The 57,671-nt window shown below is 31.2% G+C and carries 56 protein-coding genes and 1 pseudogene (2 of these 57 running past the window's edge); 29 read left to right on the forward strand and 28 right to left on the reverse strand.

What is annotated here, in order from left to right:
* The 3 genes from FHR24_RS12910 to FHR24_RS12920 all read right to left on the reverse strand — a co-directional run.
* A protein-coding gene (locus FHR24_RS12910; RefSeq protein WP_167189550.1) for a peptide MFS transporter crosses the window boundary here: on the reverse strand, positions 1-276 show its 5' end (the start). It extends 1,488 nt beyond the left edge of the window; 276 of the gene's 1,764 nt are visible here — the first part of the coding sequence; it begins with the start codon at positions 274-276; its stop codon lies beyond the left edge, outside the window.
* 118 nt (positions 277-394) lie between these two features.
* Positions 395-1,741, reverse strand: a complete 1,347-nt coding sequence (locus FHR24_RS12915; RefSeq protein ID WP_167189553.1) for a DUF5723 family protein — start codon at positions 1,739-1,741, stop codon at positions 395-397.
* Between the two features lie 10 nt (positions 1,742-1,751).
* Positions 1,752-3,551, reverse strand: coding sequence for a hypothetical protein (locus FHR24_RS12920; RefSeq protein WP_208412354.1), 1,800 nt, complete (start codon positions 3,549-3,551; stop codon positions 1,752-1,754).
* 135 nt (positions 3,552-3,686) lie between these two features.
* On the opposite strand from FHR24_RS12920, the gene FHR24_RS12925 reads away from it, so the two are divergent.
* Together FHR24_RS12925 and FHR24_RS12930 are read left to right on the forward strand one after the other, a co-directional pair.
* Positions 3,687-4,958: a hydroxymethylglutaryl-CoA reductase, degradative gene (locus tag FHR24_RS12925; RefSeq protein ID WP_167189560.1), complete on the forward strand. Its 1,272-nt coding sequence runs from the start codon at positions 3,687-3,689 to the stop codon at positions 4,956-4,958.
* On the forward strand, positions 4,958-5,884 hold the full coding sequence (locus FHR24_RS12930; protein ID WP_167189564.1) for a GYDIA family GHMP kinase: 927 nt from the start codon (positions 4,958-4,960) through the stop codon (positions 5,882-5,884). Before FHR24_RS12925 ends, FHR24_RS12930 begins: the two co-directional genes overlap by 1 nt.
* On the opposite strand, the gene FHR24_RS12935 is transcribed toward FHR24_RS12930, so the two are convergent.
* Entirely contained in the window at positions 5,881-6,405 is a 525-nt protein-coding gene (locus FHR24_RS12935; protein WP_208412355.1) for an IS1096 element passenger TnpR family protein, read from the reverse strand. The genes FHR24_RS12930 and FHR24_RS12935 overlap by 4 nt on opposite strands.
* Positions 6,406-6,484: 79 nt before the next feature.
* On the opposite strand from FHR24_RS12935, the gene FHR24_RS12940 reads away from it, so the two are divergent.
* Complete coding sequence (locus tag FHR24_RS12940) at positions 6,485-6,898, forward strand: PaaI family thioesterase (RefSeq protein ID WP_167189567.1); 414 nt, start codon at positions 6,485-6,487, stop codon at positions 6,896-6,898.
* 9 nt (positions 6,899-6,907) lie between these two features.
* Positions 6,908-7,951, forward strand: a complete 1,044-nt coding sequence (locus FHR24_RS12945; protein ID WP_208412356.1) for an isochorismate synthase — start codon at positions 6,908-6,910, stop codon at positions 7,949-7,951.
* Here FHR24_RS12945 and FHR24_RS12950 read toward each other — a convergent pair.
* The 4 genes from FHR24_RS12950 to FHR24_RS12965 form a co-directional block, all read right to left on the reverse strand.
* A complete protein-coding gene (locus FHR24_RS12950) occupies positions 7,944-8,378 on the reverse strand; it encodes a hypothetical protein (protein WP_167189570.1) in 435 nt (144 codons plus the stop codon). The two genes, FHR24_RS12945 and FHR24_RS12950, sit on opposite strands and share 8 nt — an antisense overlap.
* 2 nt (positions 8,379-8,380) lie before the next feature.
* Entirely contained in the window at positions 8,381-8,860 is a 480-nt protein-coding gene (locus tag FHR24_RS12955) for a hypothetical protein (RefSeq protein WP_167189574.1), read from the reverse strand.
* 33 nt (positions 8,861-8,893) lie between these two features.
* Positions 8,894-9,436 carry an RNA polymerase sigma factor gene (locus FHR24_RS12960; protein ID WP_167189797.1) on the reverse strand — a complete coding sequence of 181 codons (543 nt, stop codon included), beginning with the start codon at positions 9,434-9,436 and terminating at the stop codon, positions 8,894-8,896.
* A gap of 263 nt (positions 9,437-9,699) precedes the next feature.
* Positions 9,700-11,133 carry a TonB-dependent receptor gene (locus FHR24_RS12965; RefSeq protein ID WP_167189577.1) on the reverse strand — a complete coding sequence of 478 codons (1,434 nt, stop codon included), beginning with the start codon at positions 11,131-11,133 and terminating at the stop codon, positions 9,700-9,702.
* A 90-nt stretch (positions 11,134-11,223) separates the two neighbouring features.
* On the opposite strand from FHR24_RS12965, the gene FHR24_RS12970 reads away from it, so the two are divergent.
* Both FHR24_RS12970 and FHR24_RS12975 read left to right on the forward strand, forming a co-directional pair.
* Positions 11,224-11,985: an MBL fold metallo-hydrolase gene (locus FHR24_RS12970; protein ID WP_167189579.1), complete on the forward strand. Its 762-nt coding sequence runs from the start codon at positions 11,224-11,226 to the stop codon at positions 11,983-11,985.
* A 48-nt stretch (positions 11,986-12,033) separates the two neighbouring features.
* Positions 12,034-12,198 carry a YqaE/Pmp3 family membrane protein gene (locus tag FHR24_RS12975; RefSeq protein ID WP_167189582.1) on the forward strand — a complete coding sequence of 55 codons (165 nt, stop codon included), beginning with the start codon at positions 12,034-12,036 and terminating at the stop codon, positions 12,196-12,198.
* A gap of 34 nt (positions 12,199-12,232) precedes the next feature.
* Here FHR24_RS12975 and FHR24_RS12980 read toward each other — a convergent pair whose 3' ends face one another.
* The 4 genes from FHR24_RS12980 to FHR24_RS12995 form a co-directional block, all read right to left on the reverse strand.
* A complete protein-coding gene (locus tag FHR24_RS12980) occupies positions 12,233-12,877 on the reverse strand; it encodes an alpha/beta hydrolase (protein ID WP_167189585.1) in 645 nt (214 codons plus the stop codon).
* Entirely contained in the window at positions 12,877-14,133 is a 1,257-nt protein-coding gene (locus FHR24_RS12985; RefSeq protein WP_167189588.1) for a dihydroorotase, read from the reverse strand. The genes FHR24_RS12980 and FHR24_RS12985 overlap by 1 nt, the downstream gene beginning before the upstream one ends.
* 160 nt (positions 14,134-14,293) lie before the next feature.
* On the reverse strand, positions 14,294-15,028 hold the full coding sequence (locus FHR24_RS12990; protein ID WP_167189591.1) for a 5'-methylthioadenosine/adenosylhomocysteine nucleosidase: 735 nt from the start codon (positions 15,026-15,028) through the stop codon (positions 14,294-14,296).
* Entirely contained in the window at positions 15,025-15,696 is a 672-nt protein-coding gene (locus FHR24_RS12995) for an ABC transporter ATP-binding protein (protein WP_167189594.1), read from the reverse strand. The genes FHR24_RS12990 and FHR24_RS12995 overlap by 4 nt, the downstream gene beginning before the upstream one ends.
* A gap of 159 nt (positions 15,697-15,855) precedes the next feature.
* Between FHR24_RS12995 and sucC the strand changes: the two genes are divergently transcribed.
* Positions 15,856-17,052 carry an ADP-forming succinate--CoA ligase subunit beta gene (gene sucC, locus FHR24_RS13000; protein WP_167189597.1) on the forward strand — a complete coding sequence of 399 codons (1,197 nt, stop codon included), beginning with the start codon at positions 15,856-15,858 and terminating at the stop codon, positions 17,050-17,052.
* 60 nt (positions 17,053-17,112) lie between these two features.
* Here the strand turns inward: sucC and FHR24_RS13005 are convergent, their stop codons facing one another.
* The 4 genes from FHR24_RS13005 to FHR24_RS13020 form a co-directional block, all read right to left on the reverse strand.
* Positions 17,113-17,754, reverse strand: a complete 642-nt coding sequence (locus tag FHR24_RS13005; protein WP_167189600.1) for a peroxiredoxin-like family protein — start codon at positions 17,752-17,754, stop codon at positions 17,113-17,115.
* A gap of 116 nt (positions 17,755-17,870) precedes the next feature.
* Positions 17,871-18,248 (reverse strand): PUR family DNA/RNA-binding protein, encoded by a 378-nt coding sequence (locus FHR24_RS13010; RefSeq protein ID WP_167189603.1) that lies wholly within the window; start codon positions 18,246-18,248, stop codon positions 17,871-17,873.
* A 57-nt stretch (positions 18,249-18,305) separates the two neighbouring features.
* Positions 18,306-20,063: an ABC transporter ATP-binding protein gene (locus tag FHR24_RS13015; protein ID WP_167189606.1), complete on the reverse strand. Its 1,758-nt coding sequence runs from the start codon at positions 20,061-20,063 to the stop codon at positions 18,306-18,308.
* A gap of 113 nt (positions 20,064-20,176) precedes the next feature.
* Positions 20,177-21,769: a T9SS type A sorting domain-containing protein gene (locus FHR24_RS13020; protein WP_167189610.1), complete on the reverse strand. Its 1,593-nt coding sequence runs from the start codon at positions 21,767-21,769 to the stop codon at positions 20,177-20,179.
* A gap of 254 nt (positions 21,770-22,023) precedes the next feature.
* On the opposite strand from FHR24_RS13020, the gene FHR24_RS13025 reads away from it, so the two are divergent.
* The 6 genes from FHR24_RS13025 (at position 22,024) to cmk (ending at position 26,761) form a co-directional block, all read left to right on the forward strand.
* On the forward strand, positions 22,024-22,962 hold the full coding sequence (locus FHR24_RS13025; protein ID WP_167189614.1) for a transcription antitermination protein NusB: 939 nt from the start codon (positions 22,024-22,026) through the stop codon (positions 22,960-22,962).
* 87 nt (positions 22,963-23,049) lie between these two features.
* Entirely contained in the window at positions 23,050-23,343 is a 294-nt protein-coding gene (gene yajC, locus FHR24_RS13030; RefSeq protein WP_167189617.1) for a preprotein translocase subunit YajC, read from the forward strand.
* Between the two features lie 102 nt (positions 23,344-23,445).
* Entirely contained in the window at positions 23,446-24,399 is a 954-nt protein-coding gene (locus tag FHR24_RS13035; protein WP_167189620.1) for a YbbR-like domain-containing protein, read from the forward strand.
* Entirely contained in the window at positions 24,399-24,983 is a 585-nt protein-coding gene (coaE, locus tag FHR24_RS13040; RefSeq protein WP_208412357.1) for a dephospho-CoA kinase, read from the forward strand. Before FHR24_RS13035 ends, coaE begins: the two co-directional genes overlap by 1 nt.
* 77 nt (positions 24,984-25,060) lie before the next feature.
* Positions 25,061-26,068: a type IX secretion system protein PorQ gene (porQ, locus tag FHR24_RS13045; protein ID WP_167189622.1), complete on the forward strand. Its 1,008-nt coding sequence runs from the start codon at positions 25,061-25,063 to the stop codon at positions 26,066-26,068.
* A gap of 3 nt (positions 26,069-26,071) precedes the next feature.
* Positions 26,072-26,761, forward strand: coding sequence for a (d)CMP kinase (gene cmk / locus FHR24_RS13050; protein ID WP_167189625.1), 690 nt, complete (start codon positions 26,072-26,074; stop codon positions 26,759-26,761).
* Here the strand turns inward: cmk and FHR24_RS13055 are convergent.
* Positions 26,758-27,384, reverse strand: a complete 627-nt coding sequence (locus FHR24_RS13055; protein WP_167189628.1) for a 7-carboxy-7-deazaguanine synthase QueE — start codon at positions 27,382-27,384, stop codon at positions 26,758-26,760. The genes cmk and FHR24_RS13055 overlap by 4 nt on opposite strands.
* A 126-nt stretch (positions 27,385-27,510) precedes the next feature.
* On the opposite strand from FHR24_RS13055, the gene FHR24_RS13060 reads away from it, so the two are divergent.
* Positions 27,511-28,071 (forward strand): hypothetical protein, encoded by a 561-nt coding sequence (locus FHR24_RS13060; protein ID WP_167189631.1) that lies wholly within the window; start codon positions 27,511-27,513, stop codon positions 28,069-28,071.
* 39 nt (positions 28,072-28,110) lie between these two features.
* On the opposite strand, the gene hemB is transcribed toward FHR24_RS13060, so the two are convergent.
* The 4 genes from hemB to msrB form a co-directional block, all read right to left on the reverse strand.
* Positions 28,111-29,088, reverse strand: coding sequence for a porphobilinogen synthase (gene hemB / locus FHR24_RS13065; protein WP_167189634.1), 978 nt, complete (start codon positions 29,086-29,088; stop codon positions 28,111-28,113).
* Between the two features lie 137 nt (positions 29,089-29,225).
* Positions 29,226-30,101, reverse strand: a complete 876-nt coding sequence (locus tag FHR24_RS13070; protein ID WP_167189637.1) for a bifunctional 5,10-methylenetetrahydrofolate dehydrogenase/5,10-methenyltetrahydrofolate cyclohydrolase — start codon at positions 30,099-30,101, stop codon at positions 29,226-29,228.
* A gap of 106 nt (positions 30,102-30,207) precedes the next feature.
* On the reverse strand, positions 30,208-31,554 hold the full coding sequence (gene ffh, locus FHR24_RS13075) for a signal recognition particle protein (protein WP_167189640.1): 1,347 nt from the start codon (positions 31,552-31,554) through the stop codon (positions 30,208-30,210).
* Positions 31,555-31,791: 237 nt separating this feature from the next.
* Positions 31,792-32,247 (reverse strand): peptide-methionine (R)-S-oxide reductase MsrB, encoded by a 456-nt coding sequence (gene msrB, locus FHR24_RS13080; RefSeq protein WP_167189643.1) that lies wholly within the window; start codon positions 32,245-32,247, stop codon positions 31,792-31,794.
* A gap of 93 nt (positions 32,248-32,340) precedes the next feature.
* On the opposite strand from msrB, the gene FHR24_RS13085 reads away from it, so the two are divergent.
* Positions 32,341-33,135 carry a M48 family metallopeptidase gene (locus FHR24_RS13085; RefSeq protein WP_167189646.1) on the forward strand — a complete coding sequence of 265 codons (795 nt, stop codon included), beginning with the start codon at positions 32,341-32,343 and terminating at the stop codon, positions 33,133-33,135.
* 113 nt (positions 33,136-33,248) lie between these two features.
* On the opposite strand, the gene FHR24_RS13090 is transcribed toward FHR24_RS13085, so the two are convergent.
* From FHR24_RS13090 to purB, 3 genes are all read right to left on the reverse strand, one after another.
* Positions 33,249-34,868, reverse strand: a complete 1,620-nt coding sequence (locus FHR24_RS13090; RefSeq protein ID WP_167189648.1) for a M1 family metallopeptidase — start codon at positions 34,866-34,868, stop codon at positions 33,249-33,251.
* A gap of 127 nt (positions 34,869-34,995) precedes the next feature.
* The gene (locus tag FHR24_RS13095; protein WP_167189651.1) at positions 34,996-35,367 is read right to left on the reverse strand and encodes a hypothetical protein; all 372 of its coding nucleotides are present in this window, start codon (positions 35,365-35,367) and stop codon (positions 34,996-34,998) included.
* Between the two features lie 3 nt (positions 35,368-35,370).
* The gene (gene purB / locus FHR24_RS13100) at positions 35,371-36,714 is read right to left on the reverse strand and encodes an adenylosuccinate lyase (protein WP_167189654.1); all 1,344 of its coding nucleotides are present in this window, start codon (positions 36,712-36,714) and stop codon (positions 35,371-35,373) included.
* 173 nt (positions 36,715-36,887) lie between these two features.
* On the opposite strand from purB, the gene FHR24_RS13105 reads away from it, so the two are divergent.
* From FHR24_RS13105 to FHR24_RS13135, 7 genes and pseudogenes are all read left to right on the forward strand, one after another.
* Entirely contained in the window at positions 36,888-38,039 is a 1,152-nt protein-coding gene (locus tag FHR24_RS13105) for a toxin-antitoxin system YwqK family antitoxin (protein WP_167189658.1), read from the forward strand.
* Between the two features lie 109 nt (positions 38,040-38,148).
* On the forward strand, positions 38,149-39,339 hold the full coding sequence (gene mnmA / locus FHR24_RS13110; protein WP_167189661.1) for a tRNA 2-thiouridine(34) synthase MnmA: 1,191 nt from the start codon (positions 38,149-38,151) through the stop codon (positions 39,337-39,339).
* Positions 39,340-39,361: 22 nt separating this feature from the next.
* The gene (locus FHR24_RS13115) at positions 39,362-41,014 is read left to right on the forward strand and encodes a S8 family serine peptidase (RefSeq protein ID WP_167189664.1); all 1,653 of its coding nucleotides are present in this window, start codon (positions 39,362-39,364) and stop codon (positions 41,012-41,014) included.
* A gap of 2 nt (positions 41,015-41,016) precedes the next feature.
* Positions 41,017-41,954 (forward strand): annotated as a pseudogene (locus FHR24_RS13120) (NAD(P)H-dependent flavin oxidoreductase).
* A 6-nt stretch (positions 41,955-41,960) separates the two neighbouring features.
* A complete protein-coding gene (locus FHR24_RS13125; protein WP_167189667.1) occupies positions 41,961-42,434 on the forward strand; it encodes a YehS family protein in 474 nt (157 codons plus the stop codon).
* A 26-nt stretch (positions 42,435-42,460) separates the two neighbouring features.
* Positions 42,461-42,976 (forward strand): hypothetical protein, encoded by a 516-nt coding sequence (locus tag FHR24_RS13130; RefSeq protein WP_167189670.1) that lies wholly within the window; start codon positions 42,461-42,463, stop codon positions 42,974-42,976.
* An 84-nt stretch (positions 42,977-43,060) separates the two neighbouring features.
* The gene (locus FHR24_RS13135) at positions 43,061-46,129 is read left to right on the forward strand and encodes a beta-galactosidase (RefSeq protein ID WP_167189673.1); all 3,069 of its coding nucleotides are present in this window, start codon (positions 43,061-43,063) and stop codon (positions 46,127-46,129) included.
* 63 nt (positions 46,130-46,192) lie between these two features.
* Here the strand turns inward: FHR24_RS13135 and FHR24_RS13140 are convergent, their stop codons facing one another.
* The 4 genes from FHR24_RS13140 to mtaB form a co-directional block, all read right to left on the reverse strand.
* Positions 46,193-48,073, reverse strand: a complete 1,881-nt coding sequence (locus FHR24_RS13140) for a DUF4153 domain-containing protein (protein WP_167189676.1) — start codon at positions 48,071-48,073, stop codon at positions 46,193-46,195.
* Positions 48,074-48,139: 66 nt separating this feature from the next.
* Complete coding sequence (locus FHR24_RS13145; RefSeq protein WP_167189679.1) at positions 48,140-49,033, reverse strand: lytic transglycosylase domain-containing protein; 894 nt, start codon at positions 49,031-49,033, stop codon at positions 48,140-48,142.
* Between the two features lie 30 nt (positions 49,034-49,063).
* Complete coding sequence (locus FHR24_RS13150) at positions 49,064-49,714, reverse strand: alpha/beta hydrolase family protein (RefSeq protein WP_167189682.1); 651 nt, start codon at positions 49,712-49,714, stop codon at positions 49,064-49,066.
* A gap of 7 nt (positions 49,715-49,721) precedes the next feature.
* Complete coding sequence (gene mtaB / locus FHR24_RS13155) at positions 49,722-51,080, reverse strand: tRNA (N(6)-L-threonylcarbamoyladenosine(37)-C(2))-methylthiotransferase MtaB (RefSeq protein WP_167189686.1); 1,359 nt, start codon at positions 51,078-51,080, stop codon at positions 49,722-49,724.
* A gap of 117 nt (positions 51,081-51,197) precedes the next feature.
* Here mtaB and FHR24_RS13160 point away from each other — a divergent pair, with 117 nt between their 5' ends.
* The 7 genes from FHR24_RS13160 to FHR24_RS13190 form a co-directional block, all read left to right on the forward strand.
* On the forward strand, positions 51,198-52,793 hold the full coding sequence (locus FHR24_RS13160; protein ID WP_167189689.1) for an ABC transporter substrate-binding protein: 1,596 nt from the start codon (positions 51,198-51,200) through the stop codon (positions 52,791-52,793).
* A 2-nt stretch (positions 52,794-52,795) separates the two neighbouring features.
* Positions 52,796-53,131: a tRNA-binding protein gene (locus tag FHR24_RS13165; protein ID WP_167189692.1), complete on the forward strand. Its 336-nt coding sequence runs from the start codon at positions 52,796-52,798 to the stop codon at positions 53,129-53,131.
* A 106-nt stretch (positions 53,132-53,237) separates the two neighbouring features.
* Complete coding sequence (locus FHR24_RS13170; RefSeq protein WP_167189696.1) at positions 53,238-54,590, forward strand: MATE family efflux transporter; 1,353 nt, start codon at positions 53,238-53,240, stop codon at positions 54,588-54,590.
* Between the two features lie 10 nt (positions 54,591-54,600).
* Complete coding sequence (locus tag FHR24_RS13175; protein WP_167189699.1) at positions 54,601-54,828, forward strand: hypothetical protein; 228 nt, start codon at positions 54,601-54,603, stop codon at positions 54,826-54,828.
* A gap of 35 nt (positions 54,829-54,863) precedes the next feature.
* The gene (locus tag FHR24_RS13180; protein WP_167189702.1) at positions 54,864-55,484 is read left to right on the forward strand and encodes an L-threonylcarbamoyladenylate synthase; all 621 of its coding nucleotides are present in this window, start codon (positions 54,864-54,866) and stop codon (positions 55,482-55,484) included.
* A 133-nt stretch (positions 55,485-55,617) separates the two neighbouring features.
* Positions 55,618-56,904 (forward strand): LVIVD repeat-containing protein, encoded by a 1,287-nt coding sequence (locus tag FHR24_RS13185; RefSeq protein ID WP_167189705.1) that lies wholly within the window; start codon positions 55,618-55,620, stop codon positions 56,902-56,904.
* Between the two features lie 107 nt (positions 56,905-57,011).
* A protein-coding gene (locus tag FHR24_RS13190) for a hypothetical protein (RefSeq protein ID WP_167189708.1) crosses the window boundary here: on the forward strand, positions 57,012-57,671 show its 5' portion. The gene runs 111 nt beyond the window's last position; 660 of the gene's 771 nt are visible here — the first part of the coding sequence; its start codon is at positions 57,012-57,014; the stop codon falls past the right edge of the window.

Raw genomic sequence — 57,671 nt, forward strand, 5'->3', positions numbered from 1 at the left:
TGTAATTTTATCAGCAATAATTCCACCCAAAATAGGAGTAATATATAATAGGCCTGCATACGTTCCAAATAAAGCTCCCGCTTGTTCTGCACTCCAGCCCCAACCAGGGTTATTTACTCCGGTAATTGCCATGGTTAAAAAGTTAACCAATAAAACTCTCATTCCGTAAAAAGAAAATCGTTCCCACATTTCTGTAAAGAACAAAACAAATAATCCCGAAGGATGTCCTAATACAGTTTTTTGATTTGTTGCACTACCACCGTAAATAAATTCCATACACTAAATTATTTAGAAAGCTAAAAATACACTTTTTGTAAACAATTTATTCTGTATTAAAAACAAAAAAAGCTGCCTAATGAAAGACAGCTTTTTTTTGAGTGTAATTTTTTGTTTTTTACAACCATTTGTTGTAACCAAATACAAAGTTTAATCCAAATCTAATATTGGCCTGTCTTATATCTTCTACAGGTCCTAGTAACTTGTTAAGGTTATCTGTGGCTAAGTATAATTGTAAAGGTCCTAATTTAGTAGCTAAGTTTACCCCTAAATCCATGTCGCCTTGGTCGTTTTTGATACCTACTACACCATAAGTAGTTTTGTCTAAGGCTAAGTTGTATCCTAATGCAAGAATAGCTTTACTATCTTCTAATTTATGATTGTTGTACATAGTAGCTCTAAATTGGTGAATATTAGCCAATTTGTAGCTAGCAGATAAATAAGAAGTAGTCATTAAAGATGTTTTGTAAGATGATCCTTCTCTTTCACTAGCATCTAATTTACCAGTTTCTACCAATGCCTCTAATTCTTCTAATACATCATTGTCAGATCTTAAATCTGTACCATCGTGTTTTAGATTAGTAACATCTTCTAAGTAATATTCTTTTACGTTTTCTTTCCAAGTAATAGAACCAATGTCATTAACTGCAGCTTCAATTACTAAGTTTGGAATGATCTCATAGCTTGCACCAATATCAAAACCAATACCAGAGTTAGCTGTGCTAAATTCTTCGTCATCTTCTCCTGTTAACCCTGCTGTTCTTGCAAAAGCATTGTTGGTGTTTATGGTCCAAGACATGTCGTTGTTAATATCTATTTGTGCGGTACCATCTTCTTCGGTAGAACCGTTAGAAATACCTATTAAATATTTAACTCTAACACCAATAGCTAGTTTGTCTTTTAAGAATTGTTGTGTAAAACCAACTCCTCCTTCAACATAAGACGTTACATCTACGTTGTCATCAATAACAATACTGTTTCCTGTTTTGGCCAAACCATCGTTAAATAGATTTAACAATCCATTTTTACTCATTTGCCAGTTAACATTACTTTTTTGGTTTACAAATAAAGATAATGATCCGTGTTTACGTTTAAAAGCAAGGTTTAAAATATTAACACTTTGTATTAATGATAGATCGTTATAATCACCATCAACTTGATCGTATATGTTTTGAAAGTTGTAATCTAATCTTTCTGTATCATTACCAAATTGATCTGTTGTGTTTTCTGTTCCTGCTTCTACGGTAAGTAAATCAGAACTAGAGAAACCATTGCTAAATGATAAAGAAACTCCAGGCAAACCAAAAGAAAAAGAGTTTTTTGGAATGTATACGGGAGATACATCTGTAGATTGTTGTACATAATCCCCTAAGTGGAAAAATGAAATTTGACTTTGTGCTTTAGCACTGTTTGTTAACAAGACAGTGAAAGCAGTTGCTGCTATTAATTTTATTGAATTTTTCATTGTCTTGTTTTTAGTTGTTATCATCATCTTCGTCTTCAGAAACTGTAAAATCTCCTATAAGTGATAAATCTAATCTTACTTTATCTGTACTTTGGATTTTAGCGGCTGCTGAGTTTGTTGTGTTAAATTTAATAACAGCTTGTATGTCGGTAACGTTTGTTAAAGCACTAATTTCCTCTTTTGTAAAATCAACAATAGTTTCTGTAGGTTTTACAACAGTAGTTCCCTCTTTTAAATCTCCATTAGCATCAATAATGTATGTTGATAGTCCATTTGCATCAACTGGAGCTGCATTCATTAAGCTAGCAGGTTTTGAAAAAGCAATGTTTCCGTTACTTTCTAAAAAGTCTAAAGTAACAGTTCCTGATAAAGGAATAGAGTTTTTTGTATGTACGTTTAATGATAAAGAACTTACGTTTTCTTCAATATCTTCAATATCTTCTGAATCAAACTCAAAAGGATCTGGAGAAAAAGTTAAGTTTTCAAAAGTTACGTATAAAGGTAATTCTACCACTACATCTACAGCCAAAGTATTGGCAACATCAAAAAAGTTGGTGTTAACTGTAGTACTGTTTGGGTTTGCACCTGCAGTTACATCCAATTTAAATTTAGTTGGCTTTCCGTTTAATAAATCGTCTAAATTAGAATTGTCTTTGTTAAGAATAATGATAGATTCTTTGGTCTCACCGTTAGTAGCGGCATCATCTATAATAGCATAATTTCCAGTTCCTCCTGTAATAGGTTCAATATTGTCATCTAGTGGAGTCGCATCTGTAATAATTAAATTCGTTAAAATTTCTGCATTAGCATCGTTAGGATCTGGTTTAGAACTTTTAATATCTTCTAATGTTAAACCAATAGGAAATCCGTAACCACTATTTGCTGTTAATTTTAATATAGGGTTTTCAAAAGTAATATTTCCCTCTCCAATTTCTTTAAAAAAGTCTAGGTCAAAAGTTTGACTGTCTACGTTAAAACTAGCATCTTTAAAATCACCTTTGGCAGTTTTTACTTTTGAATTAGTAAGAGTAATGGTGTATTTTAAATTGTCTGTAGAACTTACAATATCTCCATTTTCAAAAGTTACAGTAGCATCAAGCAGTACAGCAACATTGTTAACACCTGTATTACTATCTGGATCTAAAGCATCATAGGTAAAATCTAAATCGTAGTTATTTAGATCTACTGTAATTGAAGCTTCGTCAGCACCGCTATTATTATTAAGTGTAAATGTTCTATTATAGCTTCCTGTACCAATTACTGGTTTTCTTTTAAAAGAAGGAATTGTAAATTCAACAACTGTTTGAGCTTCTGTAGTTGTTTCTAGTGTAATGGTAAAAGTACCAGCAGAAAAATCAGCAGCTGTTAAATCAGAATCTAAAGTTAAAGATTTAATGTCTTTAAAAGAATCTTGTACTTCATCACCAGCAACTGTTCCTGTAACATAAGGAGCTTGTCCTACTAATCCAGAACTTGCTAAAAGATCAAAATCTCCTTCAAAACTTTGATCATCCACACTTACAAAATCAGAGTTGTTGGCAGAGTTTAAAGATTCAGTATAGGTAAAGCTTACTAAAGATTTTCCGTTATCGTCAGTAGTACCTACTTCAATATCATCTCCAATTTCTTCAAATAATTCTGTAGCAGTGTATTCAGAATAACCAATTTTTAATCCTACTGCAAGACTAGGGTCGTTAATTTCTTTTTCAAAAAAGGATGTATCAAAAGATTCTGAACATCCTAATAGGCTTAAACACAGTCCTGAGATAACAAGACTTTGCATACCTATGCGGTGGGTAAAGTTTTTCATTTGTTTTTTTGTATAGTTGAAAGCCAAAAATAAGAAAATTATAACGATTAACAAATGTTAAAATCATAATAATCGTTATATAAATATTAAGAATTATGAATGTATATTTGTATTTTAAACAATTCCACAATTTTTATGTCTTCATTAGTATCGGGTTTTTCTAAGTTAAACAAACAGGAAAAGATTAATTGGTTGGTCGCTAATTTTTTAAAAGAGAATGTAAACGCAAATGAAATTTTAAGTTTGTACTGGAACACAGATAAACAATTACAACAATTACATGATGATTTTATAGAGAATACAGTATCAAACTATTACATGCCTTTTGGAATTGCTCCCAATTTTGTGATTAACAACAAAGTATATACAATTCCTATGGCTATAGAAGAAAGTTCTGTAGTAGCTGCAGCCTCTTTAGTTGCTAAATTTTGGTCTGATAAAGGAGGTTTTAAAGCAAAAGTGATAAATACCGAAAAGGTTGGTCAGGTGCATTTTATGTTTGAGGGAGATAAACATACTTTACAAGATTATTTTATTGTTAAGAAACAGGAGCTAATTTTAGTAACTGATAATATTACCAAGAATATGCGCAAGCGTGGTGGTGGTATTTTAGAGATTGAATTGCGTGATAAGACTCTAGAACTGGAAAATTACTATCAATTACACGTAACTTTTGAGACTAAAGATTCTATGGGAGCTAATTTTATTAACTCATGTTTAGAAACTATTGCAAAAGAATTTAAAAAAGATGGAATTAATATTGTAATGAGCATTCTATCTAATTACGTTCCTAATTGTTTGGTAAAAGCAGAGGTAAGTTGCTCGGTAGATAAATTACATCCTACTAATGGAAAATTGTTTGCAGATAAAATGGTTCAGGCTGTTGCTATTGCTAATGTAGAACCACACAGAGCAGTTACTCACAATAAAGGAATTATGAATGGTATTGATGCAGTTGTAATTGCTACCGGTAATGATTTTAGAGCCATTGAAGCCGGAGTACATGCTTATGCGGCAAAATCTGGTACCTATAAAAGTTTAACTTCTTGTAAAGTAGAAAACGAAATATTTACATTTTCTATAGAGGTTCCCTTAGCATTGGGAACTGTTGGAGGTTTAACAAGTACACACCCGTTGTCTAAATTGTCCTTAGAAATGTTAGACAATCCTAACGCAAAAGAATTAATGCAAATTATAGCAGTGGCAGGTTTGGCTCAGAATTATGCAGCTTTAAGAGCTTTAACTACCACAGGAATTCAGGAAGGACATATGAAAATGCATTTGGTGAATATTTTAAATCAGCTAGAAGCAAACGAGCAAGAAAAAGAAGAAGTTACCAAACAGTTAATAGGAAAAGTAGTGAGTTATAGTGGAGTTGCAGAAACGCTTAAAAAAATTAGAGCTTAATGGATACTTATTATAGCAATGGTAAATTATTAATATCTGGAGAGTATTTAGTTTTAGATGGTGCGGTTTCTTTAGCTCTACCTACTAAGTTTGGACAATCTTTACAAGTTACCCAAACAAGTAATGTAAACATAAGCTGGAAAAGTTATAATGTAGAAAAGCAATGTTGGTTTACTGCTACTTTTGATTTAAAAAAGTTTAAAATCATGAATTGTTCATCTGTAGAAACAGATGCAGAAAAAGTAGCAACTACTTTGCAAGCAATTTTAAGTACAGCTCAAGAATTGAATCCTAATTTTTTGCAAAATTCTAAAGGAGTAGCTGTAAGCACGTCTTTAACATTTCCTAACAAGTGGGGATTGGGAACATCATCAACCTTAATAAATAGTATTGCTACTTGGGCAAAAGTGAACCCTTTTGAGTTATTAGAAAAGTCTTTTGGAGGAAGTGGTTACGATATTGCTTGTGCAAGATATAATACACCTATTGCCTATCAAAGAAATGGAATTGATCCCATAATTACTCAGGTTGATTTTAATCCTAATTTTAAAGATCAGTTGTTTTTTGTATACTTAAATCAAAAACAAGACAGCAAAGAAGGGATTAAAATGTATAAATCTTTAGAAGTTGATAAATCTAGTTATATTGAACAACTAAATAAATTAACGGAAAGTTTAATAAAGGCTAAGGAGCTAATAGAGTTCGAAAAGATTATTACCAAACATGAAAACGTTCTTTCACAAATTTTAAAGATAAAACCTGTAAAAGAACGTTTGTTTTCTAATTATAAAGGAGCTATAAAAAGCTTAGGAGCTTGGGGTGGTGATTTTGTATTGGTTACAGGAAAAGAAGCTTACGTAAAAGAGTATTTTTCCCATAAAAATTACAATACCATTATAGCTTATAAGAATATGATTTTAGATTAATATTTGTCTAAATCTATATCGTCTAAGTTTTCAAAATCACTAAACTCATCGTAGTCGTTGTCAAAATCATCATCGTCAAGATCAAAACTATCTTTAGATTTTTCTGCCACAAATTCTTTTTCGGGAGCTTGATCTGGAGTTTCTCCAATAGATAAAACTAAGTTAGGAATTGCAGAAAAAGTAGTTTTGGTAACCTCAATCAACTCACAGTAAAATGTCCACATATTCATGTAGTCATATAAGTAAATTAGTTTTTCTTCTGGATCTTCAATGTTTTGCTCCAAAGTAGTTGTAGCCATGCATAGCGCATCGGGTGCATCATCCATAGAGCATAAAGGAATTTCTTCTCCTTGGTTCCACTCATCATCAGCTCTAAAAAAAGAAGCCATTTCTTGTCCGTTAAAACCAAACACTTCAGCAATTAACTTGTGAAAGTCTTCTAACGTACTTTTAGAATCTACTAATAAAGTTCTAATTACATCTTCTTTGGTGTCTAAAACGACTCTTATTTTGTATATCATCAAATAGGTACTTTAATACGGCAAAAATAGTTATAAAAGTCAATAAATACTTAATTTTACAGGAATTAAAAAACAAACAATGGATTTAGAAAATGCGATTGCAAAATTAAATCAAATAAGTGAAAACACACTAATGGATACGCTTGGTATTGTGTACACAGAAGTGGGAGAAGATTACCTTGTAGGAACCATGCCGGTAAATGAAAGAGTGCATCAGCCTTTAGGGATTTTACACGGAGGTGCTACTGCTGCTTTGGCAGAGAGTGTAGGAAGTGCAGCTTCTTATTTGTTTGTAGATAACCAGAAATATATTGTAAAGGGGATTGAAATTTCTGCCAATCATATTAGAAGTAAAACAAAGGGAGTGGTAACAGCCAAAGCAACTTTAATTCACAGAGGAAATACTATGCATTTATGGCAAGTTGCTGTTACCGATGAAAGAGGGAAGTTAATTTCTATGTGTAAAATGACCAATATTTTATTACCTAAGTAAGTTTTAAGTTTGAATATATTAGAAAAAATTAAAATTGCCGAGCAAGAAGGAACTCCTTTTGTTGCTTATAAAAGTCCAAATGTAAGTGATCTTACTTTTATAGGGCAAAACACGGATGAATTGTATTTGTTTACTGATTTTTCTGATAGCGGTTATGTGTTTGCCCCGTTTGACAATAATGAAGATGCTTATATTTTAAAACCAGATATTGTTTGTGTTCAAAAAATAGAATCAACTCCCGTTTTTAAGGATAAAGTTGACTTAAATAGTAATGTTGATGAGAATACGCAAATAAGTCATCAACAAAAGGTAACAGCTGCTGTAAATACGATAAAAACAACAGGTTTATCTAAAATAGTGATTTCTAGAAAAGAAGACTTATTAATTGATGATTTTGATACAATTAGAATTTTTAACAACTTATTAAATAGCTACATCAATGCCTATGTGTATTTGTGGTACCATCCAAAAGTAGGTATGTGGATGGGAGCAACTCCAGAAACTTTGTTAAATGTGGAAAAAGGTTTTTTTAAAACTATGTCTTTAGCGGGAACACAAGCATATAAAGGAGATTTACACCCTAAATGGGGAGCTAAAGAGTTAGAGGAACAGCAAATGGTATCTGATTTTATAAAACAAAATTTAAAAAATACGGTAAATGATTTGTGCTTTTCTGAAGTGAAAACAGTAAAAGCTGGAACATTATTACATTTAAAAACAAAAGTAACAGGTGCACTAAAAAAGGATAAGGATTTAGAGAAAATAATAAAATTATTACATCCTACACCAGCTGTTTGTGGCTTGCCTAAAGAAGATAGTAAGACTTATATATTAGAGAATGAAGGATATCATAGATCCTTTTATACAGGATACCTAGGAGTTCTTAATATGAACAAAAAAACATCTTTGTTTGTAAACTTAAGATGCTTTTCTATTAAAAATAATAAGGTTTGTTTGTATGTGGGAGGTGGAATAACTAAAGATAGTAATCCTGAAAAAGAATGGTTAGAAACTGTTGCAAAAAGCAAGACAATTAAAAATGTGCTTATTTAGTTTTTTTAATTCTTTCTAATAATTTTTTCTTAAAATTAACTTCAGCATCTTTTAATTTTAAAATTTGCTTGTAACTTAATACGGTTGTTAGGTCTTGATTTAACTGTTGTTTTCTTTTATGAAAAGAATTTTCAAAGCTGTCTATTTTTAATACTAATTTTTTGGCTTCTACTTCAGAAACAGTTTTAAAGTCTATTTTTTTTTGTAATGTATTTCTTTCTTTGTTAAAAGAATACATTTCATTTTTTCCTTTGTTATAAACTGGCCAAAACTTTTCTGCTTGTTCAGAAGTTAGAGATAATTGATCTGTTAAAAAGCTAATTCTAGCAGCAGCAATTTTTTGAGCATATGTTTTTTGCTTTTCCTGACTGAAAGAGTTAGAACTAACAAAAAATAAAAATAATATAAGGGTAATGTTTTTAATCATAATTAAAAGTCTATAATTTCGTACTCGCTTAATTCTAAAGATAACTGATCTACCGTAGGGTTAAGGTCATTAAGGTTAGAATACAAAAAGGAAAGATCACTATCTTCTGTATTGCTTAAAATTTCATTAATGTCAATGCTTTCCTCTATGGCTAAATAATTAATAATATCTGTATTGTTTAGCTCGTCGTAATTGTTTGTATTGTCTGGTTTAAATACAAAAAAACCAAATGCTATAGCAGCGGCTGTTGCAATATAAGGTGTTAATAATCTTATTTTAGATTTTGGCTTTTTAACACTAAAGGATTCAAAATAGTTTTTGGGAATAGAATATCCTGTTTTTGTGGGTAATGATTCTTGAAGTTGTTGCAATACTATTTTCTCCGAAAGATTATCAAAATAATTTTCAGGAGTTTTAAAAGGATTTTTCTGACGAGTTATCTCTTTTAAAAATTGTTCGCTATGTTGGTTTTCTTTATTCATGTTAAACCTTAGATGTTTTTTTATAGAAAAGGTTTAATAATTTTTAATATAACTTTCTATTTTTTTTACAGCATGATGGTATGATGCTTTTAAAGCCCCTACTGAAGTGTCTAATATTTCTGACATTTCTTCATATTTTAGTTCATCAAAATACTTCATGTTAAAAACTAATTGTTGTTTGTGTGGAAGCTCTGCAATTGCTTTTTGTAAAATTATTTGGATGGTATCTCCATCAAACAATTCATCATCTTGTAAACTAGATCTAAGTTCTTTTTGATATTCTTCTATTGGAACATTAGATTTTTTTGCATTCTTGTTTAAGAACGTAATTGCTTCGTTAGTTGCAATCCTATACATCCAAGAAAATAGTTTGCTTTCTTCTTTAAATCCTCCTATGTTTTTATACACTTTAATAAAAGTGTTTTGTAAAACGTCATCAGTATCATCGTGATTAATCACAATTTTACGAATGTGCCAATACAAACGTTCTTTATAAAGTCTAACCAATTCGTCAAAAGCTTTAGAAGCGGTTTTCGAATTTTTAAGATTTGCAATAAGTTGTTCTTCGTTTATCAAACTAAATTTAGCATTTATCTGTTTTACGTGTAAAAACGTAAACGCACGAATATACAAAAGTTTTTGTGGAGTTAGGAGTGTTTAATAGGTAAGGATACACATTTTGTGTTGATTGTTTTCTTTTTATATGTTTTTTATTTCTTGATTAGGATTCGTTAATTTTAATCTACTTTAACAAAAATAAAAACCAAAAAAGGGAGTGCTATATTTTGTTTTAGCAATTCCCTTTTTTGGTGCTTTTTAGCGTATATATTAATTGTTTGTTATTTTTTATAACCAAACAATCCTTTAAATTTTATGGTTTCTGCAATTCCTTCTGGTAACATAGCTTCCCAACCTTTTTCGTTGGTTCTAATTTTTTTGAACACATCAGGAGCTTGAATTTTCATGTGCTCTATTCTATAGTTTGTAATGTCTATTATTTTATGCGAAGTTTTAAAATAAGCATATAGTTCTTTAACTCTATGGTTTAATTTTAAATTATTACTATCAATAATAGTATTGTCAGCATCATCTAAAATAGGGTGTAAGTATATTTTTAAGTTATGAGAAAATAATTTTCCTACACCTTCTAAAATACTACCTTTTAAATTGTGATAATATTTAATATCAAAAATATTCATAATACTATCAGCCCCCATAGCAAAACCAATTTGTTCGTTGGTAAATTCTCCAAAATATTCTACCAATTTATAGTATTCCTGAAAATTAGTAATCATTACTATTTGTCCTAAAGAACAAAGTAAATCTGCTCGGTCTAAAAAGTCACGCTCATTAATTTCACCTTCATTTTTTAAGTTCGAAAGTGTAATTTCAAAAATAGTTCTTGTTCTGTTTTGATCAACTCTTTTGTCTGCAAAAAACAACTTTTGAGACTCTTCATACAAATCCATATTTACTTTAGTAACAGGTCTAAACCTACCACGTAAGGCCAATATATTTTTCTTGTATAATTCTTGTGCAGGTAATAAATTCTTACCGCTGTCGTTAAACATAACAGCATTGGTCATTCCGTTTTTTACCAATTGCAAACTCATTAATCTATTGTCTACATAGGTAAAACGTGGTCCCGAAAAATTAATCATGTCAATTTCAATCTCGTCAATTTCAATATTGTCGTACAAAGAACTAATTAAGTCTTTAGGATTGTCATTGTGATAAAAGGCACCATAAATTAAATTCACTCCCAATCTACCTAAGGTTTCTTGCTGTAAAGTAGCATCGGTTTGTTTAAAACGTAAGTGTAAAACAATTTCATTATGTTGCTCGTGTGGCGATAACTGAAAATGAATACCTACCCATCCATGACCTTTAAATTGCTTGGCAAAATCTATAGTAGCAACTGTATTTGCGTAACTAAAATACATTTTGTCTGGGTGTTTATGACGATTTAATCGACTTTCAATCAGTTGTATTTCGTGACGTAACATTTTTTTTAAACGGCTTTCAGTCACATATCTTTTGTCATCTTCAATTCCGTAAATAGCATCAGAAAAGTCCTTGTCATAAGCACTCATGGCTTTTGCAATCGTTCCAGAAGATCCACCAGCTCTAAAAAAATGACGAACAGTTTCTTGTCCAGCTCCTATTTCCGAAAAAGTTCCGTAAATATTTTTGTTAAGATTTATTTTTAGTGCTTTTGTTTTACTAGTTAGGATGTTCTCTACCAGGATATCTCCTTTATGTGATACTGCCATGTTAATTATTTCTGTGTTACAAATCAAATATACCAAATTTACACTTCTAAGTAGCTGTGTTTTCGTATTTTTGAAATAAGATTTTAAACCATGAAAGTTACTTTTTTAGGAACAGGAACTTCGCAAGGAGTTCCCATGTTATTATCAGACGAACCGGTTAATTTCTCTACAGATTTTAAAGACAAAAGAATGCGTTCTTCTGTATTAATAGAGTGGGAGGGGTTTTCTTGTTTGGTAGATTGTGGAGCGGATTTTAGAATGCAAATGCTAAATAACAAGGTAACAACTATTGATGCTATTTTGTTTACCCACGAACATTCTGATCACATAGCAGGATTAGATGATATTAGGCCTTATTGCTATAAAAAAGGACCGATGCCTGTTTTTGCTATGCAACGAGTTATGGAAAGTTTATACAAAAGATATGAATATATTTTTACTACTGAAAATAGGTATCCTGGAGCAGCAGCTGTAATTCCTACTGTTATTGATGAAAGCATTTTTGTGTTAGGAAATAAAGATATTATACCAATAAAAGTAAACCATGGAAATTTACCTATACTAGGATATAGAGTTGAAAATTTTGCTTACCTAACGGATGTAAAAACCTTAGATGCTTCAGAGGTTTTAAAACTTAAAAATCTAGAGGTTTTGGTGATCAATGCTTTAAGAATAGAGGAGCATCCTACGCATTTAAATTTGGATGAAGCTTTGGCTTTGGTAAATGTCTTAAGGCCAAAAAAAGTATATTTTACACATATAAGCCACCGCTTAGGATTTCATAAAGAAGTTAGTGAACAATTGCCTGAGAATGTTTTTTTAGCTTATGATGGTTTAGAAATAAAATTGTAAAAGATATTTTTTATCTTTCCTTATAATAATCAACTAAAAATCTAAACGATGACTAACAAAATTTTACTAATAGTATTATCTATTTTATTACCACCATTAGCAGTATATTTAAAAAGAGGAGCAGACAAACATTTAATTATTAATATTGTTTTGTGTTTTGTTTTCTTTTTACCAGCTATTGTACATTCTTTGTGGATTGTAACTCAAGACTAAAAAAAAGGAGTGCATCAATGCACTCCTTTTTTTATTATAACTTTTCTGTAATCCAATTTTTAAAATCGTAAAAATTGGTAGGATGTATTCCGTGTCCTACAGGATATTCTTTGTATGTATATTTTACACCTAAAGAATTTAGTAATTCTGGAGCTTTTTTCGCCCAATCAAGAGGGATTACTTGGTCTGCTGTTCCATGAGATATAAAATAATCGACTTTGTTTATTTGGGCTTTTTCTAGTAGAAAATCGTGATTAAAGTAACCACTTAAAGCAACTACATATTGAACTTTTTCCGGAAAAGTAAAAGAAAACGCATAGCTTAAAATGGCTCCTTGACTAAAGCCAGTCATAAATACTTTAGATGTATCTACATTGTATTTTTTAATTACTTCATCAATAAAAATATTTAGTTTTTGAACGGACTCTTTTCCTTCATCAGGATCCGAAAACTTATTTTCATCAGCATCAAAAGTAATGCTGTACCAAGCATAGCCACCAAAAGGTAAAGCTGTAGGTGCTTGTACGCTAACAATTAAGGCTTGTTTAGGTAATTCGTTAGCAAACGAAAATAAATCGTCCATGTTACTACCATAACCGTGAATTAGTAAAATTAAGGGAGCTTTTTCTGTGTTAGTTAAAGGTTCTCTAACTATATATTCTAAAGATAAATCTGTCATTAAGCTAAGGTTAAAATGCTATTGTTATAAGAACCGTATACTTTTCCGGTAGTTTCTTTTCCAATATAGGCACTGTTTTTAGAGGTTGATAAAATGGCTTCTTTGGTAAAAATTTGTGTTCCTTTGGTAGTAAATAAACTAAGATTGGCTTTTTCTCCAACTTTAATAGTAGAGATTTCTAATCCAAAAATAGAAAGTGGAGTTGTGGTAATTTTATCAATTAAAATATCTAAGCCTAAAATGTTTTGTAGACTAATAAATAGACTTTCTAATCCAGTAGTTCCGTCAAAAGCATTGCTAAATTCTAGTTTTTTATTTTCAATATCAATAGGGTCGTGATCCGAAGTAATAAAGTCGATAGTTCCGTCTTTTATTCCCTCTAGTAAAGCATCAATATCTTTTTGTGTTCTTAGGGGTGGGGCAATTTTGAAATTGGCATCAAAAGCGTGTAGTTCGTCATCTGTAATGGTTAAATGATCTGCACTTACACTGCAGGTAACTTGTAGTCCTTTGCTTTTGGCTTCTTTTATTAAAACTACAGATTTTGCCGTACTAATGGTCGGAATGTGTAATCTTCCTCCTGTATATTCCAGTAAAAATAAATCTCTACTTACTTGTAACTCTTCTGCCAAGGCAGGAGTTCCTTTTAAGCCTAAATGAGTACTATTTACACCTTCGTTAACCACACCGTCTCCTGCAATGTTGCAATTGTTAGGGTAGCTCATAACCAAACCGTTAAAACTTTGTGTGTATTGTAAAGCTATTTTTATAAGGTTGGCATTTTTTGTTCCTTTTTTATAATCGTTAAAAGCAATAGCACCTGCTTGTTGCATGTCATACAATTCGGCAATGTCTTGTCCTTTGCTTTCTTTGGTTAAACTACCAATAGGATGAATATTAACTCCAGTTCCAACAGATTTTGTTTTTAAAAAGTTTACAATAGATTTAGAATCAGTAAATGGATAACAGTTAGAATTTAATCCTACTTGTGTAAATCCACTTTTGGCAGCAACTTCTATTCCGTGGGTAATGGTTTCTCTGTCTTCGTATCCAGGTTCTCCAAAACTTACACTTGCATCAAACCAACCATTAGATATGGTTAAATTATCAAGTTTAATTTCTTGGCAATTGCTTGGACAAGTAATGTTTGGTGCTATGTTAGAAATATGACCATTTTCAATTAAAACATCTAGATTTTTAAGATGATGTTCACTTTTAGAGTCAAAAATAGTAGCCGATTTTAATAAAATATTCATGCTATAAAATAATTCAAGGTAGTTGAAAAAAGATGTGTTGTGTTCCTAGAACTGGGAAAATAAACAATTGTACTCGGTTGAGTTGAACTGTAATTCGCAAAAAGTAGTTTAGCGTTTCTTGTCATTGTTTAAAGATTAATCAAAGATACGCAAACAAAAATTAACTGCAATAATTTTCTAGAATGCCTTTTGCATATTTACTAGCAACTTTTTTAGTAAAAACAGGAAAATCAATAGGAGCACTATGGTCTGCTTTGTCTGATATAATTCTGATAATATTAAAAGGAATGTTATATTCATAACAAACTTGAGCTACAGCAGCCCCTTCCATTTCTACACATTGCAAATTAGGAATGTTGTTTTTTATATTATTAAAACTAACAGCATCACTTACAAATTCATCACCACTAGCAATAATTCCTTTTACAATTTTAGGTGATTGAATTCCAAATTCTTCTGCTTCTTTTTTAGGAATGTGTTTAAAATAAGAGGTTTGAAAATGTGTTACAGAGTTAAAGAGAGAAACGTTAGAATTGGTTTCTATATATGTTTTGTTTAACAAAGGAATTTCTAGTTTGGAAAATAGGGGAGAAGCATCCATGTCGTGTTGAACCAATGAGGTTCCGTATACAATATCTCCAATATTTAATTCCTGATTTATAGCACCCGCAACTCCCGTAAAAATTATTTCAGAGGGGTGAAAACTACTAATTAATTGAGTTGTGGTAATGGCGGCTGCTACTTTTCCCCATTTAGAAAATACAATTACTACGTTTTTATGATGGAGGGTCCCTGTGTAATACTCACGATTTCCTAAAACAGTTGTTTTTTTGTTTTTTAAAATCAATAAAAGTTCAGCCAATTCATCGTGCATAGCACTAATAATTCCGATCATATTACTGAAGTTTCAATTTTACCATCTCGCATGGTTAATTTTCTATCGGCCATGTCTGCTAATTTTTCGTTGTGAGTAACAATTACAAAAGTTTGATCAAACTTATCTCTTAATTCAAAAAACAAGTCGTGTAAGTTATTCGCACTTTCGGTATCTAAATTACCACTAGGTTCATCGGCAAAAACAATGGCAGGCTGATTAATTAACGCTCTAGCTACAGCTACGCGTTGTTGCTCTCCACCAGATAATTGGTTGGGTTTATTGTTGGCCTTGTTTTTAATTCCTAAAAAATCTAACAACTCTAACGCTCTTTTGTGCGTTGTGTCATTTTTTTTGTTACCAATATAAGCAGGAATACAAATGTTTTCAATAGCTGTAAATTCTGGCAATAATTGATGAAATTGAAATACAAAACCAATGTGTTGATTTCTAAATTCAGAAATTTTCTTATCCTTTAAGTTAACAGGATTGATATTGTTAATAATGAGTTCACTGTTTAAAGCATTGTTAGGTTTGTCTAACGTACTTAAAATTTGTAAAAGTGTTGTTTTTCCTGCACCGGATGGTCCAACAATAGCAACTACTTCTCCTTTTTTAATATGTAAATCAATTCCCTTTAAAACTTGGGTATTGTGAAATGTTTTCTGAATGTTTTTGGCAATTATCATATAGGTAAATAGTATCAAAACGAAAGTACTAAAAAAGATACGATTCTCGCTTTTTTGTTAAATACTTATTTTTTCGTAAAAAAAAGATATGAATAAGACTATTAGTGAAACGTTATTTATATTTTTGGAAAACATTATATATTTTAAGAATAGAGTTTTATGAATTTACACGAATTTCAAGGAAAAGAAATTTTAAAAAGTTTTGGAGTAAAAGTACCTATGGAACTTGTTGCTGCAACACCAGAAGAAGCATTAGAGGCTGCAAATAAGATTCATGCAGAAAAAGGATGTACAGTTTTTGCTGTTAAAGCACAAATACACGCAGGTGGACGTGGTAAAGGAGGTGGTGTAAAAATCGCTAAATCTATCGAAGAAGTTAAAATGTATGCTGAACAAATTTTAGGTATGATGTTGGTAACTCCTCAAACTTCGGCAGAAGGAAAAGAGGTACACCAAGTATTAGTTGCTGAGAATGTTTATTACGATGGACCTTCTAAACCAGAAGAGTACTATATGTCTGTTTTGTTAAACAGAGCTACAGGTAAAAACATGATTATGTATTCTCCAGAAGGAGGTATGGATATTGAGGCAGTTGCTGAAGCGACTCCTGAATTAATTTTTACAGAAGAAATTGATCCAGGAACAGGAATCTTACCTTTTCAAGCACGTAAAATTGCTTTTAATTTAGGATTGTCTGGAGCAGCATTTAAAGATATGACCAAGTTTGCAATGGCTTTGTACAAAGCTTACGAAGGTTCAGATGCGTCTTTATTTGAAATCAACCCAGTTTTTAAAACTGCTGATGATCAAATTTTAGCTGTAGATGCAAAAGTTTCTTTAGATGAAAACGCTTTATATCGTCACAAAGATTATATAGAATACAGAGATATTAAAGAAGAGCATCCAACAGAAGTGGAAGCTAAAGCTGCAGGTTTAAACTATGTAGCCTTAGATGGAAATGTAGGATGTATGGTAAACGGAGCTGGTTTGGCAATGGGAACTATGGATTTAATTAAGCAAGCAGGTGGAGAACCAGCTAACTTTTTAGATGTTGGTGGAACTGCAGATGCAGAAAGAGTAGAAATTGCTTTTGGAATTATTTTAAAAGATCCTAAAGTAAAAGCTATTTTAGTAAATATTTTTGGAGGTATTGTTCGTTGTGACCGTGTGGCACAGGGAGTTGTAGATGCTTACAAAAATATGGGAGACAAAATAAATGTGCCTATTATTGTACGTTTACAAGGAACAAATGCTGTAGAAGCAAAAGCTTTAATTGATGCTGAAGAAGGGTTGAATGTAATTTCGGCTACAGAATTTCAAGAAGCTGCTGAAAAAGTACAAGAGGTATTGGCTTAGTTATTAAGGAATACAAGATATATTAAAAAAGGCTCTGTTTTAAACAGAGCCTTTTTTTTGTTACTTTTTTAATATTTCTAGTATCTCATCAGGATCTAACCTGGTAGTGTAGTCTTCGGGTACAAATGCATATAGAATAATTCCAGTTGTATCTACAATAAAAGTTGCAGGCATAGGAAGTTCATAATCATCGTTACCGTTGTGTTGCTTTATATCAAGATTAAAAGAATTGTAGATGTTTTTAATTTCATCAGATAATTGAAAAACTAAATTTAATTCTTTTGCATATTTATTGTTATAATCTGTTAACACATCAAACTCTAAATTGTTTTTTTCAGAAGTTGTTAAAGAGTTGTCTGGAGTTTCTGGTGTAATGGCAACCAAGTTAGTTCCTAATTCTTTTAACTTAGGCAAAATATTATTTAAGGCTTTTAATTCTAAATTACAATAAGGACACCATCCACCTCTGTAGAAAGAAATAACTGCTTTTCCTTTTGATAATATTTCTGATAAATGAACGGTAGTACCATTGCTATTCGGTAGTTTAAAATCTGTAATTTTATCTCCCTTTTTAGGAGTGTTGTTAGAGATGTTTTTGTCTATCAAATCTTGAGTAGCTTTGCTCATTTTTGCATAAATTTCTTGAGGAATTTTAGAGGCACTTTCTTGTTTTTTATTTGCTAATTGTTCTGTTAAATTCATGTTGATTAAATTTTATAATAGATAAGTCGAAACAATCTTTAGACCTATCAAAATAGTGAACTTAATTTGGTTTGCTACAAATAAAAAAACTCAGCTGTTATGGCTGAGTTTTTGGTTTATATATCGTCAAAATTTACTTCTGTAAAATCGGCAGTTGCCATAGGGGCATTTTCATTAAGATTTTCAGACTCTTCATCTTCTTTTTTAAAGTCTTTTTGGTGTCTTTCACTAATCACTTCTAAACCTTTTTCACCAATAATAAAATCAGTAGCTTGTTTTAGTTGTTCATGAAACTCAACAAAATCTTCTTTGTATAAGTAGATTTTATGTTTCTGATAATGAAAACTACCATCGTCATGTGTAAACTTTTTACTTTCGGTAATTGTTAGGTAATAGTCACCTGCTTTGGTAGATCTAACGTCAAAAAAATAGGTTCTTCTTCCAGCTCTTAGGATTTGAGAAAAAATTTCTTCTTGCCCTTCTCTTTCTTTCATTTTTTGTTGATTACTGTTATCTACTCAAATATATAAAAATAATTATTTTACAGTAAATTATTCTATTTCTTTTTCTTCTAACTGTTGTTTGTAAATTTCTTGATAAATTCCAGTAGTAGTAACCAATTCCGAATGAGTTCCTTGTTGAGAAATTTTACCATCATCTAGCACAATAACTTTGTCTGCATGTTGTGCTGCACTTATACGGTGACTTACAATTATTGTGGTGTTGTTTGCACTAATTGATTTTAAATTTTGTAATATCTTTTCTTCTGTTTCTGTGTCTACAGCAGACAAACAATCATCAAAAATGTATATTTGAGGTTGCTTTATAATGGCTCTAGCAATAGAAACACGTTGTTTTTGTCCTCCAGATAGGGTAACTCCTCTTTCTCCTAAAACAGTGTTGTATTTTTTATTAAAGCCTATAATATTATCGTGTACAACGGCTTTTTTAGCCGCTTCTTCTATTTCTTGTTGTGTGGCATCTTCTTTACCAAAACGAATGTTATTGGCTAAGGTGTCAGAAAATAAGAAAGGATCTTGTGGTACAAAACCTATGTGGTTTCTTAAATTGTATAAATTGTGATTTTTAATAGGAGTATCATCAATTAAAACGGTTCCTGTTGTGGTATCGTACAATCTACTTACTAGGTTTAGAATACTGGATTTTCCAGATCCTGTTTTACCTAAAATAGCTAAGGTTTCTCCAGGTTCTACAGTAAAACTAATGTCTTTTAAAGCGGTAATATTTGTGTCATCATATGTTAGAGATACGTTTTTAAAATGTATAGCTCCATTAATAGGTATAATAGTTTCTGTAGGGTTGGTGATTTCGGGTTCTTGATTTAAAAATTCGTTGATTCTTTTCTGTGAAGCTTCTGCTTGCTGAATGGTAGAGGTTACCCAACCTACTATGGCAACAGGCCAAGTTAGCATATTTGTATACATTATAAATTCTGCAATAACACCAATACTAATATGTCCTTTTATGTATTGCATTCCACCCACATATAATACTATTAGGTTGGAGGTACCTATTAATAAAATCATTAAAGGAAAAAAGAAGGCTTGAATTTTAAACAATTCAATATTCTTGTTTTTATTTTCTTCTGCAATGTCTAAAAAGTCTTTTTTGGTAATTTCTTCTATTGCATAAGATTTTATCACATTCATACCCGAGAAAATTTCTTGAGTATACGTAGTTAGTTTAGATAGTTGTTGTTGAACCACAGTACTTTTTAAGTGTATGTGTTTGCTTAAAACAAAAATAGAAACCGATAAGAGTGGGAAAGGAAGTAACGTGTATAAGGTAAGTTTTATATCTATTTGCACCATTTTATAAATGGCAACAGAAAACATAACTAACATATTTATAGTGTACATAATTGCAGGTCCTACATACATACGTACTTTACCTACATCTTCACTAATACGGTTCATTAAATCTCCCGTTCTGTTTTTCTTATAAAAGTTTAAACTCAAACGTTGGTATTGTTCGTAGACCTTGTTTTTTAAATCAAACTCTACCAATCTAGAGGTTACAATAATGGTTTGTCTCATTAAAAAAGTAAAAAAACCAGATAAAAAAGCAAGTCCAATAATTAATAAAATATTAAATAGAAGTTCTTCTTTAACCATATCTAGATCTGTAACAATTCCTTTTTGGTAATCGCTTGCAGCATTAATGGAGTTTTTAACAATTTCAGGAACCTTTACAGCCAAATATCTTGAAGCTATAGAGATTAAAATTCCTAATAAAAGTCTGAATCTATATTTATAGAAAAATTGGTTGATGTATTTTAATTCTTTCATGGAAAGGGGAGATGCCTATTTGTATTCACGAAGATAGTAGAATTTATTTTTTTTAACTTACAAAAAAAGCCATATTAATTAATATGGCTTTTAGGGGTGTGTTTGTTTTGGAGTTATACTTTTATAATTTTTTGTTGGTAACTTGTTTGGTCATTACTAACATTAATGTAATATATTCCTGGTTTTAAAAACGAAGTATTTACTAAATATGAGTTATTGGTTACAATAATTTCTTTTATTAAAATTCCTACAGAAGTATAAATTTTTAGAACACTATTTATACTATTATTAATATGTAAACTGTTTGTTACAGGATTTGGAAAAACTTTAATAGTATTGTTGTTTTGATTAAATGTTACCGTTTCTAGCTGTTTTTGTATACTAGTAATATTTACGTTACCACAAGTAAAGATAGAATCGCTGTTGTAAAATGTTTTACCATTGTTTTTTTGCTTGGTAAAACCAGTAGCAGTAATGTTAGAAATATTATTTAACGTATAGTTATTTCTTTTATGAACAGCAACAATTGCAGGTCCTACATATGTTGGTATACTTGTAATGTGTTGTCCATTTTCATCTACATTAAGCAAGGAGTTGTTGTAAAGAGAACATGGAATGTATTTAAAATGCTTGTCTTTTAGTTGAGCTTTGGTCCCGTAAATGGCAGATATATTTTTAAATACAGAATTTGAAGAAAAAGAACCTGTTATTTCATTTCCATTATTATCATAAGCTTTACCTTTTTTTCCTGTGGCAGGATTGTAAACTTTGCTACTAAATCCACTTTCTATTCTTAAAGCAAATCCACTAGAGTTTGATTTGATATTTCTAATATCTACAAAGCCATGATCCAGTCTATGAGGAGATAACATTACTGTAGCATTTCCGTTTCGCCCACTAATATTTCTGGCAATAATATTATGTATCAAAATTTGTCCTGCTTCATTTTCTCTGTAATGTGGTTCAAGTCTTAAAACAACTCCACCTTCTCCCCAAAGGTTTTTAAAAAGAATGTTTGTTCCTGCATGCATTTGTACCAGACCATATCCATATGCTGATTTTAAAGAGGTAATATTTTTAACCACTCCTTGTCTAGACCTGTAAAACGTATTATTTGTTTTAGAATTTGTAATCCCAATAACAGGTAATCTAGTGTAGTTATCATAAACTTTAATACCAGAGATTAAAAAATTCTCAACTCTAGCACAAGTTATAAACTTAGAGCTATTGTAGTTTGATAGATTAAAATTAACAGTAAATTTGTCATTGCTATTATTGCTATCACAAGTTATACTAACATTTTTTGTGTGTTTGGTGTCATTGTCTTTACCAAATACAAACATGGTAATGTTTTTATTTGGATCTGGAACAGGTCCTAGTATCAATGTAGCATTTTTATTCACTTTTATGTGAACATTTGACTTCATAATAATATTGTCAAAATAATATTTTCCGGCAGGTATTTTTATAATTCCACCTTTTTTATTGTTAGAAGTTAGGTTGCTAACTTGGTTAATTAAGTTCTGAAGTTTATTACTGTCTTGATTTCCAGAATTGTCATTAGGATTGTCAACAATAAGGGTTTTAATAATTCCAGTAGTATTAACATTTTTGTAGTATCTATTTTCATCATCTATAGCTAAATTAGATTGAGAAAAAAAGTTTACGCTATACAGCATAAAACAGAATAATAGTTTTTTTAACATAATTTGTTTTTTTGGTTAATAAAGGTTTAAAATTATATTTAAGTGATTTGTTATTGTGTTATCTGTGTTTTTTTAATGTGTTTTTTAGTAAATAAATAATTAATTACTTGTTTGTTTATGGCTTATGAGTTTTTGAAGTGTGTTTGTTAGTAATTAAATTTTATTTTTAGAGATGTTTTTTTTTAAACGTAATCTTTTCACATAACTTAATTAAGTAGTACTTTTGTACATTCAAAAACATTAAGTTCTTTCAAATGATTAACAGAAGACATATTCGTGTAAAGGTGATGCAATCAGTTTATGCGATAACCCACTCTAAGAGTGATAATATTGTTAAAGAAGAAAAATTCTTAAGACAAAGTATTGATAAAATGTACGATTTATATGTACTGTCTTTAGACATGATTGTAAGAGTTAATCAATTAGCAGCAACCACTCAAAATGCTGCTAAGAAAAAATACTTGGTTACTGCCGAGGAATTAAATCCCAATAGAAAATTTATTAAAAACAAAGTAATTAACACTTTAAGTGAAAGTGTTTCCTTACAAAGTTACATAGAAGAAAATCAGTTAAACAACTGGTATTTAGATGATAAATATGTAACAAATATTTATACAGAACTATTAGCTAGTGATTTGTATAAAGAATATATGGCAGAAGAAGAGATTTCTTATAAGGCTGATGTGAAATTTGTAGTAAAGTTTTTTGCACAATTGATAGCTCCAAACGAAAAGTTAGCTGAATATTTTGAAGGAGAAAATATTAGTTGGGCAGATGATATTCCATTTGTAAATACATGGGTTGTAAAAACAATTCAAGAATTAAAAGCAAATGATACTTTTGTATTGGGTAGACTTTATAAAAATAGCGATGATGAAGCGTATGCATCAGACTTGTTTAAGAAAACTGTACTAAACTTACCTCAATTTGAAGAAGAGGTTATAGATAAAACACCTAACTGGGAAACAGATAGAATTGCAGATTTAGACATGATTTTAATTAAAATGGCTATTTGTGAATTTTTAAAATTTCCATCAATTCCGGTAAAGGCAACTATAAACGAATATTTAGAAATTGCCAAAGATTATTCTACAGAAAAAAGTAGCGTATTTATTAACGGAGTTTTAGATAAAATTTGGAAAGATTTTGAAGCTACAAACCGATTGAATAAAATTGGAAGAGGAATGTTATAAAATCAATTTTATAGATTGATTTTATAGTGTTTTATTATATTTGAAACTGCAATAAATTGTATAAAATAAAAACAAAATAAATTTAAAATGATTGTATTACAAGAAAGTCCAATGAGTCCTATGTTTTTAGTTGTAATGGTAATTTTTATCGTATTTTTTATGATAATTCCACAAGTAAGAAAAAGTAGAAACGAAAAGAAATTTAAAGAATCTTTGGTTAAAGGAACTAAAGTGATTACCACAGGAGGTATTCACGGAAAATTGATAGAAATTAACGAAGGAACCGTAATGATAGAAACCAATGCGGGGAAATTGTTAATAGAAAAAGCAGCTTTAAATATAGAGTTGACAAAAAAATACAACGCTCCGGAAAAAAAATAGTGTAATAAACACAAAAATACAAACGTCTTTAGAACTTCTAAAGACGTTTTTTTGTTTTAAAGAATACAAGTTTAATCCACATCATTTGTTACTTTAGCACCTATGGCAGACAGAAAAAAATTAGCTACTTATAAATTTAACAAAAGAAGAGATTCGGTTTTTTTACTTTTTGTTTTGGGAACCTTTATTTTTTGGTTCTTAAACAAATTATCTAACACCTATACACAAGTTGTTTCTTACACTATAGAATATGTTGATTTGCCAAATCAATTTGTTTTTCAAGAAAAACCACAAGAAAATTTATCCTTTAGAATAGAGTCCGATGGATTTTATTTTTTTTCAAATGCTTTTAAAAGAAATCAAATTCAAATTTCTTTGGCAGCCATAAAAAAAAGAGATCAATACGCTTATTACTTGCCCAATGCCGAATTAAAAAAACAAGTAAGATCTGTAATTAAAGAAAAAATAAATTTGCTAGATGTTATAGAAGATACTGTGGAGGTAAAATTGGGTAAAAAGAGTTTTAAAAAAGTGCCTGTAGTTCCCAATATTTCTATTAATTACCACTCAGGGTACAACTCTTTTAGTGGAATAAAATTAATTCCAGATTCTATTATAGTGTCGGGACCTGAAATGCAACTTGCAAAAGTGAGTAAAATAAAGTTAGCTGCATTCACAAAAAAAGATGTAATTACTTCTATTGACGAAAAAATAGAAATCATCAAACCTGAAATTCAAAAAATAGAGTTTAATAAAGAACAGGTGGAGCTAAAAATTGAGGTAGAAAAAATTACAGAAAAAACATTGATGGTAGCAGTCCAAATTATAAATGCTCCATCTGATGATGTTGTTTTGTATCCTAAAAAAGTAAAGGTTACATGTCAGGTTCGTTTGTCGCAATTTAATGTAGTTAAGGCTAACGATTTTACTGTAATTTGTGATTATAACAATAGAGGAAGCAAGCATATAAAAATAGAATTGGTTAAAAAGTCAGGAGTAGTTTCTAGTGCTAAGTTAAATACCAATCAGGTAGAATATTTAATTTTAAAAGAATAATGGTTGTTGGTTTAACAGGCGGAATTGGAAGTGGGAAAAGTACCGTGCTTAAGGAATTTGAATCCTTAGGAATTCCTGTTTATATTGCCGATGTTGAGGCAAAAATAATAATGAATACCTCTCTAGAAGTACAATCAAAAATTATAGCTTTATTAGGAAAGCAAGCTTATCATAACCATCAATTAAATAGAGCCTACATTGCAAATAAAGTTTTTAATAATAAAGATTTACTTACACAACTAAATGCAATAGTGCATCCTGCAGTTCATCAACATTTTAAAAAATTTGTAGCCCTTCAAACTGCACATTATTTAGTGTATGAAAATGCTATTTTGTTTGAAAACAAAAGTGAAGAATTATGCAATAAAGTAATTGTAGTTACAGCATCTAAAGAAAATAGAATTAGCAGAGTAATGCTAAGAGATCATATTGATAGAGAAGCCGTATTGGCAAGAATGAAAAACCAATGGAGTCAAGAAGATAAAATAGCAAAAGCTGATTTTATAATTAAGAATGATGATGTTTTGTTACTAAAAGAGCAAATCTTAAAAATTCATGAACAATTGATGGAAATTAATTTGTAGTTTAATGCCGATCAAAAATAAAATAATACCATATTTAAAATTGAAGCGTTTATATTTGTTTATCGTTTAGAATTTACATGAAATATATACTACTAACTGTTTTTATATTCCTTTCTCAAAACTTGTTTTCACAAACAGGGGGAGAAACTGTTTATGCTTTTTTAAATACTCCAACATCTCCAAAACAAATAGCTTTGGGAGGTGTTACTTTAACAACTAGAAATGATGTTTCACAAGTACTTTGGAATCCATCTGCAGTAAATAGTCAAGTAGACGGAGATGTATCTGTTAATTTTGTGAATTACATTGCAGATATTAACGTTGGTTCTTTAGTGTACGCAAGATCTATAAAACCTGAATATGGAACTGCTTTTTTAGGAGTACAGTATTTTGGATATGGAGATTTAGAAAGAACAGATGCTTCTGGACCTGATGTGTTAGGGACTTTTTCAGCTAGAGATATTGCGTTTAATTTAGGATACGGTTATACTTATAAACAAGTTACTTTTGGAATTACAGCAAAATACATATCGTCTAAAATAGATACCTATACCTCCTCTGCTTTTTTGTATGATTTAGGAATTACCTATTTACATCCGGAACTACCTTTTATAGTTTCTATCGTGGTTAGAAATTCAGGAAAACAATTAACTAAGTATTTAGATAGAGAAGAAGAGGTTGGTAAAAATGTAATTATGGCTGCAGAATATAGTTTAGAACATGTGCCTATTAAACTGTATGGTGCTATAGATGATATTTCCAATTGGGCTATTAGTGAACCCAATCCATCTAGAGAAAAAACAGATTTAAATGACAATGTAACCGAAGAAAATATTAGTGATGTAGACAATGCATTAAGACATCTTTCTATAGGAGCAGAGCTTTGGCCAGAAAAAAAACTAAATTTAAGAATAGGATACAATCACCGTAGATCACAAGAGTTTCAGTTAAGTGAAGCTAGAACAGGTGCCGGATTGTCTTATGGTTTTGGAATAAATACCAAGTACATTAAGTTTGATTATGCTTTTGCTAAATTTCAAGAAGGAGCAAAGTATAGTACTTTTGGTTTAACACTTCATTTGTAATTTATGAGTTCAAAAATAATCATTGCTATTGATGGATTTTCATCAACAGGAAAAAGTACAGTAGCAAAACAATTAGCCCAATATTTAGGGTATGTGTATGTAGATACAGGAGCCATGTATAGAGCTATAGCTTTGTATGCTTTGCAAAATGGATATGTTAAAAAGGGAGAGGTTGATAATGAGTTATTAATAAAAGACTTAAAAAATATTCAAATTACATTTCAGTACAATGCCGCTTTAGGATTTTCAGAAGTGTATTTAAACAATGTAAATGTAGTGTCTAAAATAAGAGGAATGGAAGTTTCTTCTTATGTAAGTAAAGTAGCGGCAATATCACAAGTTAGGCAAAAGTTAGTGGCTTTACAGCAACAAATGGGAGAGTCTAAAGGTATTGTAATGGATGGTAGAGATATTGGAACCGTTGTGTTTCCTAATGCCGAATTAAAGTTATTTATGACAGCTTCGGCAAATACAAGAGCGCAACGTAGGTTTGATGAATTGGTTGCCAAAGGAAATACAGCTGTAACTTTTGATGAAGTATATAACAACGTAGTAGAACGTGATCAGATAGATACTACACGTAAAGATTCTCCATTAATAATGGCAAATGATGCAATAGAAATAGACAATTCTAACTTATCTAGAGAACAACAGTTTGATCAGATTTTAGCGTTGGTAAAGACCAAACTTTAAGGAATATTTAAATATTTATGAGTTTGTAAAGAAATTTTCCATTGAGGATTTTTCATTACATATTCTACAATTTGAGGAGTCATAGTTTCTTTTTTGCTCCATTCTGGTTGTAAATACAACGTACATTTGTCAGAAACTTTAGCGGCTTGTTGCTCAGCAAAATCAAAATCACTTTTGTTGTGAATAATCATTTTTAATTCATGAGCCTCTGGATAGATACCATCTAAAGGTAATTTTGTTTTTTTAGGAGACAAACAAATCCAATCCCATTGCCCACTTAACGCATACGCTCCAGAAGTTTCTATATGTGTTTGTAATCCTCTGTTTTGTAAAGATGAGGTTAAGTATTGCATATCCCACATTAACGGTTCTCCTCCAGTAATTACAATAGTTTTGTACTTGCTAGCATTTTCTACAATAATATCTGCATGGGTAGGAGGGTGTAAATTAGCATCCCAACTTTCTTTAACATCACACCAATGGCATCCAACATCGCAACCACCAACTCTAATAAAATAAGCAGCAGTTCCTGTATGATTTCCTTCTCCTTGTATGGTGTAGAATTCTTCCATTAACGGAAGCATAACTCCTTTGTTTACAAGTTCTTTGGTTTTAATGTCCATAGGTGTTGTTTTGTGGAGTGCAAAGATACAAGAAATTAAAGAATAAAAATTATTTGTAGCCTAAAGGTTTTTAAGTCGATAAACTATAGGATTTGTGTAACTTTGGATTCTTAAATTTATACTAAAATGAAAAATTTTATTTCCCTTTTTACTGTTTGTTTACTTGTTTTTGCTTGTACCAAACCAGATACCACTATTGCTTTAAATAAAGTTGGTGTTATTACCCATAAAACTACAGTAAAAGATTTAGGAAAATTATTTAAAAACGATTCTATAGTCTCTAGATATAGCGAAGGAGATTTAGGGAATATAAATGATTATGTTTTAGATAATGATACTCATTTAATATATCAAAAAGGAGGAAAGCTATTACTTTCTATTTCTCCCGTAAATCCTTTAGATTCTATTTCTAAAATTAAAAGTGTAACGGTGTTTAGTGATCTTTACAAAACAAAATCAGAGGTTGGAATTTCATCTACTTTTAATGATGTGAATGTAAATCATTCTATAGAAAAATTAGAAGCTAGTTTTAAATCGGTAACTGTTTTTGTAAAAGATATAAACGCTACGTTTACCATAAACAAACAAGGTTTAGGGATTAAAACCTTTACGTTAGGAAATGTAGATAAGGCTCAAATTCCTGGGGATTCAAAATTTACATCACTAACTGTTTGGTTAGAAGAATAAAAAAAAGGCTTCCATTAAGGAAGCCTTTTTTTTAAGTTGTTATTTTTGTTTCTGTATTAATTTTGCATAATCTTTAGCAAAATAGGTTAAAATTACATCAGCACCTGCACGTTTGATGCTTAGTAGCATTTCGCTCATCGCTTTTTCATAATCCAACCATCCGTTTTGAGCAGCTGCGTGTAACATAGCACATTCTCCACTTACATTATAAGCAGCTACAGGTAAGTTGGTGTTTTCTTTTAGTAAATGAATAATATCTAAATAAGCCAAAGCAGGTTTTACCATTACAAAATCTGCACCTTCTGCCTCATCTAATTCCAGTTCCCTTAAAGCTTCAGTTTTATTTGCCGGATCCATTTGATATGTTTTTTTATCACCTGCCTTTGGTGCAGAATCTAAGGCATCTCTAAACGGTCCATAAAAAGCACTTGCATATTTTGCGGTATAACTCATAATGGCAATATTTTTATACCCATTAGCATCCAATTGCTCTCTAATATATTCTATACGACCATCCATCATATCAGAAGGTCCAATAATATCAAAACCAGCCTTAGCTTGTGCAACAGCCATTTTTCCTAAAATCGGCAAGGTTTCGTCATTTAAAATAATTCCGTCTTGTACTAAACCGTCATGTCCGTCTGAAGAGTAAGGATCCAAAGCAACATCACTCATTAAGCAAACTTGTGGAAATCTTTCTTTAATGGTTCTAGCAGCTTTTAAATAAAAGTTATCATCGCTATAACTATAAGTGGCTGTACTGTTTTTTAAATCTTCTTCTACCGCAGGAAATAAAACGTAGCTATTAATTCCTAAAGCGATACATTCTTCAATTTCTTCTAATAATAAATCTAAAGACCAACGGAAGTTTCCTGGCATTGATTTTACTTCGTTTTTGATGCCATTACCATCCACAAGAAACATGGGGTAAATAAAATCTTTAGTGGTTACTTCAATTTCACGCACCATGGCTCTTAAAGCTTCAGTTCTTCTATTTCTTCTAGGTCTTTGTAGCATTTTATAACTTATTTTAGAAATACAAAGTAACAAAAAAGCAGCTTGTTTTCATAGTAAATTAAAGAGGAGAAAGTTTTACGCATAAAAAAAAACTCTATGAATTTTTCATAGAGTTTTTTAGGAATATATTTTTTGTATTAAGCTTTTTGTTCTCCGGCTAACAAAGTGTTTTTTAACAACATTGCAATAGTCATTGGACCTACACCACCTGGTACAGGAGTAATGAAACTTGCTTTTGGAGCAACGGATTCAAAATGAACATCACCTGCCAAACGGAAGCCGCTTTTTTTGGTTGCATCATCTAAACGAGTAATACCCACATCAATAATAGTTACTCCTTCTTTAACCATATCTCCTGTTAAAAATTCTGCAACTCCTAAGGCTACAACAATAATATCAGCATTTAAAGTTAATTCTTTTAAGTTGCTGGTTCTAGAGTGTGCAACGGTAACAGTAGCATCTCCCGCAGCTCTTTTTTGAGACATTAAAATACTCATAGGACGACCTACAATATGAGAACGACCAATAACCACAACATTTTTACCAGAAGTAGGTACGTTGTAACGTTCTAATAATTCCATAACTCCATAAGGAGTTGCAGGTAAAAAAGTAGGCAATTCTAAAGCCATTCTACCTACGTTTGTCGGATGAAATCCATCAACATCTTTGGTCGCATCTACGGCTAATAAAACTTTGTGCTCATCAATATGCTTAGGTAATGGTAATTGTACAATATATCCATCAATAGCATCATTGTTGTTTAATTTATCAATGGTAGCTAATAACTCTGCTTCTGTAGTTGTATCGGGTAATTCTACCAAAGTAGAATCAAAACCAACCAATTCACAAGCTTTTACTTTAGCACCTACATAGGTTTTACTGGCTCCGTCGTTTCCAACAATTACAGCTGCTAAGTGAGGTGTTTTTTTACCTTGAGCTTTTAATTCTTTTACTTTTTCTGCAATTTCAGCTTTGATGTCTGCAGACGTTTTTTTACCATCTAATATTGTCATCTTGTTGTTATTTAGTACTAAGTACAGTGTACAAAGTATTAAGTTTTATATTTAATCGTTGTAAAAAATACTCAGTACCAACTACTCAGTACTAACTACTAAAATATTACATTCCCGGCATTCCACCTTTCATACCACCCATCATTTGCATCATTTTTTTAGCACCTCCACCTTGCATCATTTTCATCATCTTGCTCATCTGAAAAAATTGTTTTAGCAATTGGTTTACCTCTGTAATGCTAGTTCCAGATCCTTTTGCAATTCTCTTTTTACGAGAAGCGTTAATTGTTTTAGGCTCTGTTCTTTCTAAAGGAGTCATAGAGTTGATGATTGCTTCAATACCTTTAAAAGCATCGTCATCAATATCTACATCTTTAAGGGCTTTTCCTGCACCTGGTATCATTCCTACCAAGTCTTTCATGTTCCCCATTTTTTTGATTTGTTGAATTTGACTTAAGAAATCATCAAAACCAAATTGATTTTTAGCAATTTTCTTTTGCAGTTTTCTAGCTTCTTCCTCATCAAATTGTTCTTGAGCACGTTCTACCAAAGAAACAACATCTCCCATTCCCAAAATACGATCAGCCATACGGTCTGGATAGAAAACATCAATTGCTTCCATTTTTTCTCCAGTACCAATAAATTTAATAGGCTTGTTTACTACAGATTTAATGGTTAACGCAGCTCCACCACGTGTATCACCATCTAATTTGGTTAAAACAACTCCATCAAAATTTAACAAGTCGTTAAATGCTTTGGCAGTATTCACAGCATCTTGTCCTGTCATAGAATCTACAACAAACAATGTTTCTTGTGGATTAACAGCTTTGTGAATGTTAGAAATTTCTGTCATTAAAGCTTCATCAATAGCCAAACGACCTGCGGTATCTATAATTACTGTGTTTTTACCATTTGCTTTTGCATGCGCAATTGCATTTTTGGCAATTTCAACAGGGTTTTTATTTTCAAGTTCAGCATATACTTCAACTCCAATTTGTTCTCCAACAACTTGTAACTGATTGATGGCTGCCGGACGGTATACATCGGCACCTACTAATAATACTTGCTTTGCTTTTTTAGTTTTTAAGAAATTGGCTAATTTACCAGAAAAGGTAGTTTTACCAGACCCTTGCAAACCTGCCATTAAAATTACGGTTGGGTTTCCTGTTAAATTAACTCCAGCAGTTTCTCCTCCCATTAAGTCGGTTAACTCGTCTTTTACCAACTTAACCATTAACTGACCTGGATTTAAGGTAGTTAATACATCTTGACCAATGGCTTTTTCTTTAACTCTTACAGTAAATTCTTTGGCAATTTTAAAGTTAACATCGGCATCTAATAATGCTCTACGTACTTCTTTTAGCGTTTCAGCTACATTTACTTCCGTTATTTTTCCGTGTCCTTTTAAAAGATGTAAGGCTTTATCTAATTTATCTGATAAATTATTAAACATATGTTGTAATTTACTTTGTTAAAGTTGAGGTGCAAATATACAAGAATCTGCTAACTTATAAAGGGTTTATAGTCAACAAAAAACCCTCCAATATTGGAGGGTAAAATTTGTAAAACATAAAAACAAATACTATTTATTTCCCTTAGCTTTGATGAAGATTTTATTCTTAAATAAACATTGTGGGATTCTAAAGTTAATCAATAACTAACTATAAATGATTGATTTATGTTAGGTGATTTATTTTTTATTAAACAATAAAGAGGCTGAGTTTACGCAATATCTTTTTCCGGTGGTTTCTTTAGGTCCATCTTTAAACATATGCCCCAAGTGTCCTTCGCAAACATTACAGATAATTTCGGTTCTTACCATTCCGTATTTTTTGTCTATTAAAAAGGCAACATTGTTATTGATATGGTTGTCAAAAGAAGGCCAACCTGTTCCTGAATCGAATTTTGTTGTAGAGGTAAATAAAGGAGTGTTACAACCTGCACAGTAATAAGTTCCTGTTTTGTAGTGTTTGTCATATTCTCCGCTAAAAGCATATTCAGTTCCTTTTTGTCTAAGTACAAAATATTGTTTTTCTGTTAATTGCTGTTTCCATTCAGCATCTGTTTTAATAACTTTCTTTTGGCTGTGCGCATTAGAAATGGTTAAAAAAAGAAGGAATAGAATAATATGGATGGATTTTTTCATAAAAAAGATTTTATAGTAAGTCGATTGTTGATAGGAATCATTACCTAATAAAAATTCAAATATTATATTTGTGATGAAACAATATTACAAATTATGAATAAGATTATCTCATCAATATTAATAGCTACGTTTTTAACAGCTTGTTCTACTGTGCCTATTACTGGGAGAAAAAGGCTGAATTTTGTGTCTGATGCTACTGTGTTACCTACTAGTTTTTCGCAATACAATACTTTTTTAAAGGAGAACAAAATATCTACCAATGTTAGTAAAACACAAGAAATAAAACAAATTGGAGGTAGAATTTCTAAAGCTGTAGATAAGTTTATGAGAGCAAACGGAATGTCTTCAGAGGCGGATAGTTATCGTTGGGAATTTAATTTGGTAGAAGATGAGCAATTAAATGCTTGGTGTATGCCAGGAGGAAAGGTGGTTTTTTATACGGGAATTTTACCTGTAGCTAAAAATACTGATGGTATTGCGGCAATTATGGGACACGAGGTTGCTCATGCTTTTGCAAAACACGGACAAGAGCGTATGAGTTCTTCTCAAATTCAGCAGTATGCAGGAGCGGCAGTTGCTATTGGAACCTCTACTCAAGATGAAAAAACACAACAAATGTGGAACATGGCTTATGGATTAGGTTCTCAATTAGGGATGTTAAAATACAGCAGAACACACGAAACCGAAGCAGATAAATTAGGCTTAGTCTTTATGATTATGGCAGGATATAGAGGAGAAGAAGCCGTAGCGGTTTGGCAGCGAATGAAATCTTTAGGTGGTAGTTCTCAGCCAGAATTTTTAAGTACGCACCCATCTAACGATTCTAGAATTGCCACACTACAATCTTATTTGCCCGAAGCTAAGAGGTTGGCAGCTAAGTATAAATAAGTTGTTTCAATCTATTGTGTATTAGTTAGAAAAATTACTTGAGTTGATTGAATTTTAACACAGATACACAAAGAGTGTTTCATAAAATAGAGTATAATCCCAATTGAATTATCTTAATTGGGATTTTTGTTTGTATGGATATAGTAGTTTTTATCTACGGTAAAATCAGAAATATTTCCTTTTACTTGTTGCCAAGTAGTAGTGTTAGGGGTAATCCAAATTTTTTTGTGATTAAGATATGTTTTTACGGGAATGTTAAAATTAGCAACTGTATTTTTCCACTGATAGGAAATAAATTCTCCGTCTTGTTTTAAAACCAATTCAGGAATATCGGTAGTATGTAAATATTGCTTAAAAAATGGTTTTACATCTAGTTTTGTTTTAGAATTGATAAAATCAATCAACGTTTTACCGCTAACTGTTTGGTGGTAGAATTTAGTATTAATTTCTTTTAGAATCTCTCTCCATAAAACATCATCATCAACTATTTGTCGTAAGGTATGTAGCATTAAACTTCCTTTAAAATACATATCTCCACTACCTTCGTTGTGTACATTAAAATGACCTACAATAGGTTTGTCGTTTTTTACAAAAGGTTTTAATCCTTGTACATATTCATTAGCTGCTTGTGTACCGTAATAATAATCTACAAACAAACTTTCTGCATAGGTGGTAAAAGATTCATGAATCCATAAATCGGCAACATCTTTACAGGTAATGCTGTTGGCAAACCATTCGTGACCAGATTCGTGCACAATGATATAATCAAATTGTAATCCCCAAGAAGATAAGCCCATTGGCTTGCCTAAATATCCTTTTTTGTATTGGTTTCCATACCCAATACAACTTTGGTGTTCCATCCCTAAATAAGGAACTTCTACTAGTTTGTATCCATCCTTGTAAAAAGGATAAGGCCCTAACCAATATTCAAAAGCTTTTAAGGTTTTGGCTACATCTTTAAACTGAACTTTAGCTTTTAATAAGTTGGACGACAATACGTAATAATCGCAATTTAATTTTCCGTTTAGTCCATAATAGGTTTCACTAAAATTGGCATAATTGGCAATGTTCATGCTAATACCATAATCGTTAATAGGATTGTTTACTTCCCAAGTATAAGAGGTGGTGTTGTTTTTATTTCTAGTAATATGGGTGCATTTTCCGTTAGATACATTAATTAGCGGAGTAGGACAGGTAACCGTTATTTGCATGGCATCAGCTTCGTCTGCAGGATGATCTTTACAAGGCCACCAAACACTTGCTCCAATAGCTTGATTGGCTGTGGCTATAAAAGGTTTTTGATACGGATCTTTACTCCAAACTATACCACCATCCCAAGGTGGATCTATGGCTTCTTTGGGTTGTCCGTGATAGTAAATAGTGATGTTTTCTAATCTGTTTTTTTTCTGTTTTTTGATGAGATTTACAAAATAACTAATTCCAATTTTAGAATACGTTAGTTTGTTTTTGTCTTGAAGTATAGAGTCTATTTGCAAAGGATCTTGTAATTCAAACTGGAGTATTTGATAAGGGCTTAGAACTTTATAAGTAATTGTATTGTTACCAGATATCATTTTAGTTTCGGGAAAGACAGTAACATCCAAAGTGTATTTTTGTACATCCCACCAGGTTCTTTCTTTGGTTAGGCTTCCTCTTAAACTATCTTGTTTGGTAAAGTTTTGAGCGGATAGACTGCACGACCATAAAATAAAAAGTAAAAAGCCTTTTAGCATAGTTGTTTTTGGTTAATAGATGTTTGATGGTTAACGTTGATCTAAGGTATAAAATGTTTAAACATAAAAAAGACAAGGTATGATTTTATCATAGCTTGTCTTTTTTAATATATGTACAACAAAATTGTTATTCTTCTATTTTATAGGTAATCCCTTCTTGTTTAAAATTACTCCCTAAATAAGAACCTTTAAACTTATAATAGTTGTTTTTAATGGCTGTTATTTTCACAATAAAAGGAATGCTATCTAATTTGTTTTTAGGATTTACTTTTCGCAATTCATATTCAAAGTTAGATTTCCAGTAAACGCTAAAAGTGTCTACTTGGTTTTTGTAAGTTTCAATTTGAATTTTTTCAGTTCTATAAAAGTTAGAACTGTCTTTTCGTTCTCCCAAATAGGTTTTGAAATGACCCTTTCTAAAAAGCGTAACATCCGTTTTATTTCCTGTATTACAAGAAATAAAAACGGATGTTAGTATCATATAGATTAAAAATCTCATCAATTAAATTCCTGTATAGTTACTTGGAGTAATTACTTTTAATTCTGCTTTAATTTCATCAGAAACTTCTAAAGTATCTATAAAATTAGCAATAGTAGTTCCTGTAATTTTTTCGTTTACACGAGTCAATCCTTTTAAAGCCTCGTAAGGATTAGGATAAGCCTCTCTACGTAAAATAGTCTGAATAGCTTCTGCTACTACCGCCCAGTTGTTTTCTAAATCTCTAGCAAAAGCATCACGGTTAATTAACAATTTACCCAAACCTTTTAAGGTAGAAGCAAAACCAATTAAAGTATGACCAAAAGGAACTCCTACGTTTCTTAAAACAGTAGAGTCTGTTAAATCACGTTGCAATCTAGAAACAGGCAATTTAATAGCTAAATGTTCAAAAATAGCATTTGCAATTCCTAAGTTCCCTTCAGAGTTTTCAAAATCAATAGGATTTACTTTGTGTGGCATTGCAGAAGAACCTACTTCTCCTTTTTTTATTTTTTGTTTAAAGTAGTCGTTAGAAACATACGTCCAAACATCTCTATCTAAATCAATAATAATAGTGTTGATTCTTTTTACAGCATCAAAAATAGCCGCCATATGGTCGTAGTGCTCAATTTGAGTAGTAGGGAAAGAATGTTTTAACCCTAATTTTTTTTCAACAAAATCAGTTCCAAAAGACTTCCAATCAATAGTTGGATATGCTACGTGGTGTGCGTTAAAATTTCCTGTAGCACCACCAAACTTAGCAGCATGCGGTACTTGTTTTAACAAGGTTACTTGTTGATTGATACGCTCTACAAAAACCATAATTTCTTTTCCTAAACGAGTAGGAGAAGCAGGTTGTCCGTGTGTACGTGCCAACATAGAAACATCGCTCCAGTCTGTAGCCAATTCTTTTAATTTAGTAACTACAGCTTCTAATTCAGCATCATAAACTTCATCAAACATATCTTTAATAGACAGTGGAATGGCAGTGTTGTTAATGTCTTGAGAAGTTAATCCAAAGTGGATAAATTCTTTAAAAGGTTGTAAATTTAAAGCATCAAACTTTTCTTTAATAAAGTATTCAACCGCTTTTACATCGTGATTGGTAACGCTTTCAATATCTTTTATTTTTTGAGCATCTGCAGATGTAAAGTTTTTATAAATCTTTCTTAAATCTGCAAATAAATTAGTGTTAAAATCCTCTAATTGTGGTAAAGGAATTTCACACAAAGCAATAAAGTACTCAATTTCAACTTTAACTCTATATTTAATTAATGCTTCTTCGGAATAATAAGCAGCTAAAGATTCTACTTTTCCTCTATATCTTCCATCAATAGGAGAGATGGCATTTAAATTTGATAAACTCATTTCTTTTTAAATATTTAAGGGACAAAAGTACATTAAAATAAGAAAAGTTAAAAGATGTTTTTTAGTATACTTTAAACTTTGTAATTTCATTTTTTTATTTTGATGTGATGCTAGATAAACACTCGTCTAATCAATAGTTAATAAATAGGTGTAATCCTTAAATTTTTAGTTAAATGCAGTTAAAAAAGTGTTTCTTTTTGTTGTTATTGTTGCCGTTTGTGGTTTTTGCTCAAAAAATTAATCAGTTTGATGCTCAGGGAGAAAGACACGGTTATTGGGAAAAAAGTTATAATTCTGGAAGAATTAAATATTCTGGAAAATTTAATCATGGTAAAGAAATAGGGATTTTTTATTTCTACGAAAACAAGATTATCAATAATTATCCTGCAGTAAAAAAAATATTTAAACCTAATTCTAATGTGGTTGATGTTATTTTTTATGATCTCTACGGAACTTTACAAAGTGATGGAGAAATGATCAACAAAAAAAGATCTGGTCTTTGGAAATATTACGATGGTAAAAGAAATATAATTTTAACCGAAGAATATAAAGACGGAAATTTACACGGTGAACGAGTTGTGTATTTTAATAATGGTAAAAAAGCAGAAGAAAGTCATTATATAAATGGAAAATTAGATGGAGTGTCTATAAGATATTCTCAAAAAGGAACTGTATTGCACGAAATGTCATATAAAAATGGTTTGTTACACGGAAGAACCAAGTTTTACGAAACCAATGGAGACATAAAAGAAACAGGTTTGTATTACAAAGACTATAAAGTAGGAAAATGGGATTTTTATATTAAAGGAGAATACATGGGGTATAAAATACCTAACAAACAAAGAAGTCACCCAGACAACCAAGATATTTTAGCCAATATTCAAGATAAAAAAGAAAAACCAAGAGTGTATCCTAAAATTTCTAACGAAGATATTTTAGAAAATATAGAACGTAAAAAGGAAAAAGAAAGAGCTTATACAGAATTAACAGATGAAGAGATTCTAAAAAATATAAAAGGTAAAAAAGGAGAAAAAAGAACGTATTCTAAAGTAAGCGATGATGCTATTTTAAAAAGCATTGCGACTAAAATGGACGATAAAATAAAAGAATATAAAAGATTAGATGATGCTTTAATTTTAAGAAATATAAAAATTAAGCAAGCAGAAGAGGAAAAAAATAAAATTAAAAAATTATCTGATGAAGAGATTCTTCAGAACATAGAGAATAAGAAAAAACAAGAAGAATCTATAGATGAGAATAAATTATCTGACGAACAAATTCTTGAAAACATTCGAAAGAAAAGAGCTGTTTCTAAAAAAGAGTAAACTAAAAAAGCCATTAAATCACGAAAAATTTAATGGCTTTTTTTTGAACATCTGTTAAGACAGCTAACTCTTATTTTTGTACTATCTTTGTACTCTCAATTTTTTGATTATGAAACGTGTAGTAGTTGGACTTTCTGGAGGAGTAGATAGTAGTGTAGCCGCATATTTGTTGCAGCAACAAGGATATGAAGTGATTGGTTTATTTATGAAAAACTGGCACGATGATTCTGTAACAATATCTAACGAATGTCCGTGGCTAGAAGATAGTAACGATGCAATGCTTGTTGCCGAAAAATTAGGAATTCCTTTTCAAGTAGTAGACTTAAGCAAAGAATACCAAGAACGTATTGTAGACTATATGTTTAACGAATACGAACGTGGGAGAACTCCCAACCCAGATGTGCTTTGTAACAGAGAAATTAAGTTTGATGTGTTTATGAAAATTGCATTAGAGTTAGGAGCAGACTATGTAGCTACAGGTCATTATTGCCGTAGAGGAGTTGTACAAGATGTACATGGAAATGACGTTTATCAATTAAAAGCAGGAGTAGATAATAATAAAGATCAATCCTATTTTTTATGTCAGTTGTCTCAAAAGCAATTGTCTAAAGCATTGTTCCCAATAGGGGAGTTAACGAAACCCGAAGTAAGAGAAATTGCCAAAGAATTAGATTTGGTAACAGCAGATAAAAAAGATTCACAAGGATTGTGTTTTATTGGTAAAGTAAGGTTGCCAGAATTTTTGCAACAAAAATTACAACCCAAAGAAGGAGTTATTGTACAGGTTGACAAAAGCAATCAAACTTATAACAAAGAAATTCCTGTTTTTGAAACTAAAGAAGAAGAATTGGCTTTTTACAGTCAAAAATATAGCTATACAATTACTAGCGGAAAAATAGTAGCAAAACACCAAGGAGCTCATTATTTTACCAAAGGACAACGTAAAGGGTTGGCTGTTGGTGGAACACAAGAACCTTTATTTGTGATAGAAACTGATGTGAAAGAAAATATAATTTATGCAGGAGAAGGAAAACAACATCCAGGATTGTATAGGAAAGTATTGTTTGTAAGCAATGCAGAACTGCATTGGATTCGTGAAGATTTATCTTTAAAAACAGGTGAGTCTAAAGATGTACTGGCAAGAATTCGTTACCGTCAGCCTTTAGAAAAAGCAACTTTGTATCAAGTAGAAGGAGGAATGTATGTGGAATTTCAAAACCCGCAATCCGCCATACAAGAAGGACAATTTGTAGCTTGGCATTTAGAAGATGAACTTTTAGGATCGGGAGTAATTGCCTAACTTGTAGGCAAACAAAATCAAGATGAAAAAAGTACTGTTTTTGATGTTTTTACAAATGGGTTTTTTACAAGCTCAAGAAGAAACACCAGAACATGCTTGGGTCTATTTTAAAGACAAACCCGATGCTGTCTATTTTTTGCAAGCTCCACATTTAATGCTCACTCAAAAAGCATTGGATAGAAGGTCTAAGCAAGGTATCAATCCAAATGAGAAAGATGTTCCTTTGTGTCCGGACTATGTGGCAAGTATAGCTACAGCCACGGGTGTTACAGTAAAAGCAAGATCTAAGTGGATGAATGCAGTACATGTATTGGGAACTCCATCAGATATTGAGGATCTTCAAAATTTAACAGCTGTAGACTCTATTCAGTTTGCTAATAAAAGCAGAGATAATACCCAACCATCAATAACTCCACAAGAGCAAAAAATCACCAAAATAAACAAACTAAAAACCTTAGAAAGTTATAGTTACGGAAGTTCATTTCATCAAACCAATATGATGGAAGTAGATGCCTTTCATAATGTAGGTTACGATGGACAAGGAATGTACATAGCTGTTATAGATGCAGGGTTTTATGGTGTAGGTACTGCTAGAGCATTTGAGCATGTGGTAGATGATAACACAGAAAATGGACAAGTTTTAGGAGGATATAATTATGTGCAGCAATCTAGCAATTTTTATACAAACACAGGTTCTGATCATGGAACACAAGTTTTATCAACCATAACAGCCAATATTGATAATCAGTTTGTAGGAACAGCTCCTAAAGCTAGTTTTTACTTGTTTATTACTGAAGATGTTGCCAACGAAACTCCACTTGAAGAAAGTTTATGGGTACAAGCTGCCGAAAAAGCAGATAGTTTGGGAGTAGATATTATTAATACTTCTTTAGGATATAGTGAGTTTGATGAAGGCAAATACAATTATACCTATGCAGATATGGATGGGAAAACAACTTTTATTTCTAGGGGAGCAACCATTGCCGCTCAAAAAGGAATGGTGGTTGTAAATTCTATAGGAAATTCAGGAAACGATTCTTGGAAGTATATGACTGCTCCTGCTGATGCAGACGGAATTGTTTCTGTAGGTGCTGTAAATGAGGATGAGAGTTTGGCTTCCTTTTCTTCTTTTGGACCAACTTCAGATCATAGAATTAAACCAGAAACATTAGCACAAGGTGGAGAGGTATATGTAGTTGATGAAAATAATAATATAAAAACGTCTAATGGAACTTCCTTTTCAGGGCCTATTATAGCGGGAGTAGCTGCTTGTTTGTGGCAGGCTTATCCAAACAAAAAAAGTTTAGAAATTAGAGAAATGATTATTAAAAATTCTGACAATTATTTAAATTCAACAGATCAAGGTGGATATGGAATTTTAAGAGTTGGAAATCTATTACCTCAATTATCAAACCCTTTAGAAGAACAGCATAAAAAAGATTATAATATTTTATTTGATCAGGTTTCTAATGTAATTCAATTTCAGTTTTACAATACACCAACAGAACCTTTACATGTACAGCTATTTTCTATTACAGGAGTTGTTTTAGAAAATAAACAAATGATAGGGAGTAATAATACAATCAATATTAATAGCTATACAAACGGAGTGTATTATTTACGCTATAGTTACAAAGGGAAGAATGGGGTAAGAGTTGTTTACAAGATAAATTAATAATGAGAAACAATAGAATTACAGAATTATTTGGTATAGATTATTCCATTATACAAGGAGGAATGGTTTGGGTAAGTGGATATAAACTAGCATCGGCAGTAAGCAATGCAGGTGGTTTGGGATTAATTGGTGCAGGTTCTATGTATCCAGAAGTGTTTAGAGAGCACATTCAGAAATGTAAAAAAGCGACCGACAAACCTTTTGGAGTAAACTTACCATTAATCTATCCAGATATAGATAAAATGGTAGCTATTGTGATAGAAGAAGGTGTGAAAATTGTTTTCACATCCGCAGGAAACCCTAACACGTGGACAGCCAAATTAAAAGCAAAAGGAATTAAAGTGGTGCATGTTGTGAGTAGTATTAAATTTGCATTAAAAGCACAACAAGCTGGAGTAGATGCTGTGGTTGCCGAAGGTTTTGAAGCTGGCGGGCATAACGGACGAGAAGAAACTACTACGTTTACACTAATTCCGATGGTAAAAGAACATTTAGAAATTCCGTTAATTGCTGCGGGAGGAATAGCATCAGGTAGAGGGATTTTAGCGGCTGAGGTTTTAGGAGCAGATGGTGTTCAAATAGGAAGCAGATTTGCAGTAAGTACAGAATCGTCTGCACATATAAAATTCAAAAAAATGGTTACGGAGTTGCAAGATGGAACTACGCAATTAACGTTTAAAGAGCTAGCACCTGTTAGAATTATAAAAACAAGTACTATCAAAAACTGTTAGCTTTGTATCAAACAAATCCATCAAAAGAAACCTTACAAACCTTTTATGACAATGCTAAGTTAAAAACAGGTATTTTTGAAGGAGATGTAGAAGATGGAAAATTAGAAATAGGTCAAATTGCTGGTTTGATAAAAAAAGTAGCACCGATTGCTACTATAATGGATGAAATGATTACAGAATACAATGCTGTAAAACAAAACTTAAATTAAAAAAGAATGACAAATAACGATGTGTTTAGAAGGTTAAAATATGCGTTTAATTACAATCCAGAAAAAATAATTTTATTGTTTGGTCATGTAGGAATTACAACAACTAGAGAAGAGGTTTCTGTTTGGTTGGAAAAAGATACAGAGGAAAAAGAAAATTTATCTTTATCTGATGAGCAGTTTGCTAACTTTTTAAACGGGATGATTATTGATAATAGAGGAAAAAAAGACAATCAGATTCCAGTAGCTGAAAAAGAATTAGATAACAATATTGTATTTAGAAAATTACGAATTGCCTTAAATTTAAAAGACACTGATATTTTGGCTTTGTTACAATTGGCTGGATTGAATTTTGGAAAGTCAGAATTGTCCGCTTTTTTTAGAAAACCGGGTCATCAACATTATAGAAATTGTCAAGATCAAGTATTGCGTAATTTTTTAAATGGACTGTTTTTAAAAAACAATCCCAATCCGCAAAAATAATTCAAATTATTATTTAAATTAACCTTATGAAAAATATCGTTTTTACTTTCGTCTTATTTTTAACTTTTGGGCTGTCTACTTTTGCTTTTAATCCGGAGCCAACAGATTGTAAAGAAATTTTAGCGGTAAATTTTGAAAATAAAAACGTAAAAGGTTTTGAGGCTGCTAAAATAGACAAAAGACTACATGTACTAATGATTGCCAAAAGATTAAAAACAGCAGCAGCTAGTACAATTTACAAAGGTGAAAATCAAACGGTTTATTTAACACTACATACATTGCAAGAAATAGATGGTGAATCTGTTTACAGCGTAAAAGTAAATGGTAAATTAATTGGAGAAGTTGTAAATACAAAAATTTACAATACCCAAATTAAAGATTATACGGTTGAAAAACATACGTTGAATACAAAAAAAATATTGCTTAAAAAAGGAGATGTTATTCAGGTGGAATTTACAAATGCGACCAATGGTTTTGTTCCCGAGGGAAGTCTAACGGCAACTGCCAGAGGGAGATGGAAGTCTTTACAAATATGCAAATAGTGTATTCATAAGCACAAAGTATATATTTAAAGAAATCTTTATTGTTTAGTTTCCTTTTATTTTTGGAACAAACTAAACAATACTATGCCAAAAATCAAAAAACAACTTGTCTTTTGTTTCCTGTTTCTTTACAGTGCATTACAAGCACAAACTTTAGAGGAGACAGCAGAAACCAAAATAGCAGAATTAAATGCTCTAATTACCCAAGCAGAAAATGCGGGTATTGATGCGTTGAGAGAAAAAACGACAGTAAGAACTGCCGAGATTTTTTTAGACTATGCCAATTGGGATGAAGACAATATTAGCATGAATACTGATTTGTTTACTAAGGTTACAGCATACAAAAACAATTCATCAGAAATGGCTAATTTATTGCCAGACTTTGAAAGAAATGATGTGATAACCATGTTAGAGGAGTCTATTACTGTTTTAACCAAACTCATCAACAAAGAATATACACGTACAACAGCTCCTAATATAGATTGGACTCAAGTAAACCATACTGACGATCAATTAACTTATAATGGGAAACCTGCTTTTATAGCTGATTATACTTGGAAACCCAGAATAGATCTATTAACAGATTATCACGGAAATCAAGATGGATTTTTTTTAACACCTTCTTATGTTACTGACCAAAATGGAACTATAAGGTCTAATATTGTAAATGAATTAAGTGATAAAAATACAGGAGGGGTAGGATTCATTTTTTTTAATAATAAAAATGTTCCTGCTTGGTCTAAAACAAAATACGGAAGCAATTTTGAAATGCGTACCGATACTTATACAGGTTACGATATTGATCATCCTGGAGCTAGAGAAATGATGGGGTTTTTAATAGAAGGAACCGTTCCTTATATGGCTGATAAAAAATATGCTGAATTGGGATATATGTTGTGTAACGAACCTCATTTTTTCACTCAAAAAACGGGTGATAAATTGGCTTGGGCCTCTGGACCTGTATCAAATTATACGTTTGATAAATTTAAAACGTGGTTAGAAGCAAAGCATACTAATATAGCAAGATTAAATACATTGTGGAATACTTCTTTTGCTTCTTTTAATGACGTAACTATAGAAATTCCTATAGATACAAGTAATAAAGGAACGGCAATGTGGTACGACTGGGCTCTGTTTAATATGTATCGAGTAACGGAATGGTATACATTTTTAAAATCAGAAATTAGAAAATACGATACTGATGCCAAAGTACATTTAAAGATTATGCCAAATCTTTGGTCAGAAAATCAAAGAATTCATGGGATTGATTTAGAAGCGTTGACAGAAATAAGTGGAATTGTAGGGAATGATTCTGGATCGGACTACAAACATATGTGGAAAAATGATTTGGAATGGCAAGAACATTATGGGTTTGATTGGAGAGAGCTATGTATGGCCTACGATTTTATGAAATCGATTGCTCCAGAAAAAATAAATTACAATACAGAATTACACTATTTATCTACCGGTAGATCTAGAGATTTGTATATGAAGCCTAGTTATGCAAGAGCTACTTTTTGGATGGCACATACGTTAGGTTTAACGGCGAGTCAAACTTGGTTTTGGGCAAGAAGAGAAGATGGCTCGCCTAGAAACGGATTGGATGTAGGGAATGGATATGCGGGATCAAACAACCATCAGCCAAGAGTAACGAATGAAGTTGCTTTAACAATGTTGGATTTAAATGCACATGCTGATTTGATCATGAAAATGCAAAGACAACGTAAACCTATACGATTGTTTTACTCTAAAACATCGGCAATTAACAAAGAGGAACATATGGATGAGATTTTTCATTTGTACGAAAAATTACATTTTGAAGGAGTGCCTTTAGGTTTTGTAACCAAAGATGTAATTAACAAACAAGACAATTCTTTATGGGATGTAGTTTTGGTACATAAAAATCAGTTCATCACTCCCGAAGAACAAACAAGTTTGCAAACTTATTTAGACAACGGAGGAACTATTATTACAGATACTGAAAGTTTAACGAGTAACGAATATGGAGAATCAATCACAACTCATTTGCATACTAATAATGGTGGAAATTTATTGTATGCTACTAGTTTAGAGAATTACAAAACATTAGCGTTTAATGTAGTCAGTGCCAAAAACTTATTGCCAGAAGTAACAATTACAGAAACCAATGCAAACGGAATAAAAACCTGTGTTTGGAAATGTGTTAAAAACAGCAAAGGAAACAATGTAGTTTCTATTGTAAATATTGGAAATAAGGAAGCTACAGTGGATTTTTCTTTAAAAAATGTAGAGGGACAGACAGAGTTGTATGATTTGTTTAAAGGAATTTCAATCAACAAAACACAAACCCTGCAACCTTATGATATGTTGTTTGTAGAGATTACAGATTCAGCTCTGACTCAAAATATTTTACCCACAGATCCTTACGGATTTGAAAATACCAATGTATTTTGGTCTAGCGGAGGTCATGATGCAAGTGTGGCTGGAAATATTGTAGAAGCATGGACACAAAACGTTGGTTTTACTCAAACATCAGAAAGAGCTAAAGAAGGAACTTATAGTATGAAATGTGATTTGGTAACCACTGCAGGAACCAATCCTAAATTACAAACCTGGAGAACCAATACCCACAAAGAACACGAATTTACCACAGAGGTAGCCAATTACGATGTAAAAATGTGGGTGTATTTAGAGGGAGATACTCCCAGTGGAGCTAGATTAACATTAGACAGCCAAACGGCAAAACCACAAGTAAATTTTGATTTGTCTTCTGTTGCTAAAAATCAATGGGTACAAGTTGAAGCAAGTAACAAGTTAAATTCTGGTGAAGCTATAGAAAACAACTGGTTCTCATTTATAATGACAGGCCTTAATGCTACACCAAATGCAGGGAGTGCTATTTATTTTGATGAAATTAGTATTCAAAAATCAGATTCTTTGTCTGTAACTACTGCTGTTTTAGAGGGGATTAAAATTGTATCGGAAAATAAAAAAATACAAATTACGGCACCAATAAAGAGTAATGTTTTAATTACAAATATTTCGGGAACAGTGATTTATCATCAAAAAACAACACAAGATTTTATAAGTACTCAAAATTTACAAACAGGTATTTATATTGTTAAAGTAGTACACAATGGAAAATCTACTCTAAAAAAAGTGATGGTTCTTTAAACTTGTAATACAGAAATACAAAAAACCACCAAAACTGATATTCTGTTTTGGTGGTTTTTTGTTTTATTCAATAACATTTTTTATCAATATGTAACCGTTAAGGCTGTTAATTAAATATTCATCATCTTTTTGTTTTAGGTTAATGTTATTTAACACAATTAAAAAATGTTGATTGTTTAATATCTGATTATATTCTAGTAATTTAGAAGGAATGCTATTGGGTTTATGAGCATGATTTTTTAATAATAGTTCTATTTTATCATCTAAATTTATAGACAAACTATCTGTGGCTGTGTGTAAAATTATGGTTTTGTTTTTTAGTTGAATGTTATAATTGTGATTGTCTATGACAAAACTTTTTTCTTTTTTAGAGTTTAAATAGGCAAAGTTGTAGTAATAATCAAAACCGTTTACAGAGATTGCATCTGTTTTTTCTCTTTTAAAGTAAAGGTACTTTTTAGGACTGTTTTTGTCGTGTATTAAACTACGGATTTTTTTATAGTCTAAGCCTAATGTTTTCATGTAAACCCTAGCCTGATTGATGTGTTTACTACTATCAACAGCAGTTTTAAAATAGATATCTAAATCTTGCTCAAATATGGGATTGATACTTGTTAAACCATGGTGATCATCTAAATAATCCAAAATAGATTTTATTTCATTGTGGATAGAATCAGAAATTTTAATTTCATTAGAATTAGTGTCTATGCTTCTTAATTCAGGAAACTTATTAGGGTTCCAAATAGTTTCATTAACCACTTTTCCGTTTTTAAGTAACTGATGATTTTCTAAAATAGAAAGCAACCTGTTGGCTTGACTTTTCTCACTGATACTAAACATTCCCCAAGGGCCCAAAGAAGAAACCGCTAAAATAATAGCTAAAGAAACCGGAATTAATTTGATGTTTTTTTTGTGTAAACAAAAGTAGATAGCAACAATACTTAGCCAAATTCCTAATAATAAAATTAAATAACGATTAATGGTAATTCCGTACTGATTGATCCTAATACTAACAGCGGTAAACAACATTACAATTAGTGGAAGCAATAACAAATAATAGAAAAAAGAAAGTTTTTGAATCCATTTGTATTCCTTTTGTTTTCCATACGGGTGTAACAGTAAAAAGGTTAGTATTCCTAACACAGAAATTGCTGTAATTAGATAGGTTACAATTCCTTTTGGCCAGTTATTGGTGATTATTATTTTACCTCCATAAGTGTATAATATCAATAAATAGACGAGTAGTAAAGGAAGTAAAATATATTGAGAAAATATTTTTAATCCTTTTGGGTAAACCGTTAAATTCTCATAATTATCTATATTCTTAGGAATTCCAGAAACAAAGAACCAGGTATTAAACAAACCAAAAATTGCAATCTGAATGTGAAAGTAAACTTTAAAATCAAACTTAATATTGAATAATAATTTTACGGCAGTAATGGCTAAAACAATCCCTAAATATAAAACTCCAGAGTATAGAATAGCGGTCCAAAAACGAATAAATAAAGTTTTGTTGTAGTTCCAAAAACCATTAATAGTCTTGTTTTTTATAAATGGGCTAAAAGAAACCAATAAATGGATGATGACATTAAAAACAGCATATCTAATGTAGGGAATTCTAGTATTAAACGTAACCTCTTGGTTGGGTAAGGAGCTATAAATTAGAAGTAATATTATAGAGGCTAGAAAGTAAGCGTTTATTTTCCAAATTTGTTTTGTAAAAATAGTTCCTGATAAAAAAGATACCGAAAAATAAAGAGGGATCCCTAAAGCAAATGTTAAAATAGCATTGATGTAGGGAAAAGGGTTTTTAATGTCATCATTAAACTCAAAAAAATAAATACTGGTAACAGTTCCTAGCAAAGCACAAAGAATGGTTAGTGGGTATTCTAAAAAAGATTCTTGAGTTTTTTGAATTAGATAATTCAGTTTTATGTTTTTCATTTAAGCATTTTTTTGCCTAAATATAACTAAAAACCCTTTGCGGTGAGCAAAGAGTTTTTAGTAGTCTTATTTTTTAATAGGGATTTTAATTTCGTATTCTGTTTTAGTTCTATTGTTTAATTTATTTTCTCTAAGCCACGGATTTAAAAGTTTTAGCTCTTTATAATTGGTGTTAAAGTTTTTGGCAAAACCAGCAATGTTTGTTATTACAGAATCTAATTTTACGGTTCTGTATTTTGGCAATATATACAAATCGTTATTTTCGTATACAAAACCGTAATCATAAGGTTTGCTTAGTATTTCTTTTACGGCAATAATTCTAGGTAAATATCTTTCCGTTTCTTCGGGTAATAAAGCATCATAATAAGAGGTTACCTGTTGCTCTTTCATTCTTCTAGACAAACCGTTAATTCCAATATTATAAGAAGCAGCAGCTTCTGTCCAAGTACCAAATTCAGCTTTAGCTTTTAACAAATATTGGCAAGCAGCTTCTGTTGCTTTTTCTAAATGGTAACGTTCATCTACATTGTCGTTTACTTCTAAACCATATTCTCTAGCAGTTCCTTGCAGTAATTGCCAAAAACCCTTAGCACCCGCAGGAGAGCTTACATTTTGCAAACCACTTTCTATAACCGCTAAATATTTAAAATCTTCTGGTATGTTGTTTTTAGCCAAAATAGGTTCTATAATAGGAAAGTATTTATGAGCTCTTTTTATTAATAGCAAACCATTAGATTGCCAATAGGTGTTTACTAAAAACTCTCTATCTACCCTTTCTTTGATATCGTATTTGTGAAGTGGTACACTTTCATTAGAAAATTCTAATCCAACAGGAGTTTTAATTGCTTTAATAATATAAGTTTCTCCAGTCTTTTTGGTAGATGGAGTGCCATTGATTAAAAAGGGAACTATAGCGCAAATGACCAATGTAGGAAGTATCCAAGAAATGTGTTTTTTCATAAAGTAAAGTTTGTATTAAATTTACAAAAATCAAGCCAAATAGTTGATGATCTTATGTTGAATTGTAGTGCTTTTTGTTAAAATCATAGCGTGTGTTCCTCCGTTTATAAGAGTCACATTTTTAATGTTTTTAACAGGAAGGACAAAATCTTTTGTTCCGTGTAAGTGCAATGTGTTTATAGGTTGATTTTGTTTCCAGGTTACAAAAGATTGTATTGCCCATTGTGTATACGTTTTATTCCTTAATGAAAGGTAATATCGATAAGAATCTAAAGTTCTTTTTAGTTTTTTAGTTGCAAAACGATACATTATTTTTTCTGTCAAATTGATAAAGGAAACAGGATATATTTTGTAAAGTTTGGTTTTTCTTACAAATTTTAAAAAAGGAGTTACTTCATCTTGATGTTTGATACTAGAAACTAGAACAACTTTAGAACCTTTAAAGTGTTTGGTTAATTCCTGAGCTATAATTCCACCAAAAGAAACTCCCACAAAAATAGGATTGGGTTCTTTAACAAAAGTAGAAAGCCGAGTTGTATAACTTGCTATAGATTCGTTTTTGTGTAAAGGTTGTATCCAATCTAGTAAATGGATTTCAAACAAATGCTTCGGTAATTTTATGCGTTCAAATATTTTTGAACTGGCCGAGGTTCCTGGTATAAAATAAAGATGTTTTTTCAAGTGAGTCTTAAATCAATTCACTCAAATTTACATTTTTTTCTGTAGGTTGGTTTACCCAATCAAAACGAACAGAACCATCTTCATCAATTGTGGTTAAGGTTATTTTGTGTAACTCGTTTACCAAATTAGGGTTCCATGGAGTTTTTACTTTTACATAATTTTCTGTAAAACCGTGAATGTATCCTTCTTTGTTTTCGCTTTCAAATAAAACGGTATGTGTTGTTCCTAACTGACTTTCGTAAAAAGCTCTACGTTTTTTAACAGACAAACCACGCAACATTTTACTACGTTTGGCTCTTACGTTTTTAGGTACAACACCTTCCATACTTGCAGCCTCAGTATTGTCACGTTCAGAATACGTAAACACGTGTAAATAAGAAATATTTAACTCGCTTAAAAATTTATAAGTTTCTAAGAAAATTTCATCAGTCTCTCCAGGAAAACCAACAATAACATCTACCCCAATACAAGCATTGGGCATTGTTTTTTTAATATGATTGACTCTGTTTACATACAAATCACTCATATAACGACGTTTCATCTTTTTTAGAATCTGATCGCTACCACTTTGTAGTGGAATGTGAAAATGGGGAACAAAACTATTAGAGGTACTTACAAATTCAATGGTTTCGTCTTTTAATAAGTTAGGTTCTATAGAAGATATTCTTAATCTATGAATTCCATCAACCTTGTCTAAAGCTTGCACCAATTCGTAAAAAGTATGTTCGTGTTTTTTGTTTCCAAACTCCCCTTTACCGTAATCACCAATATTTACTCCTGTAAGTACAATTTCTTTAATGCCTCTTTCCGATATTTCTTTGGCATTTTTTAACACGTTTTCCAAAGTATCGCTTCTAGAAATTCCACGAGCTAAAGGAATGGTGCAATAGGTGCATTTGTAATCGCATCCATCTTGCACTTTTAAAAACGCACGTGTTCTGTCTCCAATAGAGTAAGAACCTACATAAAAATCGGCCTCTTCAATTTCGCAAGAATGTACTTCTCCTAAATCGTTTTTAGACAAATCGTTTATGTAATCTGTAACCTTAAATTTTTCGGTAGCACCTAAAACTAAATCAACACCGTTAACGGCAGCCAATTCTTCGGGTTTTAATTGTGCATAACATCCCACAGCAATTAAAAAAGCATTGTCATTTTTTTTCAATGCATTTTTTACAATGGTTTTAAAACGTTTGTCTGCATTGTCTGTTACAGAACAAGTGTTAATCACATAAATATCAGCCTGTTCCTCAAAATCCACACGGGTAAAACCTTCATCTTGAAAGTTACGAGCAATGGTAGAAGTTTCAGAAAAATTAAGTTTACACCCTAATGTGTAAAAAGCTACTTTTTTTTGCGCACTCATTCTTGTAAATTTACGGGGCACAAAGGTAGGGTTTTTTAACGATATGTACTTGTTTAAGAGGGTTTGATTTTTGTGGTTTTAAAATTGTAATAAATTCATTTGTAGTAAATTAACCCAATGATAAAAAATATACTTTCTTTTTTGTGTTTGCTTTTGGTATTGATAGCTTGTAAAGATAAAACGAGTAAATACAAGACTTCTCAAGTTTTTAGATACAACGAAAAGGACAATATTACCACTCTAGATCCTGCGTTTGCAAAAAATGAACCTATTGTTTGGGCAACCAACCAGCTATACAATGGTTTGGTTTCTTTTGACGATCAATTAAATGTAGTACCTAGTATTGCCAAAAAATGGGACATTTCTGAGGATAACAAAACGTATAATTTTACGTTAAGAGACGATGTTTACTTTCATAAAAATGTAGTGTTTGGTAAAGATAATACCAGAACGGTTACCGCTCATGATTTTGAATATAGCATAGGTCGTTTGTTAGATCCTAAAGTAGCTTCTTCGGGTAGGTGGGTAATGCAAAATGTTAAGAGTTTTAAAGCGGTAAATGATTCTGTTTTTAGAATGGAATTACATAAGGAATTTCCTCCGTTTTTAGGTTTGTTATCTATGCAGTATTGTTCTGTAGTACCCAAAGAAGCTGTTGAGTTTTATGGAACAGATTTTAGATCTAATCCTGTGGGAACAGGACCTTTTCAGTTTAAACTGTGGGTAGAAAATACCAAATTAGTATTTCGTAAAAATCCACTGTATTTTGAAAAAGATAAAAAAGGAAAACAACTTCCATATTTAGAAGCGATTGCTGTCACTTTTTATGCAGATAAACAAACAGAGTTTTTACAATTTATCCAAGGTAATTGCGATGTTTTGTATGATTTACATACGTCTTATAAAGATGAATTGTTATCGCCTACAGGAGAATTATTGCCTACGTATAAAAATAAATTGGCTATAGACAAAGCACCTTATTTAATTGTAGAATACATTGCCTTTTTAATGGATGGTCAAATAGTAGATAATCATCCAAAAATAAGAAAAGCGATTAGTTGTGGTTTTGATAGAGCTAAAATGTTACGTTATTTAAGAAACAATATAGGAACACCAGCAACAGGTTTTATTCCCAAAGGATTGCCATCTCATTACCAAGGAGAACGAAATATGTATCAACCTAAAAAAGCAAAAGAGCTGATAGATTTGTACAAAAAAGAAACAGGAGATGTAAACCCAACTATAAAAATAACCACGGTCTCTAGTTATACAGATTTGTTTGAATTTATTCAGAGAGAATTACAAGGAATAGGACTTACCGTAAAATTAGAAGTATTGCCATCGCCGGTATTAAGACAATTAAAAGCAAACGGAAAACTGCCTACGTTTAGAGTAGGTTGGATTGCAGATTATCCAGATGGAGAAAATTTTCTTTCACTTTTTTATAGTAAAAATTTTGCTCCACAAGGTCCTAATTATACACATTATAGCAATCCTGTTTTTGATGCTTTGTATGAAAATTCTTTGTCTATTACTGATAAAAGAGAAAGAATAAAGGTATATCAAAAAATGGATAGTATTATAATGGCTGACATTCCTGTAGTTCCTTTGTTTTATGATGAAATAGTAAGATTTAAACACAACAACGTAAAAGGATTGACAACCAATGCGACCAATCTTTTAGATTTAAAATACGTTTACAAAACAGAATAAAAATGGATGAAATAACCTGGGGAGATTTTTCTAAAATAGACATGAGAATAGGAACAATTATAAGTGCTGAGGTTTTTAAAGAAGCTAGAAATCCTGCTTACAAATTAATTGTAGATTTTGGAGTGTTGGGACATAGAAAAACATCGGCACAAATAACAGAATTATATAAAGCGGAAGAATTAATAGGCAAACAAGTAGTAGCAGTGGTAAATTTTCCACCCAAACAAATAGCGAATATAATGAGTGAATGTTTAATTCTAGGAGGCATAGAAAATCCTGGAGAAGTGGTTCTGTTACAGCCTGAAAGAGCGATGGAAAACGGAACCAAAATAGCCTAGTTTTTATTTTTAATTTAACCAAAATTTAAGAAATACTTCTTTCGATAAGTTGGTTCATCTGCATGTGTAAGTTTGTATATTTGCGCAAATTTATTTAGAACCTTCCATGAATTTAAAGCAATACACATCAGAATTTAAAACGAATATAACTATAGCTTTTCCTGTAATGTTAGGACAGTTAGGAAATGTATTGGTGGGTTTTGCAGATAATATTATGGTAGGAGAATTGGGGGCACCTGCTTTGGCAGCAGTGTCTTTAGCCAACTCAGTGTTTTTTATTTTAATGGGATTAGGTCTTGGTTTTTCTTTTGCTATTACTCCTTTAATAGCCGAATCTGACAGTGCTAAAAATTATTTAGACGGAAAAAAAAATTACCAACACGGAGTGGTGTTACTTACTATTATAGGAATTGTATTGGCAGCAGTTTTATTATTAATTCAGCCTGTACTTTCTCTCATAGATCAACCTGTAGAGGTGGTGGAGTTAGCATTGCCTTATTATCAAATTATAGCGTATTCTATGGTGCCATTGCTAATTTTTCAAGCCATAAAACAATTTACGGATGGGTTGAGCCAGACCAAATATGCTATGATTGCTATTTTGGGAGCTAACAGTATTAATATACTTTTAAACTATATGTTAATTTACGGAAAGTTAGGAGCTCCTATGTTGGGAATAAATGGTGCTGCTTATGGAACGTTGGTTTCGCGTATTTTAATGATTTTTGTACTATTATATTTTATCAAAAAAAGAAAAGAATTTGAACCATACAACATGGCGGTTTCTTGGTTTGTAATAGAGAAAGAACGAGTGTTAAAAATTGTAAAATTAGGATATCCTGCGGCTTTGCAAATGTTTTTCGAAATTGGGATTTTTGCATCGGGAGTTTTGTTAGCAGGTATGTTGGGAACTCAAGAACAGGCAGCCAATCAAATAGCGTTAAACTTGTCTACCATGACATTTATGATTGCTACCGGAATGGGAGTTACGGCAACCATTAGAGTAGGAAATCAAAAAGGATTAAAAGATTATAGCAACCTAAAAAGAATTGCTATTTCTACTATTTTGTTAATGATTATTATAGCAATTATAGCTGCGATTAGCTTTATGAGTTTAAGAACGTATTTACCGTGGATTTATATTGATGATAGAGAAGTGGTGGAAATTGCAGCCAAATTATTAATTATAGCAGGATTATTTCAAATATCAGACGGAATACAAGTGGTGGTTTTAGGAGCATTAAGAGGTTTGCAAGATATGATTATACCAATGTGGATGGTTTTTATTTCTTATTGGGTCATTGGTTTTCCGGTGTGTTATTATTTAGGAATTTTAACAGATTTAGGAACCTTTGGTATTTGGATTGGTTTGTTGGTAGGATTAACTGTTTCATCGATATTATTGTATATAAGGTTTCAACATCTAACAAAAAGATTACTTTTGTCAGAAAATAAATAAAATCAAAAACATGGAATTACCTAGGTTTTTACTTGCAGATAACACAACTTGTGATGAGGATATTTTTGTGATTCACACAGACTTTCCAAGATTTATCATTAACTTAAAGGATGATGAGATTGAATTGTGGGACGATTTAGAAGGATCGGACGAAGAAGAGCTGTCTACACAGGTAGCACAATATATAGAAGAGGCATCTGCTTTTTATGATGAGGAAATGGAAAAATATGCTTCGTAAATTTACTTTATCAGTAATAAATTAAGGATTATACAATGGCTAAACTTGTAAAAATATATCCAGAAAACCCTAACGAAAAAGAGATTCTTAAAATTGTTGAGGTGCTTAAAAATGGAGGTGTTATCATCTATCCATCGGATACGGTATATGCTTTGGGGTGCGATATTACCAACTACAAGGCAGTAGAAAGAGTTGCGAAAATTAAAAATATAAAGTTAGAAAAAAACACATTTTCTATTGTTTGCAACGATTTAAGTCACTTGTCTGATTACGTAAAACCAATAGATACAAGTACTTTTAAAATATTAAAACGCGCATTGCCAGGTCCATATACATTTGTATTACCTGCTATAAATAACATGCCCAAAGCGTTTAAAAAACGTAAAACAGTAGGAATTAGAGTTCCAGATAATAGCATTACTAGAACTATTATAGAGCTGTTAGGGAATCCTTTAGTGTCTTCTTCTATTTATGATGAGGACGAAGTAATTGAATATACTACGGATCCTGAATTAATTCACGAAAAGTGGGATGATATTGTAGATTTGGTGATTGATGGTGGTTATGGAGATAATGTAGCTTCTACAGTAATAGATTTAAGTGATGGTGAGCCTCTGGTACTTAGAGAGGGAAAAGGAAGTTTAGATGTATTATAACTAGATTAGAATTATAAAAACAAAAAAGCAGCTCTTTAAGAGCTGCTTTTTTGTTTTTATAGAATTTAAAACCTTAATAACGCAACCAATTGTATATAATAGACTCTATGTAATAGAACTAAAAAGTTAAGTTATGAAAAAAATATTACCGTTTTTATTACTATTTGTTTTTATAGGGTGTGTTAAAGAAGAGGAGAACAATTGTCCTGAGTACAATTACTCATCATCAAGTTATTATTTAGATCCATCTATTTACTCAGAATATACTCCTATAGAAATATCGGTAGACAATATGGGAGATTTAATCACTTTTGAAGAGCCATTTGAAGTTGAAAAATCGGGAAAAATTTATATAAAGGACAATTTGTTAATCGTACAAGAACAGGAAAAAGGATATCATTTTTATGACAATTCAAATCCAGAAAATCCTATTCAGACAAAATTTTTAAGAATAGAAAACACGACTGATATAGCAATAAGAGACAATTCTTTTTACATAAGTCACTATAATGATTTGGTTACGTTAAACATAAATTTAATAGACTTTACATTTACAGAAACAGGAAGAGAAAAAGAGGTGTTGACCAATTACTATGCGTACTATAAAATTTCTCCAGATGGATATTATTTTACGTCATCTGAAGGGAAAGTAATTACAGGTTTTATCAAAAAGGAAAATTTTGAAAGACCAGATTTTCCAACCTTTATGTATTCTGATTGTTATGAATACTCTGTAGTTTCTGATGGAGGAAATAAATTTGATGGGCAAGGAGGTTCATTATCTACATTTACATTAAAAGGAGATTATTTATATACGGTAGATTATAACAAATTAAACTCTTTTTTAATAGAAGGAGCCAATCAAAAAAATCCAGCTTTTGTGGGAGCAATAAATGTGGGTTTTGGAATAGAAACTTTATCTAGTTTTGGCGATAATTTATTTATAGGTAGTACAAGTGCCATGTATATTTATGGATTACAAAATCCTGCAGTTCCAAATTTTAAATCAATTTCAAATCATTTTAGAGCGTGTGATCCTGTAATAGCTAATGAGCAAAATGCATTTGTAACCATACATGGTGGTTCTAGATGTGGAGGAGATAGCAATCAATTAAAAGTATATAATATTACTGATGTGGAAAATCCAGTATTGTTGTTAGATAAAACATTGGTTGAGCCTAAAGGAATGGCTTTGTATGGTGATTATCTTTTTGTAGCTGATACGGCTATTAGAATTTTTGACGTTTCGGATGTAGAAAATGGTAACGTTTCTTTTGTTCATAAAATAGATAGAAATGTAAATGATTTAATTATTAGAGAAAATCATTTGTTTGCTATTGGGAACAATGGAGTTTATCAATATACTTTAGAAAATTCTACAGATTTAACCGTAAGTATGGTTAGTGAATTAGTTTTTTAGTAATATTATAAACTGGTTTGAATAAAGTTTTAGAGAAGGGTAGTGATGAGGTTTTAAAAAAATGAAATAGTTTGGTTTTGTTTTTGCTATTAGATTAAAAAAAACTTTTGAAAAACGTACTATTATTAATTTTTGTGGTTTTATATACTACAAATAGTTTCTCCCAAAAAGACATAACTTTTTTAAAAGGTCTTGTTGTGAATGATACCATTGATGTTGGAAATGTTACCATTACCAATAAAAACTTAAAGGTAAGTACTACAAGTAATGAACTGGGTGTATTTGAAATTCCTGTTAGGTTGAAAGATTCTATCTTAATTTCGGCAATTCATCTTAAAGACTTTTCTTTATTAATCAATCAAGAAATTTTAGATAAAAGAGGAATTGAAATAGCAGTAATAAGTGAAGTAAATAATATGGATGCAGTGGTACTTAATAATATTTTATCAAAATCTGCAACAAGTTTTAATGTAGGTCCTACTACAAACCCTGATCTTTTTAGAATGCGGAAAGATGAACTAAGGCATTTGTCAAACACAGATCCTACAAGAAATTTTCAAGGAGTAAATATTATAGGAGGTATTTCTGCAATCGCTAAATTGTTAAAAGGAAAAAATAAAGACAAAGAAATTCCTTTAACAATGTCGCAGAAATACCAAAGGTGGTTAAGTTTTAAACCTGCTTTTGTAAAAGAGTTTGGAATTACTTTTTTTACAGAGAGTTTAAAAATCCCCGAGAGTATTATAGATCAATTTTTGCTTTATTGT

It is taken from the genome of Wenyingzhuangia heitensis, assembly GCF_011762155.1.
Lineage (GTDB): Bacteria > Bacteroidota > Bacteroidia > Flavobacteriales > Flavobacteriaceae > Wenyingzhuangia > Wenyingzhuangia heitensis.

What these genes read in the sequence shown, in the direction of transcription:
- FHR24_RS12915 (WP_167189553.1), bottom strand. Translation starts at nt 1,741, where the DNA reads ATGAAAAATTCAATAAAATTAATAGCAGCAACTGCTTTCACTGTCTTG.
- FHR24_RS12920 (WP_208412354.1), bottom strand. Translation starts at nt 3,551, where the DNA reads ATGAAAAACTTTACCCACCGCATAGGTATGCAAAGTCTTGTTATCTCA.
- FHR24_RS12925 (WP_167189560.1), top strand. Translation starts at nt 3,687, where the DNA reads ATGTCTTCATTAGTATCGGGTTTTTCTAAGTTAAACAAACAGGAAAAG.
- FHR24_RS12930 (WP_167189564.1), top strand. Translation starts at nt 4,958, where the DNA reads ATGGATACTTATTATAGCAATGGTAAATTATTAATATCTGGAGAGTAT.
- FHR24_RS12935 (WP_208412355.1), bottom strand. Translation starts at nt 6,405, where the DNA reads ATGATATACAAAATAAGAGTCGTTTTAGACACCAAAGAAGATGTAATT.
- FHR24_RS12940 (WP_167189567.1), top strand. Translation starts at nt 6,485, where the DNA reads ATGGATTTAGAAAATGCGATTGCAAAATTAAATCAAATAAGTGAAAAC.
- FHR24_RS12950 (WP_167189570.1), bottom strand. Translation starts at nt 8,378, where the DNA reads ATGATTAAAAACATTACCCTTATATTATTTTTATTTTTTGTTAGTTCT.
- FHR24_RS12955 (WP_167189574.1), bottom strand. Translation starts at nt 8,860, where the DNA reads ATGAATAAAGAAAACCAACATAGCGAACAATTTTTAAAAGAGATAACT.
- FHR24_RS12965 (WP_167189577.1), bottom strand. Translation starts at nt 11,133, where the DNA reads ATGGCAGTATCACATAAAGGAGATATCCTGGTAGAGAACATCCTAACT.
- FHR24_RS12970 (WP_167189579.1), top strand. Translation starts at nt 11,224, where the DNA reads ATGAAAGTTACTTTTTTAGGAACAGGAACTTCGCAAGGAGTTCCCATG.
- FHR24_RS12975 (WP_167189582.1), top strand. Translation starts at nt 12,034, where the DNA reads ATGACTAACAAAATTTTACTAATAGTATTATCTATTTTATTACCACCA.
- FHR24_RS12980 (WP_167189585.1), bottom strand. Translation starts at nt 12,877, where the DNA reads ATGACAGATTTATCTTTAGAATATATAGTTAGAGAACCTTTAACTAAC.
- FHR24_RS12985 (WP_167189588.1), bottom strand. Translation starts at nt 14,133, where the DNA reads ATGAATATTTTATTAAAATCGGCTACTATTTTTGACTCTAAAAGTGAA.
- FHR24_RS12990 (WP_167189591.1), bottom strand. Translation starts at nt 15,028, where the DNA reads ATGATCGGAATTATTAGTGCTATGCACGATGAATTGGCTGAACTTTTA.
- FHR24_RS12995 (WP_167189594.1), bottom strand. Translation starts at nt 15,696, where the DNA reads ATGATAATTGCCAAAAACATTCAGAAAACATTTCACAATACCCAAGTT.
- sucC (WP_167189597.1), top strand. Translation starts at nt 15,856, where the DNA reads ATGAATTTACACGAATTTCAAGGAAAAGAAATTTTAAAAAGTTTTGGA.
- FHR24_RS13005 (WP_167189600.1), bottom strand. Translation starts at nt 17,754, where the DNA reads ATGAATTTAACAGAACAATTAGCAAATAAAAAACAAGAAAGTGCCTCT.
- FHR24_RS13010 (WP_167189603.1), bottom strand. Translation starts at nt 18,248, where the DNA reads ATGAAAGAAAGAGAAGGGCAAGAAGAAATTTTTTCTCAAATCCTAAGA.
- FHR24_RS13015 (WP_167189606.1), bottom strand. Translation starts at nt 20,063, where the DNA reads ATGAAAGAATTAAAATACATCAACCAATTTTTCTATAAATATAGATTC.
- FHR24_RS13020 (WP_167189610.1), bottom strand. Translation starts at nt 21,769, where the DNA reads ATGTTAAAAAAACTATTATTCTGTTTTATGCTGTATAGCGTAAACTTT.
- FHR24_RS13025 (WP_167189614.1), top strand. Translation starts at nt 22,024, where the DNA reads ATGATTAACAGAAGACATATTCGTGTAAAGGTGATGCAATCAGTTTAT.
- yajC (WP_167189617.1), top strand. Translation starts at nt 23,050, where the DNA reads ATGATTGTATTACAAGAAAGTCCAATGAGTCCTATGTTTTTAGTTGTA.
- FHR24_RS13035 (WP_167189620.1), top strand. Translation starts at nt 23,446, where the DNA reads ATGGCAGACAGAAAAAAATTAGCTACTTATAAATTTAACAAAAGAAGA.
- coaE (WP_208412357.1), top strand. Translation starts at nt 24,399, where the DNA reads ATGGTTGTTGGTTTAACAGGCGGAATTGGAAGTGGGAAAAGTACCGTG.
- porQ (WP_167189622.1), top strand. Translation starts at nt 25,061, where the DNA reads ATGAAATATATACTACTAACTGTTTTTATATTCCTTTCTCAAAACTTG.
- cmk (WP_167189625.1), top strand. Translation starts at nt 26,072, where the DNA reads ATGAGTTCAAAAATAATCATTGCTATTGATGGATTTTCATCAACAGGA.
- FHR24_RS13055 (WP_167189628.1), bottom strand. Translation starts at nt 27,384, where the DNA reads ATGGACATTAAAACCAAAGAACTTGTAAACAAAGGAGTTATGCTTCCG.
- FHR24_RS13060 (WP_167189631.1), top strand. Translation starts at nt 27,511, where the DNA reads ATGAAAAATTTTATTTCCCTTTTTACTGTTTGTTTACTTGTTTTTGCT.
- hemB (WP_167189634.1), bottom strand. Translation starts at nt 29,088, where the DNA reads ATGCTACAAAGACCTAGAAGAAATAGAAGAACTGAAGCTTTAAGAGCC.
- FHR24_RS13070 (WP_167189637.1), bottom strand. Translation starts at nt 30,101, where the DNA reads ATGACAATATTAGATGGTAAAAAAACGTCTGCAGACATCAAAGCTGAA.
- ffh (WP_167189640.1), bottom strand. Translation starts at nt 31,554, where the DNA reads ATGTTTAATAATTTATCAGATAAATTAGATAAAGCCTTACATCTTTTA.
- msrB (WP_167189643.1), bottom strand. Translation starts at nt 32,247, where the DNA reads ATGAAAAAATCCATCCATATTATTCTATTCCTTCTTTTTTTAACCATT.
- FHR24_RS13085 (WP_167189646.1), top strand. Translation starts at nt 32,341, where the DNA reads ATGAATAAGATTATCTCATCAATATTAATAGCTACGTTTTTAACAGCT.
- FHR24_RS13090 (WP_167189648.1), bottom strand. Translation starts at nt 34,868, where the DNA reads ATGCTAAAAGGCTTTTTACTTTTTATTTTATGGTCGTGCAGTCTATCC.
- FHR24_RS13095 (WP_167189651.1), bottom strand. Translation starts at nt 35,367, where the DNA reads ATGAGATTTTTAATCTATATGATACTAACATCCGTTTTTATTTCTTGT.
- purB (WP_167189654.1), bottom strand. Translation starts at nt 36,714, where the DNA reads ATGAGTTTATCAAATTTAAATGCCATCTCTCCTATTGATGGAAGATAT.
- FHR24_RS13105 (WP_167189658.1), top strand. Translation starts at nt 36,888, where the DNA reads ATGCAGTTAAAAAAGTGTTTCTTTTTGTTGTTATTGTTGCCGTTTGTG.
- mnmA (WP_167189661.1), top strand. Translation starts at nt 38,149, where the DNA reads ATGAAACGTGTAGTAGTTGGACTTTCTGGAGGAGTAGATAGTAGTGTA.
- FHR24_RS13115 (WP_167189664.1), top strand. Translation starts at nt 39,362, where the DNA reads ATGAAAAAAGTACTGTTTTTGATGTTTTTACAAATGGGTTTTTTACAA.
- FHR24_RS13125 (WP_167189667.1), top strand. Translation starts at nt 41,961, where the DNA reads ATGACAAATAACGATGTGTTTAGAAGGTTAAAATATGCGTTTAATTAC.
- FHR24_RS13130 (WP_167189670.1), top strand. Translation starts at nt 42,461, where the DNA reads ATGAAAAATATCGTTTTTACTTTCGTCTTATTTTTAACTTTTGGGCTG.
- FHR24_RS13135 (WP_167189673.1), top strand. Translation starts at nt 43,061, where the DNA reads ATGCCAAAAATCAAAAAACAACTTGTCTTTTGTTTCCTGTTTCTTTAC.
- FHR24_RS13140 (WP_167189676.1), bottom strand. Translation starts at nt 48,073, where the DNA reads ATGAAAAACATAAAACTGAATTATCTAATTCAAAAAACTCAAGAATCT.
- FHR24_RS13145 (WP_167189679.1), bottom strand. Translation starts at nt 49,033, where the DNA reads ATGAAAAAACACATTTCTTGGATACTTCCTACATTGGTCATTTGCGCT.
- mtaB (WP_167189686.1), bottom strand. Translation starts at nt 51,080, where the DNA reads ATGAGTGCGCAAAAAAAAGTAGCTTTTTACACATTAGGGTGTAAACTT.
- FHR24_RS13160 (WP_167189689.1), top strand. Translation starts at nt 51,198, where the DNA reads ATGATAAAAAATATACTTTCTTTTTTGTGTTTGCTTTTGGTATTGATA.
- FHR24_RS13165 (WP_167189692.1), top strand. Translation starts at nt 52,796, where the DNA reads ATGGATGAAATAACCTGGGGAGATTTTTCTAAAATAGACATGAGAATA.
- FHR24_RS13170 (WP_167189696.1), top strand. Translation starts at nt 53,238, where the DNA reads ATGAATTTAAAGCAATACACATCAGAATTTAAAACGAATATAACTATA.
- FHR24_RS13175 (WP_167189699.1), top strand. Translation starts at nt 54,601, where the DNA reads ATGGAATTACCTAGGTTTTTACTTGCAGATAACACAACTTGTGATGAG.
- FHR24_RS13180 (WP_167189702.1), top strand. Translation starts at nt 54,864, where the DNA reads ATGGCTAAACTTGTAAAAATATATCCAGAAAACCCTAACGAAAAAGAG.
- FHR24_RS13185 (WP_167189705.1), top strand. Translation starts at nt 55,618, where the DNA reads ATGAAAAAAATATTACCGTTTTTATTACTATTTGTTTTTATAGGGTGT.